Source organism: Neobacillus cucumis (genome assembly GCF_002860255.1).
GTDB lineage: Bacteria > Bacillota > Bacilli > Bacillales > Cytobacillaceae > Neobacillus > Neobacillus cucumis_A.
This window is the reverse complement of record NZ_PGVE01000078.1, coordinates 1-57671: the sequence shown is the minus strand read 5'-3', so window position 1 is coordinate 57671 and position 57671 is coordinate 1. Positions and strand designations below refer to the sequence as shown.

The 57671-nt window shown below is 38.4% G+C and carries 55 protein-coding genes and 4 tRNA genes (1 of these 59 running past the window's edge); 16 read left to right on the top strand and 43 right to left on the bottom strand.

The genetic code is table 11. The features are described 5' to 3' along the window. Together CVD27_RS21010 and CVD27_RS21005 are read right to left on the bottom strand one after the other, a co-directional pair. Nucleotides 1–835, bottom strand: the 5' portion of a protein-coding gene (locus tag CVD27_RS21010) for a zinc-binding alcohol dehydrogenase family protein (RefSeq protein ID WP_101650157.1). Its footprint begins 188 nt before the window's first position; 835 of the gene's 1023 nt are visible here — the first part of the coding sequence; the start codon lies at nt 833–835; the stop codon falls past the left edge of the window. A gap of 315 nt (nt 836–1150) precedes the next feature. Beyond that, a complete protein-coding gene (locus CVD27_RS21005) occupies nt 1151–1561 on the bottom strand; it encodes an Lrp/AsnC family transcriptional regulator (RefSeq protein WP_101650155.1) in 411 nt (136 codons plus the stop codon). 191 nt (nt 1562–1752) lie between these two features. Between CVD27_RS21005 and CVD27_RS21000 the strand changes: the two genes are divergently transcribed. The 4 genes from CVD27_RS21000 (at nt 1753) to CVD27_RS20985 (ending at nt 6176) form a co-directional block, all read left to right on the top strand. Next, nucleotides 1753–2520 carry an MBL fold metallo-hydrolase gene (locus tag CVD27_RS21000; protein WP_101650153.1) on the top strand — a complete coding sequence of 256 codons (768 nt, stop codon included), beginning with the start codon at nt 1753–1755 and terminating at the stop codon, nt 2518–2520. A gap of 195 nt (nt 2521–2715) precedes the next feature. Next, nucleotides 2716–3594: a glycosyltransferase family 10 domain-containing protein gene (locus CVD27_RS20995; RefSeq protein ID WP_101650151.1), complete on the top strand. Its 879-nt coding sequence runs from the start codon at nt 2716–2718 to the stop codon at nt 3592–3594. 2 nt (nt 3595–3596) lie between these two features. Continuing rightward, on the top strand, nt 3597–4712 hold the full coding sequence (gene gmd / locus CVD27_RS20990) for a GDP-mannose 4,6-dehydratase (RefSeq protein WP_101650149.1): 1116 nt from the start codon (nt 3597–3599) through the stop codon (nt 4710–4712). Nucleotides 4713–4763: 51 nt separating this feature from the next. Next, nucleotides 4764–6176: a sugar phosphate nucleotidyltransferase gene (locus tag CVD27_RS20985; RefSeq protein ID WP_101650147.1), complete on the top strand. Its 1413-nt coding sequence runs from the start codon at nt 4764–4766 to the stop codon at nt 6174–6176. Here the strand turns inward: CVD27_RS20985 and CVD27_RS20980 are convergent. Then, nucleotides 6173–7105: a GDP-L-fucose synthase family protein gene (locus tag CVD27_RS20980; RefSeq protein ID WP_180960391.1), complete on the bottom strand. Its 933-nt coding sequence runs from the start codon at nt 7103–7105 to the stop codon at nt 6173–6175. The genes CVD27_RS20985 and CVD27_RS20980 overlap by 4 nt on opposite strands. Nucleotides 7106–7757: 652 nt before the next feature. Here CVD27_RS20980 and CVD27_RS20975 point away from each other — a divergent pair. After that, nucleotides 7758–8438, top strand: a complete 681-nt coding sequence (locus CVD27_RS20975; RefSeq protein WP_101650143.1) for an EAL domain-containing protein — start codon at nt 7758–7760, stop codon at nt 8436–8438. 13 nt (nt 8439–8451) lie between these two features. Then, nucleotides 8452–8979: an SLATT domain-containing protein gene (locus CVD27_RS20970; protein WP_101650140.1), complete on the top strand. Its 528-nt coding sequence runs from the start codon at nt 8452–8454 to the stop codon at nt 8977–8979. Nucleotides 8980–9433: 454 nt separating this feature from the next. Here the strand turns inward: CVD27_RS20970 and CVD27_RS20965 are convergent, their stop codons facing one another. Both CVD27_RS20965 and CVD27_RS20960 read right to left on the bottom strand, forming a co-directional pair. Continuing rightward, nucleotides 9434–9805, bottom strand: coding sequence for a hypothetical protein (locus tag CVD27_RS20965; protein WP_101650138.1), 372 nt, complete (start codon nt 9803–9805; stop codon nt 9434–9436). A gap of 24 nt (nt 9806–9829) precedes the next feature. Beyond that, nucleotides 9830–10345 carry an acyl-CoA thioesterase gene (locus tag CVD27_RS20960; RefSeq protein ID WP_101650137.1) on the bottom strand — a complete coding sequence of 172 codons (516 nt, stop codon included), beginning with the start codon at nt 10343–10345 and terminating at the stop codon, nt 9830–9832. Nucleotides 10346–10798: 453 nt separating this feature from the next. Here CVD27_RS20960 and CVD27_RS20955 point away from each other — a divergent pair, with 453 nt between their 5' ends. Both CVD27_RS20955 and CVD27_RS20950 read left to right on the top strand, forming a co-directional pair. Beyond that, on the top strand, nt 10799–11314 hold the full coding sequence (locus CVD27_RS20955) for an acyl-CoA thioesterase (protein ID WP_101650135.1): 516 nt from the start codon (nt 10799–10801) through the stop codon (nt 11312–11314). Between the two features lie 11 nt (nt 11315–11325). Beyond that, a complete protein-coding gene (locus CVD27_RS20950; RefSeq protein ID WP_101650133.1) occupies nt 11326–11697 on the top strand; it encodes a hypothetical protein in 372 nt (123 codons plus the stop codon). Between the two features lie 97 nt (nt 11698–11794). Here CVD27_RS20950 and CVD27_RS20945 read toward each other — a convergent pair whose 3' ends face one another. From CVD27_RS20945 to CVD27_RS20820, 26 genes are all read right to left on the bottom strand, one after another. Further along, nucleotides 11795–12688 carry a LysR family transcriptional regulator gene (locus tag CVD27_RS20945; RefSeq protein WP_101650131.1) on the bottom strand — a complete coding sequence of 298 codons (894 nt, stop codon included), beginning with the start codon at nt 12686–12688 and terminating at the stop codon, nt 11795–11797. A 162-nt stretch (nt 12689–12850) separates the two neighbouring features. Beyond that, nucleotides 12851–13330: a 23S rRNA (pseudouridine(1915)-N(3))-methyltransferase RlmH gene (gene rlmH, locus CVD27_RS20940; RefSeq protein WP_101650129.1), complete on the bottom strand. Its 480-nt coding sequence runs from the start codon at nt 13328–13330 to the stop codon at nt 12851–12853. Between the two features lie 101 nt (nt 13331–13431). Further along, the gene (locus tag CVD27_RS20935; protein ID WP_101650127.1) at nt 13432–13590 is read right to left on the bottom strand and encodes a CxxH/CxxC protein; all 159 of its coding nucleotides are present in this window, start codon (nt 13588–13590) and stop codon (nt 13432–13434) included. A gap of 134 nt (nt 13591–13724) precedes the next feature. Next, nucleotides 13725–14966 (bottom strand): S1C family serine protease, encoded by a 1242-nt coding sequence (locus CVD27_RS20930; RefSeq protein ID WP_101650124.1) that lies wholly within the window; start codon nt 14964–14966, stop codon nt 13725–13727. A gap of 150 nt (nt 14967–15116) precedes the next feature. Further along, nucleotides 15117–15911, bottom strand: a complete 795-nt coding sequence (locus CVD27_RS20925; protein ID WP_101650122.1) for an MBL fold metallo-hydrolase — start codon at nt 15909–15911, stop codon at nt 15117–15119. Nucleotides 15912–15918: 7 nt separating this feature from the next. Then, on the bottom strand, nt 15919–16716 hold the full coding sequence (locus tag CVD27_RS20920) for a two-component system regulatory protein YycI (RefSeq protein WP_101650120.1): 798 nt from the start codon (nt 16714–16716) through the stop codon (nt 15919–15921). Beyond that, a complete protein-coding gene (locus CVD27_RS20915; protein ID WP_101650118.1) occupies nt 16703–18028 on the bottom strand; it encodes a YycH family regulatory protein in 1326 nt (441 codons plus the stop codon). The genes CVD27_RS20920 and CVD27_RS20915 overlap by 14 nt, the downstream gene beginning before the upstream one ends. Continuing rightward, the gene (gene walK, locus CVD27_RS20910; protein WP_101650115.1) at nt 18025–19857 is read right to left on the bottom strand and encodes a cell wall metabolism sensor histidine kinase WalK; all 1833 of its coding nucleotides are present in this window, start codon (nt 19855–19857) and stop codon (nt 18025–18027) included. Before walK ends, CVD27_RS20915 begins: the two co-directional genes overlap by 4 nt. Nucleotides 19858–19864: 7 nt before the next feature. Continuing rightward, on the bottom strand, nt 19865–20575 hold the full coding sequence (gene yycF / locus CVD27_RS20905; protein WP_101650113.1) for a response regulator YycF: 711 nt from the start codon (nt 20573–20575) through the stop codon (nt 19865–19867). A gap of 207 nt (nt 20576–20782) precedes the next feature. Beyond that, a complete protein-coding gene (locus tag CVD27_RS20900) occupies nt 20783–22231 on the bottom strand; it encodes a peptidoglycan DD-metalloendopeptidase family protein (protein WP_101650111.1) in 1449 nt (482 codons plus the stop codon). 358 nt (nt 22232–22589) lie between these two features. Next, a tRNA-Phe gene (locus CVD27_RS20895) sits at nt 22590–22662 on the bottom strand. A gap of 7 nt (nt 22663–22669) precedes the next feature. Beyond that, nucleotides 22670–22746 (bottom strand) — tRNA-Asp (locus CVD27_RS20890). 64 nt (nt 22747–22810) lie between these two features. Then, nucleotides 22811–22882 (bottom strand) — tRNA-Glu (locus tag CVD27_RS20885). Nucleotides 22883–22922: 40 nt separating this feature from the next. Then, a tRNA-Lys gene (locus CVD27_RS20880) sits at nt 22923–22998 on the bottom strand. A gap of 294 nt (nt 22999–23292) precedes the next feature. After that, entirely contained in the window at nt 23293–24585 is a 1293-nt protein-coding gene (locus CVD27_RS20875; protein ID WP_101650109.1) for an adenylosuccinate synthase, read from the bottom strand. A 181-nt stretch (nt 24586–24766) separates the two neighbouring features. Then, nucleotides 24767–26119: a replicative DNA helicase gene (gene dnaB, locus CVD27_RS20870; protein WP_101650107.1), complete on the bottom strand. Its 1353-nt coding sequence runs from the start codon at nt 26117–26119 to the stop codon at nt 24767–24769. A gap of 153 nt (nt 26120–26272) precedes the next feature. Beyond that, nucleotides 26273–26722: a 50S ribosomal protein L9 gene (gene rplI, locus CVD27_RS20865; RefSeq protein WP_101650105.1), complete on the bottom strand. Its 450-nt coding sequence runs from the start codon at nt 26720–26722 to the stop codon at nt 26273–26275. Continuing rightward, entirely contained in the window at nt 26719–28692 is a 1974-nt protein-coding gene (locus CVD27_RS20860; protein WP_101650103.1) for a DHH family phosphoesterase, read from the bottom strand. The genes rplI and CVD27_RS20860 overlap by 4 nt, the downstream gene beginning before the upstream one ends. Before the next feature lie 24 nt (nt 28693–28716). Next, the gene (locus CVD27_RS20855; RefSeq protein WP_101650102.1) at nt 28717–29658 is read right to left on the bottom strand and encodes a YybS family protein; all 942 of its coding nucleotides are present in this window, start codon (nt 29656–29658) and stop codon (nt 28717–28719) included. Between the two features lie 164 nt (nt 29659–29822). After that, nucleotides 29823–30062, bottom strand: coding sequence for a 30S ribosomal protein S18 (gene rpsR / locus CVD27_RS20850; protein WP_007088219.1), 240 nt, complete (start codon nt 30060–30062; stop codon nt 29823–29825). 49 nt (nt 30063–30111) lie between these two features. Next, nucleotides 30112–30630: a single-stranded DNA-binding protein gene (ssb, locus tag CVD27_RS20845; protein ID WP_101650101.1), complete on the bottom strand. Its 519-nt coding sequence runs from the start codon at nt 30628–30630 to the stop codon at nt 30112–30114. A gap of 71 nt (nt 30631–30701) precedes the next feature. Then, on the bottom strand, nt 30702–30989 hold the full coding sequence (gene rpsF, locus CVD27_RS20840; RefSeq protein ID WP_101650100.1) for a 30S ribosomal protein S6: 288 nt from the start codon (nt 30987–30989) through the stop codon (nt 30702–30704). Between the two features lie 181 nt (nt 30990–31170). Continuing rightward, entirely contained in the window at nt 31171–32271 is a 1101-nt protein-coding gene (gene ychF / locus CVD27_RS20835) for a redox-regulated ATPase YchF (protein WP_101650099.1), read from the bottom strand. A gap of 136 nt (nt 32272–32407) precedes the next feature. Then, nucleotides 32408–34414: a molybdopterin-dependent oxidoreductase gene (locus tag CVD27_RS20830; RefSeq protein WP_101650098.1), complete on the bottom strand. Its 2007-nt coding sequence runs from the start codon at nt 34412–34414 to the stop codon at nt 32408–32410. Between the two features lie 221 nt (nt 34415–34635). Beyond that, nucleotides 34636–34833 carry a DUF951 domain-containing protein gene (locus CVD27_RS20825; protein WP_101650097.1) on the bottom strand — a complete coding sequence of 66 codons (198 nt, stop codon included), beginning with the start codon at nt 34831–34833 and terminating at the stop codon, nt 34636–34638. Between the two features lie 13 nt (nt 34834–34846). Next, nucleotides 34847–35731, bottom strand: a complete 885-nt coding sequence (locus tag CVD27_RS20820; RefSeq protein ID WP_101650096.1) for a mechanosensitive ion channel family protein — start codon at nt 35729–35731, stop codon at nt 34847–34849. Between the two features lie 188 nt (nt 35732–35919). Between CVD27_RS20820 and yyaC the strand changes: the two genes are divergently transcribed. Then, the gene (yyaC, locus tag CVD27_RS20815) at nt 35920–36534 is read left to right on the top strand and encodes a spore protease YyaC (RefSeq protein WP_101650095.1); all 615 of its coding nucleotides are present in this window, start codon (nt 35920–35922) and stop codon (nt 36532–36534) included. 35 nt (nt 36535–36569) lie between these two features. Here the strand turns inward: yyaC and CVD27_RS20810 are convergent, their stop codons facing one another. The 12 genes from CVD27_RS20810 to rpmH all read right to left on the bottom strand — a co-directional run bounded on the left by CVD27_RS20810 (nt 36570) and on the right by rpmH (nt 47438). Continuing rightward, nucleotides 36570–37283, bottom strand: a complete 714-nt coding sequence (locus tag CVD27_RS20810; RefSeq protein WP_101650093.1) for a DUF554 domain-containing protein — start codon at nt 37281–37283, stop codon at nt 36570–36572. Nucleotides 37284–37603: 320 nt separating this feature from the next. Then, complete coding sequence (locus tag CVD27_RS20805; protein ID WP_101650091.1) at nt 37604–38455, bottom strand: ParB/RepB/Spo0J family partition protein; 852 nt, start codon at nt 38453–38455, stop codon at nt 37604–37606. Beyond that, nucleotides 38448–39209, bottom strand: a complete 762-nt coding sequence (locus CVD27_RS20800) for a ParA family protein (protein WP_101650089.1) — start codon at nt 39207–39209, stop codon at nt 38448–38450. Before CVD27_RS20800 ends, CVD27_RS20805 begins: the two co-directional genes overlap by 8 nt. A 230-nt stretch (nt 39210–39439) precedes the next feature. Next, on the bottom strand, nt 39440–39631 hold the full coding sequence (locus CVD27_RS20795) for a hypothetical protein (protein ID WP_257984451.1): 192 nt from the start codon (nt 39629–39631) through the stop codon (nt 39440–39442). 38 nt (nt 39632–39669) lie between these two features. Next, nucleotides 39670–40527, bottom strand: coding sequence for a nucleoid occlusion protein (gene noc, locus CVD27_RS20790; RefSeq protein WP_101650087.1), 858 nt, complete (start codon nt 40525–40527; stop codon nt 39670–39672). Between the two features lie 124 nt (nt 40528–40651). Further along, on the bottom strand, nt 40652–41368 hold the full coding sequence (gene rsmG, locus CVD27_RS20785) for a 16S rRNA (guanine(527)-N(7))-methyltransferase RsmG (RefSeq protein ID WP_101650085.1): 717 nt from the start codon (nt 41366–41368) through the stop codon (nt 40652–40654). A gap of 169 nt (nt 41369–41537) precedes the next feature. Further along, entirely contained in the window at nt 41538–43427 is a 1890-nt protein-coding gene (gene mnmG / locus CVD27_RS20780) for a tRNA uridine-5-carboxymethylaminomethyl(34) synthesis enzyme MnmG (RefSeq protein WP_101650083.1), read from the bottom strand. A 138-nt stretch (nt 43428–43565) separates the two neighbouring features. Continuing rightward, nucleotides 43566–44951 carry a tRNA uridine-5-carboxymethylaminomethyl(34) synthesis GTPase MnmE gene (mnmE, locus tag CVD27_RS20775; protein WP_101650082.1) on the bottom strand — a complete coding sequence of 462 codons (1386 nt, stop codon included), beginning with the start codon at nt 44949–44951 and terminating at the stop codon, nt 43566–43568. A gap of 310 nt (nt 44952–45261) precedes the next feature. Further along, nucleotides 45262–45885 (bottom strand): RNA-binding cell elongation regulator Jag/EloR, encoded by a 624-nt coding sequence (jag, locus tag CVD27_RS20770; protein WP_101650080.1) that lies wholly within the window; start codon nt 45883–45885, stop codon nt 45262–45264. Further along, nucleotides 45882–46655 carry a YidC family membrane integrase SpoIIIJ gene (gene spoIIIJ, locus CVD27_RS20765; RefSeq protein WP_101650078.1) on the bottom strand — a complete coding sequence of 258 codons (774 nt, stop codon included), beginning with the start codon at nt 46653–46655 and terminating at the stop codon, nt 45882–45884. Before spoIIIJ ends, jag begins: the two co-directional genes overlap by 4 nt. 176 nt (nt 46656–46831) lie before the next feature. Then, entirely contained in the window at nt 46832–47182 is a 351-nt protein-coding gene (rnpA, locus tag CVD27_RS20760; RefSeq protein WP_101650076.1) for a ribonuclease P protein component, read from the bottom strand. 121 nt (nt 47183–47303) lie between these two features. Continuing rightward, on the bottom strand, nt 47304–47438 hold the full coding sequence (gene rpmH / locus CVD27_RS20755; protein ID WP_063255153.1) for a 50S ribosomal protein L34: 135 nt from the start codon (nt 47436–47438) through the stop codon (nt 47304–47306). A gap of 756 nt (nt 47439–48194) precedes the next feature. Between rpmH and dnaA the strand changes: the two genes are divergently transcribed. From dnaA to gyrA, 7 genes are all read left to right on the top strand, one after another. Continuing rightward, nucleotides 48195–49541 carry a chromosomal replication initiator protein DnaA gene (dnaA, locus tag CVD27_RS20750; RefSeq protein WP_101650074.1) on the top strand — a complete coding sequence of 449 codons (1347 nt, stop codon included), beginning with the start codon at nt 48195–48197 and terminating at the stop codon, nt 49539–49541. A 228-nt stretch (nt 49542–49769) separates the two neighbouring features. Beyond that, a complete protein-coding gene (gene dnaN, locus CVD27_RS20745) occupies nt 49770–50906 on the top strand; it encodes a DNA polymerase III subunit beta (protein ID WP_101650072.1) in 1137 nt (378 codons plus the stop codon). A gap of 350 nt (nt 50907–51256) precedes the next feature. After that, a complete protein-coding gene (gene yaaA / locus CVD27_RS20740) occupies nt 51257–51472 on the top strand; it encodes a S4 domain-containing protein YaaA (RefSeq protein ID WP_101650204.1) in 216 nt (71 codons plus the stop codon). 18 nt (nt 51473–51490) lie between these two features. After that, nucleotides 51491–52609 (top strand): DNA replication/repair protein RecF, encoded by a 1119-nt coding sequence (gene recF / locus CVD27_RS20735; RefSeq protein WP_101650070.1) that lies wholly within the window; start codon nt 51491–51493, stop codon nt 52607–52609. A gap of 9 nt (nt 52610–52618) precedes the next feature. Then, the gene (gene remB, locus CVD27_RS20730; protein WP_101650068.1) at nt 52619–52867 is read left to right on the top strand and encodes an extracellular matrix regulator RemB; all 249 of its coding nucleotides are present in this window, start codon (nt 52619–52621) and stop codon (nt 52865–52867) included. Between the two features lie 54 nt (nt 52868–52921). Continuing rightward, entirely contained in the window at nt 52922–54850 is a 1929-nt protein-coding gene (gene gyrB / locus CVD27_RS20725) for a DNA topoisomerase (ATP-hydrolyzing) subunit B (protein ID WP_101650066.1), read from the top strand. A gap of 89 nt (nt 54851–54939) precedes the next feature. Next, complete coding sequence (gene gyrA / locus CVD27_RS20720; RefSeq protein ID WP_101650064.1) at nt 54940–57465, top strand: DNA gyrase subunit A; 2526 nt, start codon at nt 54940–54942, stop codon at nt 57463–57465. Nucleotides 57466–57671 lie beyond the last annotated feature (206 nt).

Sequence of the window (57671 nt, the reverse complement as noted above, 5' to 3'; positions counted from 1 at the left end):
TCAATTCCTTTTTCGTAATCTCTAATTGAGGGATTCCTGATTTTTCTTCGGAGAAACCTAAAACGACAATTCTCCCTGCAACTGAAGCCAGTTGTACTGCTTGTTCAAATGTTTTCGGTGTACATACCGCATCGATTACCACATTGGCCCCCATATCCTCAGTCAATTCACCTATTTTTGCAAAAATATCATCTTTCAGTGGATTGATCGTAAAATCTGCACCAAGATGACTCGCATAGGAAAGCTTTTCTTCACTTAAGTCGGAGATGATGCATGTTGCTCCTCTATACTTAGCAATCTGCAATGCACAAATTCCAATCGGGCCGGCTCCCATGATAAACACCACATCACCCTGTCTAACATCCCCACGCCAACTTGCTTGTGCCCCAATGGTAAAGGGTTCAACTAAAACGGATTCTTTCCAATCTAATGTAGGATCGACCTTGTGAGCCATTTTCTCTGGAACAACGATATACTCCTGGTAACCACCATCAATATGAACTCCAAAAACCTTTAAGTTTTGGCAGACATTTTGTCTTCCACTTCGGCATGCGTAGCATTTCCCACATGTCATAATGGGCTCGATGACTACATGATCATCTACCTTAAGAGAGGTAACTCCATTACCAGTCTTTACAACTTGGCCCGTCACTTCATGTCCGATTACACGCGGATAGGTAGCCACAGGAGAGGTTCCATGATAGATGTGGATATCTGAACCACAGATACCAGTCATCTTCACTTGAATCAGAACTTCCTTTTCATGTTGAATCTGAGGCATTTCTTTCTCAATGATCTCAAGCTGTCCTGGTTTAACCACTTGTATCGCTTTCATAATACATACTCCTCTTTTTTAAAATACTAGTATACAAGAACTGCTGTAATAAACTTTTTATTTTTATTCTTGCTTAACAAACCTTAATTACTGACAAAAAAAACTGCAGCCCTCCCTTTAGTCATAAAATGTAAACACATTCATTTTTATATGTAAGAAGTCTATACAGTGATATTAACACATTTATATACTAGTATACTAGTGTTTTGATAGAGTGTTTTTTATCTATTTTTTGACTTAATAGAAAGTTTACACCCTAAACAGTACATAATTGATTTTTCAAAATTCCCCTTGTCTCTCTTAATATGAACTTTTTTATTTTATTTTCCCTATGGATATATTAACTCTGTAGTTAGCATATTTAAGGATCTCATCAAGGGTATTATTTAAAGCTAATTGATCAGAAATACTTGCCTTAATAAGATAGCAGCCTTCACCACTAATCCGGTGAACTTCTTTTATATCCGGATTACCTTTTAGGTATTTTTGAAATTCAAGGTGGTGATTTGATTTTAAAAATACCATTATAAATGCTTGAATACTTTTCCCAAGTTTTAATTCATTTACTGCAATAGTGTATTGTTCTATAATCCCTTCCTCTTCCATCCGGCGGATTCTATTGCCAACGGCCTGGCCTGTCATATGTATCAATTTTCCGATTTCTTTCCATTGTATACGGGAGTTATGTTTTAGTAATTCAAGGATTTGAAAGTCAATTTCATCCATATGGACTCTCCTCTCAAAAGAAACAGCAAATGTTTTCTAATTCTATTGTAAATGACTGAAAGTCGATTAGGTTATAAATTTCTTTCATGATGAAACAAAAGTTACGATATCCTTTTCATCAGACCCTGTTGGTGAAAACATGGAAAGCATACAATGATCTAGACAATAAAACGACGAGGAGAGAATAAGCGATGCAGATTCAATTAATACGCCATGCAACCCATCTTATTACTTTTAAAGGTCTAACATTCCTTTTAGATCCAATGTTTAGCGAGCAGGGGACACTTGCACCAGTTCCTAATGCCCCAAATCAACATCTAAATAATCCTTTAACTTCATTACCAGTCGACTTGGAGAGTCTAGTAGACATTGATGCAATTATTGTCACACACTCGCACCGTGATCATTTTGATGACCAGGCTATTTCCATTTTACCTAAGGATCTCCCTTTATTTTGTCAGCCTGCAGATGAGCTTTTAATGAAAGATAGAGGATTCGAATGTGTCATGGCCATAAGTAAGGAATATATTTGGCAGGGGATAGAACTGATTCGAACGGAAGGGAGACACGGTCATGGTCAACTGGCGGAAGCAATGGGCCCTGTTTCAGGATTCATATTAAGGGCAAAGGATGAGCCAAGCTTATATATTATTGGGGATAGTGTATGGTATTCCGAAATTGAACATTATTTTAGACATTTCTCTCCGGATACAGCCATTGTTTTTGCAGGGGAAGCTCGTTTCTTAGAAGGCCTGCCAATCACAATGGGGATAGCTGATATTGAAAAGATAAGACAGACTTCACCACATACTAAATTAATCATTTCACATATGGAATCTTGGAATCACTGTTTACTAAAACGGAAAGAGGTTAGCGATTATATAAGACAGAACCACTTAGAAAATATATATTTGGTACCTGAGAATGGAGAAATTATTGGGATTAGAACGAGGGATTAATGTTATGGTAAGGTTCACCTTACTTAATAGAGATAGTCCGTAGAACGTTTATAGAAGGACATGCATATATTGCTTAAGAGAATGTTTCTTAAAAATTAACAAGTAAAAGAAGAAGAGATTTCATTTGGCATTAGTTTTTTAAGGCCTGCTTTTCATGGTGCAGAGCGGATTAAAAAATTAAAGAGGGTGATAAGTTTGAAACCAAAAATTAAAATAAATTTTACTGACTTTTGGAGGGGGAGGAGATTTGATAAAAACAGTAATTTTTTTACAAATTTATTGAGAACAAAGTACGATATTACGATTAGTGATGACCCGGATTATCTTATCTATTCTTGCTTTGGAAGAGAACACCTAAAATATGACTGTGTAAAGATATTCTATACTGGTGAGAATAGGCAGCCTAATTTAAATGAATGTGATTATGCTATAGGTTTTAATTACCCACCATCTAATGATAGATCCATTAGATTCCCCTTATATTTTTTATACACTCAAGACTATATGTTAGCAAAAAACAAACATTTAATATCTGATAGCGAAATTGAGAGGAAAGTTTTATTTTGTAACTTTATCTATTCAAACGGTTCAGCACATCGTAACCGAGAATTGTTTTTTGATTTGCTATCAAAGTATAAAACCGTAGACTCCGGGGGGAAAATCAGAAATAACTTAGGCTATAGAGTCGACGATAAACTACAATTTCAAAAAAATTATAAATTTAGTATTGCTTTTGAAAATAGTACGTCTGAAGGATATACAACAGAAAAGATCATTCAGGCATTTGCTGCACAAACCATACCAATCTATTGGGGCAATCCATCCATTGCTAAAGAATTCAATCCTAAGGCTTTTATCAATTGCCATGATTTTGACTCTTTTGAAGATGTTGTAAAGAGGATAATAGAAATTGATAAGGATAAGCAGCTATTTAGTCAAATGCTAAAAGAGCCCATTTATTCAGCGGATGTAAATCCGGATGAAATTGGAGAAAAACAATTACTAGAGTTTCTATCTTCCATATTTGATTCTAAATATGATTTAGCTTTTAAAAGAAAAATAGACAGGAGGTAATTATGGGAAAAGTTGCATTAATAACAGGTATTACAGGCCAAGATGGAGCCTATCTTGCCGAATTACTGCTAGAAAAAGGATATACCGTTCACGGCTTAAAACGAAGAAGTTCCCTGCTAAATACAAATCGGATTGATCACTTGTACCAAGATCCCCATGAGCCTGATGCCAAGTTTTTTCTCCATTATGGAGATTTGACCGACTCTACCAATTTAATCCGGCTAATTCAAACAATCCAACCTGATGAGATTTATAATCTTGGCGCCATGAGCCATGTTCATGTCAGCTTTGATACACCTGAATATACAGCAAATACAGACGGCCTTGGGATCCTTCGGATTTTGGAGGCAGTCCGAATTCTTGGTCTTACCCATAAAACTAAGGTCTATCAAGCTTCCACGTCCGAATTGTACGGTTTGGTTCAGGAAACTCCGCAAACGGAAAAAACGCCATTTTATCCCCGAAGCCCCTATGCCGTTGCTAAGCTCTATGCTTATTGGATTACTGTAAATTATCGGGAAGCCTATGGGATATATGCCTGCAATGGTATCCTGTTTAACCATGAAAGCCCTATCCGAGGGGAAACTTTTGTTACCCGTAAGATTACTCGGGCAGTTGCAAGAATCGCTCTGGGACTCCAGGATCAACTGTACTTAGGGAATTTAAATGCCCAAAGGGATTGGGGACATGCTAAAGACTATGTAGAAGCAATGTGGCTCATGCTTCAGCAGAACGAACCACAAGACTTTGTCATTGCGACGGGAGTCACCACGAAAGTAAGAGATTTTGTTAGACTGGCTTTTGCACAAGTAGGCATTGACTTGGAATTCAAGGGGGAGAACGTAGAGGAAAAGGGATTCGTGAAAGCATGCCATCACCCCGATTTTCAAATCCCAACTGGAAAGCCTATTGTATCTGTAGACCCTCGTTATTTCCGGCCAAGCGAAGTCGATCTGCTGTTAGGAAATCCCAATAAAGCAAAACAGAAATTAGGCTGGTCCCCTAAATACAATCTGCACGAGCTAATTAAAGAGATGGTAGATAGTGATGTAAAGGAAGCCAAAATGGAAGAGTATTTACGAAAGGGCGGTTACCGCAATCATGAACAATTTGATTAACGAATGTAAAGGAGGAACTGTCCGGCTGAAGAAAGGAGGAGTTTCTATACTTTGAAAATTATTTTATTATCCGGCGGATCAGGAAAACGACTTTGGCCGCTTTCAAATGATTCCAGGTCAAAGCAGTTTTTGAAGGTTTTAAAAATGGAACATAGTGAGCAATTAGAATCGATGATACAAAGAATTTGGAAACAGCTTAAATCGGTGAATCTCCATCAATCCTCGTATATTGCGACCCGCAAAGATCAAGTGGACATGGTGTTAAGCCAGATTGGCAGTGATGCTCCACTTATCATAGAGCCACAGAGAGGCGACACCTTTCCTGCCATAGCATTAGCCTCCGTCTATCTATACTCCTGTATAAAGTCAGATCCCGATGAAGTTGTTTGTGTACTGCCTGTCGACCCCTTTGTTGAAAAGAGCTACTTTGAACAAGTTAAAGCTTTGGACAAGCTTGTTCAGGAATCGGATGCAAGTATTGCTTTGATGGGTGGCCTCCCTGTTTATCCATCCGAGAAATACGGGTACATTGTTCCTGAAGAAGTTCATAATGAACATGAGCCACAAAAAACCTATTTGAAAGTCCGTACCTTTGTTGAGAAGCCTATGGAAGACCAGGCTATCCGTCTTATTGAGCAAGGTGCGTTATGGAACCTTGGCGTTTTTGCCTTTAAACTGAAATATATGATTACCTATTTGAAGACTATGGGGTTCCCTTTGGAATATATTGAACTCGAAAAAGTATACGACCAGCTGCCTAAAATTAGTTTTGATTATGAGGTTGTTGAAAAAGCAGACCATGTCATCGTTGTTCCTTATGATGGAACGTGGAAAGATCTCGGAACTTGGAATACCTTAACTGAAGAAATGGATACCAGCCAACTTGGAAAAGGAATTATTAGTGGAGACTCTGCGAATACTCATGTCATAAATGAACTGGACATTCCTGTTGTGGTCATCGGTGTATCAAACATCGTTGTTGCAAGCAGTCCACAGGGCATATTAATTTCAGATAAGACGGCAAGTCACAAAATCAAGGATATCATGAAAAATGAGAAAGAGAGACCGATGTTTGTAGAGCGGCGTTGGGGCTGGTACCAAGTCTTAAATTATACCAAGATTTCGGACAACCATCTCGCATTGACGAAAAAAATCGTAATTGAGGCTGGGAAAAATATCAGCTATCAGAGTCATTTGAAAAGAAGCGAGGTCTGGCTCATACTATCAGGGGTTGGGGAATTTGCCTTGGATGGTCAGCTTTACGGGGTAAAAGAGGGAGACATTTTTAAGATTCCGAAAGGGGCAGAACACGGAATTAAAGCCATCAGCACCTTAGAAATAATTGAAGTACAAATGGGCGAGGAACTACTGGAAGAGGATATCACCCGATTGTTTATGAACTGGGACGAAGTGATCAAGCATTGTGAGGAAAAAAGAAAGAAAAGGAACGAGAGGCTTAACTAGAGCCTCCTGTTTTTTACATACCAATCAATCGTTTTCTGTAAACCTTCTTCCAAAGTAGTCCTTGCTTCAAATCCAAAAAGCTGCTTTGACTTGGTTACATCGAGGCACCGTCTCGGTTGACCATCTGGTTTGCTGCTATCCCAAATGATTTCGCCAGTGAAACCAGCTTTTTCCGCAATCAAGTCTGCTAAATCTTTTATTGTTATTTCGTGTCCTGTGCCAATATTAACCGGTTCCCCATCGTCATATTTTTCAGCTGCCAGTACAATGGCTTCGGCTGCATCCTCCACATATAAGAATTCTCTGGTTGCTTTTCCCGATCCCCAAGCATGGAGTTGCTGCTCCCCTTTTTCCTTTGCTTCCACACATTTGCGAATTAAGGCAGGAATGACATGGGAACTTTCTAAATCAAAATTATCCCTTGGTCCGTAAAGATTAACAGGAAGCAGGTAGATCGAGTTGAAACCATATTGCTGACGATATGCCTGTGATTGGACGAGAAGCATTTTTTTAGCTAGTCCATACGGGGCATTGGTTTCTTCCGGGTATCCATCCCATAACGCTTCCTCTTTAAATGGGACAGGCGTAAATTTTGGATAGGAGCAAATGGTTCCGCATATGATGACCTTTTCCACTTGGGCCAGCCGTGCAGCCTCTATTAAGTGAATGCCCATCGCAGCATTGTCATAGAATAATGTCCCCGGATTCCTTCTGTTAGCTCCAATTCCACCCACAGATGCTGCTAGGTGAACTACGATATCAGGTTTCGTATTTTTTAGGAGTGAAACGGTAACGGTGGAATCCCGAAGATCGTATTCGCGGCTGCGCGGAATAATGAGATCTGTACAGCCTTGGTCTTTTAACCGCTTCACAACATGAGAACCGAGGAAGCCAGCGCCTCCTGTAACCAAAATTCTTTTTCCCTTCATGGACAATCTCCATCCCTCTCTTCTGATGACCTTTTACTCATAGGTTTATATATATGCAGAAGCGTTGGAAAGTGCAAACCTAAAATTGAGAAAACCGATTTACCAAATAAAATGGCTGTTTTTATTAGTACGTAATGGTCCAATTTCCAATTAAAAAACCGCACCTATTTATGGTACGGTTCACCTCACCTGTTTAAGAGGCAGTTAATTTACAACAATTTCAAAATCGCGGAATGGATATATAAAATCAAAAAGAAGCACCGAAACAACTTATTAAAGCATTAGGTTGTACAATAAGCGGAGATTTTTCGGTTAGATGCGAAATGGGAGCTCGCTTCGGGGTATATAAAGGGAAATTTTCCGATTACGCAATGCAAAATCCCCAATTTTTACATTTTTCGAGTCAATAGGCGGAATCTCTCCGTCTATTTAAGTTATTTTTAGTGCTATTTACTAATTAAGAGAAAATTTTTCATCTATATCATATCGGGTGCTTAACCTGATCCCCCAACCGATAAGAGGGAACCCTCACAATCCCAGATGCGGAAATCAGCATCTTTAGCTTAATAAACTTACTAAATTCCCCATTCTAATATACCCATTTTTAAAATAAACTTTACTATCGTTCAAAAACTAGGAGGGACAATTCATAATGGAGGACAAAATTATCTCACTTTTTCAACCAATCCTAGATTGTTGGAAAGGCACTGTTATCGGGTATGAAGCAACAACCAAAGGAGAAATAGACGGTAAAATTTATAGTTTTGAAGATTACTACCATATGGCAGTGGAAAGAGGAATCGATGGTTCTAAGCTGGATCGAATTTCTCGAGCTAAATCTATTAGGGAATTTTTAAGCAAAACGAATGGTAATGAGCGAGTGTTCGTTAATTTGGCACCATTAAGCATAGATGATGCCTGGTTTATGGATGATCTATTTGAGAATATGGATAAGATTGTTCTTGAGATTACTGAAAACAACAAATTTACAGTTACTCAAGGGATATTAAAAAGGATGGAAACCTTAAAAGATAAGGGATTGAAAATAGCTTTAGATGACTTTGGAAAAGAATACTCTAACTTTAAATTAGTATTGGATTTAGAACCGGACTATATCAAGTTGGATAAAGACTTTGTAAAAGACCTGGAATCCACCCATTCCAAGAATATTATTAAAGGGATGCTAGACTTTACTAGACAAACGAACATCAGCTTAATTGTTGAAGGAGTCGAAACGGAGGAACAAAAGGAAATACTATTAGATATTGGAGTAAGATATATGCAAGGGTATTTACTTGGGAAGCCAAAAACTATAGAGAACTACTTTCGGTAAAGAAGGTGTTGAGATGGAGAACTCCCATAAGCCGGCGATCCTAAAGCAGCTATCTGAATCTGTTGACAGATTAGAAACTCAGCATATTGCCTTTAATATTGAGTTAGATAAGATCGTGAAAAAGATTAACAGGAATAAATTTGTTAGAATGTTATTACTTTGTATTACAGCTACAGGCTTCATAAATACTCTTTTTGCCTCTAACGACATTGCAAAAATTATTACAGCAATCGCAGGAGCCATAAGCTTTATATATCTGCTGGCAGATTATAATTATCGCTATGAAGAAACCAAAACGACATTAAAAACACAAGCCCAGAATCTATGGTTTATATTAGAAAGGTACAAAAATATGATTGTCGATTTTGAAGACGGCAAATTGGAGGAAGAAAAGATTAGAATAATAAGAGAAGACCTGACCAAAGAATTACACGAAATATACAGTAGAAGCCCCATCATCAATTCAAGTTCCGTTTCCGCAGCAAAAGAACGTCTAAACAAAAAGAAATTCAAATTATGGGTTTCTTCTAACGAGAAGTAACAACATTAAAAAGTGCCTGTCATGCCCCGGAGAATGTCGAAAATACATCGACATTATCCGAGCTGTGAAAATTACAGAACATTATCATAAAGAATATTAGATAAACCTAACAAAATTAAAAGAACTTAAAAAAATGAAGCAGCCTATAGGAACACAATGAGATTCTTCCTTGTGTTTTTTCTTTTCTTGAGATTTCCAATTCAATAAATCCTTACATGTTTCACGTGAAACTTCTCAACTTACTCTATAATAACCACAAAATTATAGAAGAAGCTCCACATAAGCCATTTTCCGTAAATATCCCACTGGCAATGGAGTCTTAAAAGCAAATTGGGTGAATCGAACTAAATTTTCGATTCACCCAACTAATATGTTCTAGGTTATTAATATAAGATATCAATGAATTTCTGAAAGACTGAAAAATATAAGTGCCTCATTTGTTTCCTTCGAACTATTAATGGATCAAAATTGGACCAACTAATTCTTTTGGATTTTCCCCTAATGCCAACTTGCTAATGTTGACATAGGTTACTTGTTTATACTTTTTTAGAACCTGTTTTAATTCAGAGAATTTTTCGTCTGTTTTTAATTTCTCGATTTCACGATGGTAGACGGACATTACGTAGTCATCCAGGGACTTAGGGTAGAAATCACTTGTGTTTTCATCCATAATAACTGTGCCCATATATTGATATCCACAGTGCAATTGACGTGTTAGTTTTACGATATTGATAAATTTTTTATAGATAGAAGGTTTTGTTGCATGTAAGTTTTCGATAGCAATTTGTGCATTTTTCAATTCAGTGTAATTTGATTGTCTGATCATACTATCTTCCCCTTTGTTTCACTATTAATCCCATGGTTTATCTAGTGTAAGTCTGGCCACAAGTTCTTTATTTTTTGTCCTTTTTAACTTACGGATTTCTTCGCGCTCTTTTCCCGTTTCATAAAGAAGTTTCTCTTCCTCTGTTTCTGGAATGACTCCAGGCACTTCCAACGGTCTTTTATTTTCATCTAGAGGGACGAAAGTAAAAAATGCAGTAGCAGCAATTCTTCGTTCCCCGGTTTCAAGATCCTCTGCAATTACTTTACAGAAAATCTCCATTGATTTTGTACCTGTATAGCTGACAAATGACTCGATACAAACTGAATCACTTCGTCGGATTGGTTTAATGAAATTAACGGAGTCTGTCGATGCAGTAACACATTCCTTTACCCGTGAATGCCTACGGGCAGAAAGCGTCGCGCATGCATCCATCTTCTTCATCAGAACTCCACCGAATAATGTAGAATAATTGTTCAAATCGTTAATGAGCACTTGATCGGTTTGAACAACACGTGTGTTTCTAATTTTCTTTGCTTCCATTTATTTTCTCCCTATATATATAAAATGTTTTTGAAGCGTTCGCTTCTCATACATCACATAGGTGATTATAATATAACCACAGTGGAAAGGTACAATGCCAATAATATATGGAATTCATAACAAAACTGTATGAAAGCGTTTTTGGCCTGAGCATTAAAAGACAAGTAAACCGTTCCCATATGAGGTGTACAATAACAATACTTATTGCACTATTTAACACCCTTTCGTACAGGAAATAACAGGTACATTTTTTGTTTTATTACCTCATATTCCAATTTAATTCTAGGTCCAGCACTAGAGTTTACAAGAAAAACATGAAGAATAGAAAATTAACTGATCCTCATTTGTTCATTATTTCAGGAAATATCTAACTGGTTTAATTGAGATAACATCTCCCAACACTAAGAAAAGCGAAAGGTAAGTATGAAGAAATGCTTAATATAGGGTGATAAAATGGAAGCGAAAAAAATTAGTGAAACGCGTGTAATTCATACCGATCAGGTGTTGCTTAATGATTTGAATAATTATGATACATTATTTGGCGGGGTTCTTATGAAGAAGATGGATGCATGCGCGACACTTTCGGCTCGCCGGCATTCACGAGTAAAACAATGTGTTACGGCATCGACAGACTCCGTTAATTTTCTTTCCCCCATTCGGCAAAGTGATTCGGTCAGTATCGAATCATTTGTTTGCTTTACAGGTAGAAGGTCGATGGAGATTTTCTGTAAAGTGATTGCAGAAGATCTTGAAACAGGGGAACGCAAAATTGCCGCTACAGCTTTCTTTACTTTCGTCCCTCTAGATGAAAATAAAAGACCGTTGGAAGTGCCAGAAGTTATTCCAGAAACAGACGAAGAAAAATATCTTTACGAAACTGGAAAAGAACGCGAAAAAATCCGTAAACTCAAAAGAGAGCAAAATAAAGAACTCGTATCCAGACTCTCACCGAAAAAAGCATGTACTTAGGGGGTTGAAACATGTTAGTCTCAGCAAATTATGAAGATTTGATTGACGCAAAAATGGCCATTGAACACTTAAGTGAAACAAAACCATCTATTTATCATATGTTCTTAAATATCATTGAACTAACTCGTAAACTTAATTTTGGATACCAATATATGGGAGCATTACTCATGGATGAAGACCCAAGCGAATTTAAGCCGGTAGGACAAGATGATTATGTTTTGTCCGTCTATCAAGAGGAAATCGAAAAGTTAAAAAAGGACGAAAAATTTTCTGAACTAAAACAGTTGCTAAAAGAGTATGAACAAGTGAGTTATGCTAATATCAGCAAGTTAGCATTGGGAAACCCGCCAAGGGAACTAGCCGGTCCAACTGTGATTCATTAATAAAACGAGGCTGTGAGGAAATTCCCCCCAGCCTCGTTTTGTTTGTAGACGCGGCATAAAAATCCATTGCTAAAATCTTCTATCATAGATTATGAATTTACGGTAAGGATGCTTTCGACAGCTTCACTTTTGCAAACCGGATAAATTCTTTCTCAACCTGTGACATGTATGCATCCGTTTTCCAGATCAATGCTAAACTCCATCGGATTGTCGGGTTGGTTATGGAGATTGTTTGAATATCATGTGTTAATTCCATACATATACTCTCAGGCAGCAAGGTAATACCCAGATTAGAAGCAACCATTTCTTGGATAAAATCTAATTGTGATGTTTCCGAAATAATGGTCGGTTGAAAACCAACTCCTCTGCATGCAGCAATAATCAGACTCCTTAATTCAAAATCTCGGTTAAACATAATAAAATTTTCTTCTTTCAGCTCTTGCAATGACACTTCCTGTTTGCCGATAAAACGGTGGGAGGCGGGAATAACCAGTTTTAGTTTCTCATTAATAAACGTATAATAGTCAATACTTTCATTTTTGTCAGGGAGAAAGACAATACCAAAATCAAGTAAACCATTGATAATCTTCTGTTCAATTGGCTTTGATCCGTCCTCTTCCAATTGGAACGTAACTTCTGGATATTCTTGATGAAAAGAAGCAAGAAGTTTTGAGAAAAAAGTAGAATTGGTTACTGTAGGGAGCCCGATACGGATATGTCCTTTTTTTAGCATTAACATCTTATCCATTTCCTTATCCAATTGCTGCAGCTGTTCTTCAATTTTTAATGCATGTTTTTTTAGGACACGTCCTGCATCGGTTAAGATCAACTTTTTCCTTGTTCGAACAAAAAGCTTTGTGCCAAGTTCGTCTTCCAATGATTTGATAGTTCTGCTGAGGGCAGGCTGCGTTATGAAAAGATTTTCTGCTGCACTGGTAAAACTACCAGTACGCGTAACTTCAATAAAAAATTGCAACTGTTTAATTTCCAATTATAATCAAACACCTTATATTTCTTTTTCAAAGATAGACTAGATTACCACAAATTTTTCTTTAAAGACACGCACTTGTGTCATACCCAAAAGGGAAACTTATTAAACCTTAGCTTACTCATATGCTGGCTTTTAATTAATTAATTTATATTAAAACCTCATTTACTTATGATACGGTTCATTCCTATTAATCCGAAACGCCCTATATATTTGTTCAACTAGAATTAACCTCATTAGTTGATGAGGGAAGGTCATCCTTGAAAAAGACAGCTGCTCATTGGACCGTTTGATGACCTCCTCACTCAAACCAAGCGAACCACCAATGACAAAAGCAACTTTACTTTTCCCATACGTTGCTAACTGGTCTAATGTCTTAGCAAGTTCCTCTGATGATTGCAGCTTCCCTTGGATAGCTAAGGCAATGACATATGTATCCTGGCTGATTTTGGCCAAAATCCGTTCTCCTTCTTTTTGCTTCACCTGCAGCATTTCAAGCTCACTTAATTCCTCAGGAGCCTTTTCATCTGCAACCTCCACAACCTCTATCTTTGCGTAAGCAGATAATCTTTTTAAATACTCCTCGATTCCCTGCCGTAAATATTTCTCTTTTAGCTTACCAACTGTTATGATCGAGATATTCACAATCCACAACCCTTTACAACTTAATTACAAACAGTTTACAAACAAGATATCCACAAAAGTTATCCACATATTCACATTTTTTATCCACATCTAGTATGGAATCATTTGTTCGCCACCATATATACGGCAGGTTTTTCGCAATATTCACAGCTTGTAGATGTTTTATCCACAGGTACTTGTGATAAAACTGGATAAGTCTGATATTTATCCACAATATCATCTAATGCAATGTCAATATGCTCCTCACAGCTATAAATCATTCCAACTCCCCACTTTCAAACAAATCAATACTATTATTTTTAACCTTTCCTTTGGCTATCATACTTTTGACCTCATCTATCATAACATACAAAATAAAAAGGGAAAGTGAGTATAACACTTCCCCAGCCATCTTTTATTCAAGCTTTTCACCCGTAAGAGTTAAAGTAGTTTCCTTTAGTTTACCCTCACGATAATACTTGACCTTCAACTGATCGCCGACTTTCTTTTTCTGATACAAATGCTTTCTCAAGTCGATCACATTTGTTATTTTTTCCCCATCCATTTCAACAATGACATCAAGTTCTTGTAAACCTGCTCGGGATGCCGGAGAATTAGGTACCACTTGGCGAAGGGCTACACCATAATTCACATCTCTAGGTAGTTTAAGGGCTTCTTCCTGATAATAAGCAGGAATTTCATCCACTGATTTTAAATCCACGCCCATATATGGGCGTTTTACCGTTCCAAATTTCTCAAGATCGTCAATAATAGGTATGGCTGAATTAATCGGTATGGAGAGACCAATTCCTTCAACCGCCTCTTGGGAAATTTTCATGGAATTAATTCCGATCACTTGTCCTGCCATATTAATTAATGCACCACCGCTGTTACCAGGGTTAATCGCTGCATCTGTTTGCAATACCTCCGATTGCCAATCAATGACACCATCTTCATTAATATCAACTGGTATCGTCCGCTTTAGCCCCGAAATAATCCCCTGCGTTACGGATCCGGAAAAAGTCGCCCCAAGTGGATTTCCGATGGCAATGACCGGTTCACCCATCTTCAAATTATCAGAATTACCAAATGTGGCTACAGTTTTTATCTTACTTGCATCAATCTCTAAAACCGCTAAGTCCGTCCATACATCACTGCCAAGCAGCTTAGCTGCTATCTTTGTTCCATCATCTAAGCTTACCTCAAGCCTTGTTGCTCCCTCTACAACGTGATGATTTGTGACAACATAGGCTTTATTATCCACTTTTTTATAAATAACTCCTGAGCCCGTTCCAGCTGCCTCCTCTGAGGAGTCACCCTTATCTGACCAAAAGCTTGAAGATTGAATGTTATTAATACCAACGACTGCTTCGCCTGTTTTTTCAACCGCTTTTGTCGTATTTGTGCTCACATCATAAGAAACTTTCTCGACCACATTCTTTTCATTATTCTTCTTATTATTTGTAGTTTCCACAGCCTGATTTTGATCAGTTGCTAGTTTATAAGGCAATATTCCTTGCTTTGATAGAGTTGGAATGGCAAAGATCACTATTAGTGCACCTATAATTGCTCCAGCTAGGCTGGCGAGAAATACACTGCCTTTTTTACCTCTCTGCTCACGATAACGTCCCTGTGTATGATCGTCATAATAACCCATTTACACCATTCCTTTCTTCGAAAAGTGCTATTTATTATTTTATATACCACTTATAATTATAATCATTCTTCCTAAAATTACTAAACATTTGCCAGTCTATTTGAACAACCCATAAAAAATGGAGGCCGGTTTTGGCCTCCATTTTTAAGCTTATACTGCATTTAGAATCGTAGGGGTTTTCGGGTCTGTATCATAAAGGCCAAATTGTTCACCAACAATTAACCCACGGCTCTCTAATGTTTGTGTTACGGCCATTTTTGCTAGATCCTTCATATTATTATCAAGACTTAGATGGGCGAGATAGACCCGTTTTGTCTGGTCTCCCACCACATCGCTCATGGCGAGTGCCGCGTCTTCATTAGAAACATGTCCGACATCACTCAAGATTCTGCGTTTAATGTTCCAGGGATATCTGCCCATCCGCAGCATTTGCACATCATGGTTCGATTCAAAAATGTACACATCTGCATTTGAAATAATCCCTTTCATCCGGTCACTGACATAGCCAGTATCCGTGATTAACACTAATTTTTTTCCTGAATGATGAAACACATAAAACATTGGCTCTGCTGCATCATGGGACACACCAAATGATTCAATATCTGTTGAGCCAAAGCTCTTTACCGTCTCCATATTAAAAACAAATTTTTGCTCAGTAGGAATCACACCTACTAAGCTGTCCATGGCACGCCATGTTTTTTCATTTGCATATACAGGCAAATGATATTTACGGGCAAGGACGCCAATTCCTTTGATATGGTCACTGTGCTCATGTGTGACAAAGATGCCGGAAAGCTTGCTGATATCTCGATCAATCTGTCCAAATAGGGACTCCATCTGTTTTCCACTGAAACCGGCATCTACTAAAAAGGAATGTTCATCAGACTCGACATACAAGGCATTCCCTGTACTTCCGCTTGCCAAGATGCTATATCGTAACGACATACTTTTTTCACTCCAGTTTACTATTTTTCTCGCTATTAAACTCAATGATCTGACCTTCAAACGCATTTACAAACAGGCTCTCCTTATCATTAACCACGAAACGCCAGGTTGGGGCTAATACTTGAGAGGCAGCCAGCTGGATAAGCGTTGAGTAGCCAAGCTCAATCTTAGTAATCTTACTTTTTGGCTTCAATACACCTTTTTGGTGTAATGTTTCAATGGCCTTTAACGGGAGAAGAATTTCTTCCTTAGCCGTCAGCTTTTGAATTCCCTCTAAATAGGTTTGCTGATAAGAGGTAATCTGGTTATCCTCATTCACACTAAACGTAATCATCCCATTAATATTTTCGTATAATGGATAATTTTCATATTGCTGAAAATAGGTTATCGTATGTTTTTTATCATTCTTTTCCCAAAACTGATAATGGTCACCATAAAGAATATTTTCATTTATAAAAGGAGCAAGATCAGAAGGTTTGAATTTTGAATTCAGCTGGACCGGTTTATCAAGCATGACGACCAGTGTGGAGCTAGGCTCAACGGAAGTGGCCCTCTGTCCTTTCAATTTTGCAATATCCCCTTTTGTAAATGTTTTAGGTTGAGCACTAAGATATTGGTCTTTTATTGGTTCCTTTGGGAGCTCTACATACGTAATTTCATCTGCTTTTAATTTATCTTCAAATGAAGTCTCTGTTATGACTTCGTATTTATTAGCATCACGGATTTTCATGAATTGAAATAACAGATACACATCTAAAATTAAAAAAGTAATGATAAATATAGTTTTTATTTTACTCCAATCCACGGACAGGGCCACCTCCTAAGTCTTTCAGCGGAATCTGCCCCCATGATTTATCATATCGATAAAACCAAGCAGGTTCTAAGAGAATCAGCTTATTCTCCTCTGAATCTCTTTCCATTCGATAGCCGAGGACTAGTTCTTCGAGAAGTTCCGGCTTAAAGTTCTTATTACTTTGTAAACGTGCTAAGACTTCATGACCTGATGGAATGGAAACTTTTTGCATTTCTGTTATTAACGGAAGGTCTAAGGCAATATTCGGCCGGACATATTTATTAATTTCATCACGTCCCCATACCTCCGTAATTTCTGATAATCCTCTATCATTATAGATAGGATAGCCATCCATACTATATAAACGGAAGCTAACAGACCGTTTATATTCACTTTTAGATACATAACGAAACGGATCCGTCCAGCCGCCATGTTCATTAACAAAATCAATGCTTCTTTTAACTAAATCATAAGAACTTTCGACAAAATTATCATCAGTTGTTGGATTAACGTATTGTAAAATATTACTGTCATAGTTAACGGTCATCTTACTAGAGTCGTTTGTAAACTCCTCGCCATATGGCACAGAACTTTTTTGAACAAAACTTGGATCGTCAAAAAGTGCATCTTTAAACTCATCTGAATTAAGGGTGACAGGCAAATACTTATAGGTCGTCATTTGCGTTTTAGACTCTGGCAGAAAGATAGACCTTTTTCCAGCTAATTTATAAGCAAAAAACTTTGGATAATGGGCAGCATTTTTATAATAATCACGATTAAATTCATTTACATTGGATAATGAAATATGACTAATATAAATTTGCTGGGTTTCCGTGGAGGCAAAATAAACAATTCCATTGCCTTTTTCTAAATCTTCCGCATTAATAATAATGCGATTAAAATTAAAAGGAGTAATCTTTTTCCCTTCAATGGTAAATACACTGCGATATAACTCAATTGGGACATCACCAGGGAAGATGATTTCTGTATTACCGCTTCGATGAATAAACTCATCGAAATCTCCCACCTTATCGGAATGATTTTCCACATCTGAGATAGTCCAGTGTCTCATTTCCTTAATCATCTTCTCCAACTCAGTAGGGTTATTGGTACCATAATGCTGTCCTTTTACATGAAATAATACTTGATCAGGACGTACAATCTTAGTCACCTCTTGTTTTTCACTAAGGTTGACTTCGGCCACCGTTTTACTGTTTTCCATCGTATCGTAATTGGGCTGGTAGGTCCAAAGACTCCAGGTTAACAGAATACTTACCAAGACTAATATGGTTAAAATTCCTGATTTAATATTTTCGTATCTCATGACCATTCATCCTCTTCAGAACGCTCGTATGGAAGTGAAAAAGATATCTTTGTCCCTTTTCCTTCTTCACTTGTTGCCCAAATAGTCCCGCCATGAGCTTTTACCATTTCTTTAGCAATCGCTAAGCCTAAGCCTGTACCGCCAAGCTTGCGGGTCCTAGCTTTATCAACCCGGTAAAACCGGTCAAAAATTTTGGCAATATTCTCTTTGGGAATTCCTACCCCTTGGTCAGACACACTGACAATAATCTGATCTTCTTTTTCTTTTAAGGAAAAAGTAACCTGTCCTCCTTCAGGAGAATACTTTAAGGCATTAGAGATAATGTTGTATAAGACCTGGGTCATTTTATCTTCATCAACTTCTACAAAAATAGCCTGCTTAGGGAGTTTTCGTTTAAATGTTACATTTTGCTCTTTTGCCATTTCAAACCGGTCGATAATCCGGTCGTAAAAGTCAACAAAGTTTACCCATTCCTTTGTCAGCTTATAATCCGTGCTGTCCATTTTTGATAATTGAAGAAGGTCATTAACAAGACGGATCATTCTTTCCGTCTCCGTTCTCGTTACCTCTAAAAAATTAGGGGCAATTTCCGGGTCTGTCCACGCACCATCTGCCAGAGCTTCTAGGTAGCTGCGCATGGTGGTAAGAGGTGTCCTTAATTCATGTGAAACATTGGCAACAAACTCTTTTCTTTCTGCATCAATCTTTTCTTGCTCGGTTATATCATGAAGCACGCATATCAAGCCATTGACAAAGCCTGTTTCCTTTTGAATAACTGAAAAATTAGCCCTTAAAAAATAGCGCTCTGCTTTTGTACTATAATCTAATATTAACGAGTCATTCTCTTCAAGGAGATCTTCAAATGTATTGGTATCATCAAGATCCAGCAATGATACAATAGGCTGTGACAAAACTGTTTCACGTGAAACATTCAGCATGTCTGCTGCCGGGTCATTTATTAAAATCACTCGGCCCTTTCTATCCGTAGCTATAACACCATCTGTCATATACGAAAGAACGGAAGAGAGCTTTCGGCGTTCCCCTTCTGTCATAGCCTGGGCTTCCTGCAATTTTTTCGTTAAGTGGTTAAAAGTGACTGCCAGTGTACCTATTTCATCCTGACCATACACTTTAACCTTCCTCGAGAAATTTCCTTTTGCCATTGCTAAAGCCTGCTTTTTCATATCTGCTATTGGCCTTGTAATTGTTTGGGCTAACAAAATACCTAGAACGGCAGTAATGGATAAAGCTATGGCTGTGCCTGTAGCAAAAATCCCATTAATCGTCTTCATCTGCCCAAACACATTTTCTATTTTTGCTACTAAATAAATGGCGCCAATTACCCTTTTTCCCGATTTAATAGGGGTAGAGAGGACCCAAATGCGATGTCCGGACTGCCGGTCAATTTTAATGGTACTTTGATCTTCTTCTAAGACCATGGATTGTTTAACCTGAAGCTCTGTCGTCCTTTGGCCAACAACACCTTGATTCCCTGGCTGAGAAGTGCCAAGTATTTTTAAGGATCGATTTTCAATCACTCGGACTTCCGATACATCACTATCGCCCGCATCAAAATCTCTAAGAATTTTCTTTAAATCTTCCTCAAGTGTCGGGTCTTCTGGCTTTCTTTCCTTTTTCATTTCCTCTACCACATTATAAGCAAGCAAATCTACCCTCTGCTTAATCGAAGTTTGAAAGTTTGTCCGCAATGTTTCTTCAAGCTGTCTGACAAAGTAAACACCGATAATTTGCATTGCTACTAATATGAGGAGGACATAGATAAGGACAAACTTCACATGTATAGAGCGAAAGAAACCAACCTTTTTCATTAACTAATTACTCCTGTTCAGGATTGCGCAAATAGTATCCAACCCCGCGACGAGTGACAATCCATGTTGGATGACTTGGGCTATCCTCAATTTTTTCACGCAATCGTCTTACCGTTACGTCTACGGTACGCACATCTCCATAGTAGTCGTATCCCCATACCGTTTGCAGTAAATGCTCTCTTGTCATTACTTGACCAATATGCTGCGCTAAATAATATAGCAGCTCAAATTCACGATGCGTTAACTCAATGGTTTCGCCTCGTTTTGAGACAACATAGGCATCCGGGTGAATGACTAATGAACCAATTTCAATTTCGTTCGTTTCATTTTCAGCATCCGGCTGGGCTAAAATTTGATTATGACGGCGCAAATTCGCCTTAACACGGGCAATCAATTCTCTGGTACTAAATGGCTTTGTAACATAATCATCTGCCCCCAGCTCAAGGCCTAATACTTTATCAATTTCAGAGTCCTTTGCTGTCAGCATGATGATAGGCATCTCATATTTCTTTCGCACCTCTCGGCATACTTCCATTCCATCACGTAATGGAAGCATAATATCTAGGAGGATTAGGTCAGGCTGAATTTCCTCAACCAATTGTAGTGCTTCATTTCCATCATAAGCACAATAAACGTTATAACCTTCTTTTTTTAAGTTAAATTGCAGAATATCAGCAATTGGTTTTTCATCATCTACAACAAGTATTTTCTTTTCCATACTATTTACTCCTTTTTGTTCAATTGATATCTATTCAATTAAAGGGCTATAAAAGTCATACCTATTCTATTTTACTTTACCATTTTATTAGTAGAAATTCATCTATAAGTAGCATTTGGTAAGTTTGGCATAACATCATTTAACACCTTTTACATTAAAATACAAAAAACAAGAGCCTCTAGTATCAAACTAGAGACTCTTCATTCATTAGTTTAAATAAGAAAGTGGATTAACTAAGCTTCCATTTTTATATACTTCAAAATGCAGATGAACTCCGGTTGAATCTCCGGTTGAACCCATAATGCCTATGGCTGTTCCTTTTGAAACGGTTTGCCCAACTCTGACTTTTAGTGAAGACATGTGCCCGTAAAGGGTACGGAAACCATTACGGTGATCAATAATAATCTTATTTCCGTAACTGTTACTCCATCCAGAGAAAATAACCACTCCATTATCGGCAGCCTTTATCGTCTTATTACTAGGTCTGGCGATATCAATACCTTTATGCATTTTTCCCCAGCGCGTCCCCATTTTACTTGAAATATATCCTCCGACTGCCGGCCAGGCAAAGCTGCCCTCCCCGCGAGAAGGGATGACCTTCGTTCCTTTTACAACCATATGATTTACTGGCTGTGCAAGAACTTTTTCGTTGGATTGTTCCTTTTTAATGTTTACACCATTTTGTTCAGAAATTTGATAGGTAACCAATCGAGAACCATTTTGTCCAGCTTGCTTTTCTTTTGTTTCACCCTTCGGTAGAGAGGCATCCTCTATTATTTGATTAGTAAATGGGATTTCTTCCTTTTGATTGACTTCCTTATCCACTATCACTTCAATATATGGCTGAAGTTGGGTTACATTTAATTCCTGGCCAATCTTAAGTACGCTATTCGCTGTTAATCCAGGATTTAGAGCTAATAATTCTCCCACTTTTAAGCCATGGTCATGGGAAATGGTTTCAAGAGCGTCACCAGTCGCTACCGCATATTTTTTTTCTTCTAAAGTGCCCTTTTGCAAGAAAGTTACGGCATCAGCAGCTGTCATAATTTTTTCTGGCGCAATTTCTTTTGCTTCAATTGAAAGATTCTCTGATAAACGGACGTCAACTAGACGAGTTTGATTTTCCTCTAGCGGAGGCAGCACTGGATCCTTTTGCGCTTTCCTTGCCTCGAGTTCATGTAACTGAGCTTCAGTTACATATTGAAGCTTGAGCCTTTTTATTACTTCCTCAGCAGAATCTTTATTATCCAGATACACAACTGGTGTCCCATTAATTACTATGGCTGAAGCTTCCGCCTCTAGTTGAAAAATATTATTAAAGTTTTGGACGGTTTCCTTGTTGTTAGCTGTTGAACGGGCGTCCTGTTCTGGCACATACTTAACGTTTTGCTTAATTTTCAGGTCAATATTTGTAAACGATTTCTTGGCAATGTTTACTCTCTCGTCAATTAGCTTATTCACTACATTCTTATCTGTAACGTTACCTATATAGGTGCCATCTAGATAAACATGATATATTTTAGTAGAATTTGATGATAGTGCCGAAGCAATAGGACCATTACTAAAAGCTATGACCGAAGCAGCCATGGCAGTAATGACTGTTGTTTTAAGCAGTAATAATTTATTAGTTTTTAATTTATTATTCAAAGATAACATTTTTTCCTCCTAAACCACGGTAAAACCCTTATCAGTTCTGTATGTATGTCTAGTAAAGAATTTTTCCTTAATATGAACCATTAATAATTTAACATAGTTTTAATAAAAAAGATTAATAGTCTTAATAATGTAACAGAATTGTATACCAGCTGACATTTTTCAATCTACGGCGACATAATCTAGTAATATTGACACGAATGGATTTGTCGAACATTAATAATGAATAGTATAAATATCCTATTTTACTTAAAAATCCCAGATAGTGAGCAGTATGGTTATATGAATGCGATTTTATTGCAGAAGGAGGGAATTTTTTATATAAAAAAAAGAGGCTTGCTATTGCAAACCTCTTTTGGGATGGCTCAGGACGGAATCGAACCGCCGACACAAGGATTTTCAGTCCTTTGCTCTACCGACTGAGCTACTGAGCCATATGTATGGCGGTCTGGACGGGACTCGAACCCGCGACCTCCTGCGTGACAGGCAGGCATTCTAACCAACTGAACTACCAGACCATATTAATTGATCGTCAGCAAGGAGACCGTCCTTGCCAGCCATTTGCTGACAATCAAAAGCCAATGACCCCTACGGGATTCGAACCCGTGTTACCGCCGTGAAAGGGCGGTGTCTTAACCGCTTGACCAAGGGGCCATATTATTATTGAAAGTTATTTTGCTTACGCAAAAAACTTTGGTGAGCCATGAAGGACTCGAACCTTCGACCCTCTGATTAAAAGTCAGATGCTCTACCGACTGAGCTAATGGCTCGTACTAATATAATTTCCTAAACGTTGATTTTCGCCGGATGCCCACGCCTCAGAAAGCTTATTCAAGTAGCAGCTCGGCGTGTGCCCTGATGCTTTTTCAATGAAGCTTATTCGATCGTGCTCTACCGACTGAGCTAATGGCTCGTATTGTTCCCACAACTTTTTGTCGTATCGTGACGACGCTTCTTATAATAGCATGGATATTTGAAACTGTGCAATACTTTTTTTAAAGTTTTTTAAAGTTTTTTATTAAAAAAATCTGAAGCCCTCATAAGAGAGGGCTTCAATTTTTTAATTATATCTGTCTCCAAGGGCTGCGGACAACATTTGTTTGTGTGCGATCTGGACCTACAGAGAAGGTAGTTAATGGGACACCAGTTAACTGTGTTACACGTTCAACATAATGACGGGCATTAACAGGCAGTTCATCTAATGATTTCACTCCAGTAATATCCTCTGTCCAGCCAGGAAGCTCCTCATAAATAGGTTCACATTGGGACAAGATTTTTAAGTTTGCAGGATATTCAGTAATTACTTCATCCTTATATTGGTAAGCTGTACAAATTTTTAATGTCTCAATTCCTGTTAAAACATCAATCGAGTTCAGAGATAGATCCGTTAAGCCGCTCACACGACGGGCATGACGAACCACGACACTATCAAACCAGCCGACACGGCGTGGACGGCCTGTTGTAGTTCCATACTCACGGCCAACCTCACGGATACGATTGCCGATTTCATTATTTAGTTCTGTTGGGAATGGACCATCACCAACACGAGAAGTGTAGGCCTTACATACACCAACTACGTGCGTAATTTTAGATGGGCCTACCCCAGAGCCGATTGTAACGCCTCCAGCAACGGGATTAGAAGAAGTAACAAATGGGTAAGTACCTTGATCAATATCAAGCATTACACCTTGAGCACCTTCAAATAATACCCGTTTGCCTTCGTCTAATGCGTCATTCAATACAACAGATGTATCACAGACATACTTTTCAATTTGTTGGCCATATTCATAATATTCATCTAAAATGTCTTCTTTTTTAAAGCCTTCTGTCTCATAGATTCGTTCAAACAAACGATTCTTTTCTGCAAGATTTTGCTCGAGTTTTTCTTCAAAAATTTCACGGTCTAGCAAATCAGCAATCCGAATACCAACACGGGCAGCCTTGTCCATATAAGCAGGACCGATTCCTTTTTTGGTTGTGCCAATTTTATTATCGCCTTTGCGTAATTCTTCTACTTCATCTAATTTCAAGTGATAAGGGAGAATGACATGGGCACGGTTACTGATCCGAAGATTATCCGTTGTTACGCCCTTCTCATGTAAATAAGCAAGCTCTGCCACTAGTGCTTTCGGGTCAACAACCATACCATTGCCGATGACACTTATTTTTTCTTTATTAAAAATCCCAGACGGAATTAAATGTAACTTGTAAGTTTCACCATTAAATTTAATGGTATGTCCAGCATTATTTCCACCTTGATAACGAGCAATAACTTCTGCATTTTCAGAAAGAAAATCGGTAATTTTCCCTTTTCCTTCGTCTCCCCATTGTGTTCCAACAACGACTACTGATGACATGAATGGCACCTCCGAAATTTCTGCTACTTAATTTAATCTATCCATAGTTTATCAATTTTAGCCTACTAAAGTCAACAAAACACGAACATTTCGTATAACGCAAGAAAAATATGTTCGTATATATACGAATCTATAAATATATAAAAAGGATTAGCCAAATAGGGCTAATCCTTTTTATAAACTACGCACCAGAAGGCTCATAACGTGTCTCAAGGTTTACGAATTTATTATATTCCTTTACAAATGCTAAAGAAACCGTTCCGGTTGGACCGTTACGCTGTTTGGCAATAATAATTTCGATAATATTTTTATTCTCCGATTCTTTATCATAGTAGTCATCACGGTATAAGAACGCAACGATATCAGCGTCCTGCTCAATACTACCAGATTCACGGATATCCGACATCATCGGACGCTTGTCCTGACGCTGCTCAACACCACGAGAAAGCTGAGAAAGGGCAATAACAGGGACTTTAAGTTCACGTGCCAACTGTTTAAGTGAACGTGAAATTTCAGATACTTCCTGCTGACGGTTTTCACCCGATCTTCCGCTTCCTAAGATAAGCTGCAAATAATCAATTAAAATCATTCCTAGGCCATGCTCTTGCTGGAGACGACGGCATTTTGAACGGATATCACTAATTCTAACACCGGGAGTATCATCAATAAAAATCCCCGAATTTGAAAGACTGCCCATTGCCATTGTCAGTTTACCCCAGTCATCATCGGTAAGTGAACCTGTACGAAGTCTTTGTGCATCTATATTTCCTTCCGAACAAAGCATACGCATAACAAGCTGTTCTGCACCCATCTCGAGACTGAAGATGGCTACATTTTCACCGGTTTTAATCGCAACATTAGAAGCAATATTCAAGGCAAAGGCCGTTTTACCCACGGAAGGACGGGCTCCTACGATGATTAAATCATTACGCTGGAATCCGGCCGTCATTCTATCCAATTCAGCAAATCCAGTAGAGATACCAGTAATTTCTCCTACTCGGTTATGCATTTCTTCAATATTGTCGTACGTACGGACGAGAACATCTTTAATATTATGGAAAGCTCCGGCATTTTTTCTCTGTGCCACTTCCATAATACTTTTTTCTGCTTCGCTTAAAAGAGCTTCCACTTCATCTTCACGAGAATATCCATCAGAAGCAATATTCGTTGCTGTTCTGATTAATCTCCTTAGAAGAGACTTTTCTTCTACTATTCTAGCATAATACTCTATGTTTGCTGCAGTCGGTACAGAAGCAGACAAATCACTTAAGTAACTAACACCGCCAATATCTTCAATCAGTTTAGCAGCAGCTAGTTCCTCTGTGACCGTCACAAGGTCAACTGCTTTTCCTTGATCATTTAAATCCAGCATGACATTGAAGATTTTTTGGTGAGAGGCACGGTAAAAGTCTTCAGGTATTAATATTTCTGATGCCAGAGTCAGCGCAGAGGGCTCTAAAAAGATAGCCCCAAGTACAGCTTGTTCAGCCTCAATATTTTGTGGCGGCATACGATCCGCTAATACATCATTCATCTATAAAAAACCTCCTAGCTTAGAAGGATTAGTTAAAACTATATTATCATATCTCTAAAAGAAAAAAGTGACCAGTCATAACCGATCACAAGAAGTTCTACTTCAATTATTTTAACATGTTTATCGAGACTTTCGTACTGGCAAATTTTCACCTTATTTAATTTCAGTTACTGAAACCGTTAATGTAGCTGTGACCTCATGATGAAGCTTGACCGGAACCTTTGTATGTCCCAATGTACGAATGGCATCAGCTAATTCCATTTTGCGCTTATCAATTTTAATGCCATGGTTCTTTTGTAATTCTTCAGCAATTTGCTTGGTAGTAATAGAACCAAATAATCGGCTGCCTTCACCAGCTTTAGCCTTCAATTCAACTGTAATTTTATCTAAAACTTCCTTCAGCTTTTTAGCCTCAGCAAGTTCTTGTGCTGCAACCTTTTCTTCCTTTTTCTTTTGTGCATCAAGAGAACTGATATTAGCATTGTTGGCTTCAATGGCGAGCCCTTGTTTAATTAGAAAATTATGCGCATAGCCATCGGCTACATTTTTAACTTCTCCTTTTTTCCCTTTCCCTTTAACATCCTTTAAAAAAATGACTTTCATTCTTTTTTCACTCCTTCAAAATATTCATCAATGGCGAGTTTTAATTGGATCTCTGTTTCGTCTATAGTCAGCCCTGTCAGCTGGGTTGCTGCATTTGTTAAATGGCCTCCGCCTTTAAGGCTCTCCATAATCACTTGCACATTGATATTTCCAAGCGACCTGGCACTGATAGCGATGACACCTTCATCCCTTTTGGCTATTACAAAAGAGCCGACTACCCCATCCATCGTTAATAAGGTATCTGCCGCCTGAGCAATAATCACTTGATCATACAGTTCCATTTCTAAACCCTTTGCAATCGCAATTCCCTCACGGTAGAACGATACCGATTCAATTAACTTCGACCTTTTTATATATGTATCGACGTCTTCTTTCAGGAACTTTTGAACAAGAATCGTATCGGCTCCATGTGCCCGTAGATAAGATGCAGCATCAAATGTCCTTGAACCAGTTCTTAGTGTAAAGCTTTTTGTATCGACAATGATTCCAGCTAAAAGAGCGGTCGCTTCAATCATTTCAATTTTACTCCGTTTAGGCTGATATTCCAAAAATTCCGTTACAAGCTCTGCAGTAGAAGAGGCATAAGGCTCCATATATACAAGCAGAGGATTGGCAATAAACTCTTCTCCACGGCGATGATGGTCAATGACCACCACATGGTCAATTTTATTTAGAAGTTTTTCCTCCATTACCATCGAAGGCTTATGAGTATCGACAACAACAAGCAAGGTTTTCTCTGTGGAAATTTCTAGTGCTAATTCAGGTTCAATAAAATAAGAATATAATTCTTCTTGATGGCGTAATTCATGCATTAACCTTTTGACACCACTGTCCATTTCCTGCATATTAACAACAATATACGCTTCCTTCTGGTTCATTTGGGCTACCTTATAAATACCAATACTTGAACCAATCGAATCCATATCAGGGTTCTTATGACCCATGATGATGACCTTATCACTGGCAATAATTAAATCTCTGAGAGCATGAGAGATGACCCGCGCTCTTACTCTTGTCCTTTTCTCAACAGGGTTGGTTTTGCCCCCATAAAACTTCACCTTACCGCTCGGGAGTTTAATCGCAACCTGGTCACCGCCTCTTCCTAGGGCTAGGTCCAGGCTTGATTGCGCTAAAGCACCTAATTCAGGGAGAGAAGATACTCCTGTACCCACACCTATGCTCAATGTGAAGCTGACATTTTGCTTAGAGGTCATTTCTCTGACTTCATCGAGGATCGTAAACTTCCCTTTTTCAAGAATGCGTAAAATTCTTTCACTAAATACAGCGATAAAGCGCTCCGAGGAAACACGTTTTAAGTAAATTCCATTATCCTGAGCCCATTTATTTAAAATGGAGGTTACTAAATTATTAATACTTCCACGCATTTGATCGTCCATACCTTGGGTGAGATCATCATAATTATCGAGGAAAATCGTTGCAATAACCGTTCGATCTTCCTGATATTTCTTCTCAATCTCTGTTTGCTCTGTTACATCAAAGAAATATAACAGTCTTTCTTCCCGTTTGTGAACCACACGAAATTTACGCTCATGAAGAGTGATAATTTCTGTTTCTACCTCTTGTTTAATTAATGGAATCAACGCATCAGCAACATCATAAAGTGATCTGCCCACTAATGTTACTTCATCAAAGCAGGAGGAAAGATAAGGATTCGTCCATTCAATATAATAGTCTTCGTTGATGAGCATAATCCCGATTGGCATTTCCATTAGTGCCTCTTCGCCAACCTTCTTTACTCGATAGGAAAGCGTAGAGATATATTCCTCCATCTCTTTTCGCTCTCGACGGTCAATGACAAACATATAGTAGAGGGGCACTAACATTAATAAAAGCCCTGCTATGCTCAAAATCCAATTATATAAATACAGGATGATAAGCAAGATCACAGTAACGCCAATTAGCCCATAAAAAGGGTAACGAATTGACCGCTTTTCAAAAAATGCAGGCAAAGTCTTCAGCTCCTTGACGTATTACTATTTTTTCTCAAATCGCTTTCTAAAATCAAAACCTAAGTCGGCAATGCCTAATATCCTTATTATATAATGAACAATCGGAATGATGAAAGATAGAATTACAACGAACATGGCAAGTCCTTTTCCAATAGAACGCTGATGGAAAATGTAGAATAAACAAGCTAATCCTTGAAGGAACAAAAACATTTCCAATATAAATCTTGCATTAACTAAAACCAAATATAAATAAGTGCCTTCTTGAGGGTGAAATAATAAATATCCTCCTAAAGCCGCTAAATAATACCATAAAAGACTTTTAGGCAGCATTAAATTTCTAAATTTCCCCCATGATTGAACCGTAAGACCAAACCTTTTGGCAATAGGAAAGCAAATCCACTGTGTTACAAAAGCATAAAAAAGGGACACAATGATTAAATACCCGGGTGCCAACTCTTTAATGCCTTTAACTAATGCAGCATTTTGCTCCTTTAATAGCTTTATCTGCTCTTCCTTTCCAACAGCCTTTAACATTGGCTCGGCTTGTTTCATCGATTGATCTAAGACCGTGTTTAATTCATCAATAAAATTGATTTTCATAAATGTAGCAAGTACGACATAAGAGATGATTAAACCGACAATAAAGGTAAGTGTACCCCCAATTAAAACAGCTGTCCGGCTTTTTGTTTTTTGAGCTGCATAGCCCATAACGATACCAGCCACTCCAAAAAGGATCATGGTTGACAGCCCCTGGATAGAACCAGCGATAAAGGCAAGAATTAAAGCAGCAAGAAAGAAGACGGCTATATGTTTCAAGCCATTCTTTGCTGAAAACATAATGAATGGCAGCGGCAGGATAAAAACACTAATCACACTTAAAGGCGGTATGTAGATTGTTATCAATAAAAAGACTATAAAGGCCGCTAATAAAATGGCACCCTCCGTTAAGTTGCGGATATTTTTCACTTCAACACCTCTTAATTTAAATCTATCTCTTTATTTTAGCCACTAACGTGTTTTCATACAACTTAGAAATAGAAAAAGACAGTAAGGACGAAACCTTACTGTCTTTTTCGGAATGCAAAAAAAGTGCATCCTAGCTTCAGCGCCTAAGGGCGCTTACGCTTTATTTATTCTCCAGCCACGAATGGTAGTAATGCCATTTGACGTGCACGTTTGATTGCAACTGTTAGTTTACGTTGGTATTTAGCGCTAGTACCAGTTACACGACGTGGTAAAATTTTTCCACGCTCAGAGATGAATTTTTTAAGTAAATCTACATCTTTATAATCAATGCGAGTGATACCATTTGCTGTGAAATAGCACACTTTACGACGTTTTGCGCGACCGCCTTTACGTCCTCCTGCCATGAAAATTCCCTCCTTTTAGTATTTTTTAATAACGTTCATAAGGTTCATTTTAGAATGGAAGATCGTCATCAGAGATGTCAATCTGACCAGTTCCTGCAAATGGATCTTCATCCATGCGCGTAAAACCTTTGTTTTGATTTTGATTTGGACGTTGATTCTGATTGCCGCTGCCATATGAATTCCCTTGTGGTTCCATAGGAGGAGCACCATAATAATCGTTGTTGCTTCTTCCGCCACCACCAGAGGACGACCTAGGCTCTAGAAATTGAACACTTTCTGCTTGAACCTCTGTAACGTAAACACGTTTACCATCTTGTCCTTCATAGTTGCGCGTTTGAATACGGCCATCAACACCTGCAAGGCTGCCCTTTTTTAAGAAGTTCGCTACATTCTCTGCAGGTTTACGCCAAACAACACAGTTAATAAAGTCTGCTTCACGCTCACCTGATTGACTAGAAAATGGACGATTAACAGCTAAAGTAAAAGTAGCAACAGGGACCCCATTTGGTGTATAACGCAAATCTGGATCTTTTGTTAAACGGCCAACAAGCACGACACGATTCATCATCAGAATCAACTCCTTTTCTTTTGGTAATATGTTCCACGTGGAACCATTTCACCAAGAAATTTATATAAATCTTAAGCTTCTTCTTTAATTACGATATGGCGAATGATATCTTCGCTGATTTTTGCAAGACGAGAAAATTCTTGTACTGCAGCAGCTGAAGATGTTGTTTTAGCGATTTGGTAGTATCCGTCACGGAAATCGTTGATTTCGTATGCAAGACGACGCTTACCCCAATCCTTTGTTTCAGCAGTTTCCGCACCATTTTCAAGAAGAATTGTGTTAAAACGCTCAACAAGAGCCTTTTTCGCTTCATCTTCAATATTTGGGCGGATGATGTACATGATTTCGTACTTATTCATCACAGTCACCTCCTTTTGGTCTAAACGGCCCGATTGGGCAAGGAGCAATTATTCATTACTCACAAGTTGAAATTATATCACAAGTATTTTCTAAATGCAACGTCCTTCACATTTTCTCCATTTTTATTGAAAAGATTTAAAAAAGGAGTAGCTCAAGAAAGAGCCAGCTCCTAATTAATTATTATACGTTAAAGCGGAAATGGATAACGTCGCCGTCTTTTACTTCATACTCTTTACCTTCTAAGCGGACTTTTCCTGCTTCTTTAGCAGCATTATGACTTCCTGCTGCTAATAAATCATCAAAGGAAACTGTTTCAGCCCGGATAAAGCCACGCTCAAAATCAGAGTGGATAACGCCGGCACATTGTGGTGCTTTCATTCCTTTTCTGAAGGTCCAAGCACGAACTTCTTGTACTCCTGCTGTGAAGTAAGTAGCTAAACCAAGCAGACTGTAGGCTGCACGAATCAATTGATCTAAACCTGATTCCTCAATACCTAACTCCGAAAGGAACATGGCCTTTTCTTCACCCTCAAGCTCAGCTATTTCTTCCTCAATTTTCGCACAAACAACAATGACTTCTGCATTATCTGCAGCAGCATATTCCCGAACCCTCTGAACATACTCATTACCAGATGGATCCGCAATATCATCTTCACTTACGTTTGCCACATATAGTACAGGCTTAATCGTTAAAAGATGCAGTCCTTTTACTAACTTCATCTGTTCTTCCGTAAAGTCAACCGTACGAGCAGGCTTCTCTGCTTCAAAGGCATCACGAAGCATGGCGAGGACCTCAAACTCAGCAGCCGCATCTTTATCCTTTTGCTTAGCCAATTTTTCTACTCGGCTGATTCTTTTTTCTACTGTTTCCATATCAGCCAGGATTAACTCAAGATTGATGGTTTCGATATCATCAATTGGATCCACCTTACCTGATACATGGGTAATGTTTTCGTCAGCAAAACAACGGACTACCTGACAAATTGCATCCACTTGACGGATGTGAGAAAGGAACTTGTTTCCGAGTCCTTCCCCTTTACTAGCACCTTTCACAATTCCGGCAATATCAGTAAATTCAAAGGCAGTTGGAACTGTCTTTTTTGGCTGAACAAGTTCGGTTAATTTTTGCAGGCGATAGTCAGGTACCTCTACAATTCCTACGTTTGGATCAATCGTACAAAAGGGGTAATTCGCTGATTCCGCTCCTGCTTGGGTAATTGCATTAAATAATGTCGATTTACCAACGTTCGGCAAACCGACAATACCAGCTGTTAAAGCCATTCACGCTCACTCCTAAATAAGAAATCTATATAAAAAATAAAGTTCTTTTATATATTCAAAAGCCTCTCACAATTATAAGGCAACTAATCCTAAAAAGACAAGATATACAAAAAACTGGTACGGAACTTCGCACCAGTTAGTTTACCTTTTCCACATTAACCACACAGTCATATAACGTACTTCCTAGACCGTTATCCGACTCACGGCTCGAGGTCAGTTGATTAACAGAGCCGCCAAACCTCTTCCAAATGCCTTCATCAATATTTATCGTGTCAGGATGAGCCTTCGATAATATTGAAATATATCCTTTTACTTCCCCTCGGTCATTCCACACTCTTACATAATCGCCATTCGAAAATCCTCGTTCTTCTGCAATATTAGAAGCAATCTCTACCTTTAACTTCAGATTATTCCCTAATAAGTGGTAATTTTGTGAGTGATTTGAACGCATGGGATGGATGGTTAACAGCTGATAAGGATAGATTTTAGTCAGAGAAGGACTTTCCCATTTTGATTCATCTGGAACGGCTAATGTTAACAAGCCATTCATGCCTTTTCTTTCGCCCAAAAGAGAAGTAAATTCGAATTTACCGCTTGGAGTTTGAAATTTACGATGACACCATGGCACCTTTTCAACCGGTAATTCAAGTGTGTGCTGATCCTTTAACTTTTCCAGGGTAATACCTGCACCTTGTAATGGTTTCAAGGTCATCCTTAACCATTCATCTCTTGTAAAAGAAAAATCTTCTCCAAATCCAAGTCTTGCGGCCAGCTGTGTCCAAATCCACAAATCCGACTTGGCTTCTCCAGGAGCCGTAATCAGTTTTGGACCATAGTTTATATAATGATGATACATCGATGAATAATAAAAGTCTTCTTCTTCAAATGCAGTGGTTGTTGGCAAGACATAATCCGCAAAAAGGGCGGTATCTGTCATAAATTGCTCTAGTACTACTACTGTCGGCACCGAAGAGAAGGCCCTTTTCACTACACCAGTATCAGGCACTTGGGTAAGTGGGTTTCCACATGACACCACAATCATTTGGATAGCTGGATCCGCTGCTTTTAATATTTCTTCCGCTTGCTTCATAATTGAAAATTGTCGGTTTTCCTGTTTACGATGTGAAAGTGTTAACTCATCAAAGGCAAAACTTTGACCAACTTGGAGATTGGCATAATTTGCACCACCGCCTGGTATTCCTATATTTCCACTCACAGCTGCAAGGGCATCAATCAAGCGAATGGTATTGCCTCCGTTTTTATATCGCTGTAAGCCCAACCCCATATAGGTTGCCGTAGGCCTATCGCTGTAAACATAGGCTAACTGGGTAATAGCCTCACAAGAAACTTCGGTCATTTCACTTATTTTTTCCAGGGAAATTCCGTCAAGAAGCTTCATTAAATCCGTGAAACCATGTGTGGATCGCTCAATAAAATCCCGATCCTCTAATCCAAGCCGAAGGATCTCCTTCATAATCCCTGCAGCCAGAATTCCATCCATTCCTGGCTTTACAGTGATAAATTCATCGGCTTGTTTAGCAATCGCATTATATAGAGGATCAATCACATATAATTTTGTCCCTTGCTTTTTTGCCTCTAGCAATCTTTCATATAAATGCATATTGGTTCTGGCGACATTTCGCCCCCAAATAACAATGTTTTTACTGTTAGTAATATCATCTGGTTCATGGCTATAGGCATTCCCGAAATCCCACTTCTGCGCTTCAATCCCCGCTCCCCAGCAGAGGGACCCATATAATTCCGTTACACCGCCATAACAATTAAAAAAACGTTGATCAAGATTCTTTAAAATTCCATTATTCGCATAGTCATGACTGTGCAAAACAGCAGTTGTACCAACTGTTTCTTTTATAGTACGGAGCTTCTCAGCTATTTCACCGAGTGCTTGCTCCCAAGAAATTTCAACAAATTCCCCGTTTATCTTTTTTAACGGATGCAATAATCGCTCGGTTGAGTTTGTTCTTTTCTCGAGCATCCGGCCCCGTCCGCAAATTTTCCCCCTAGTGATCGGATGTGTATCGTCACCCTCTACTTTAACAACCTTGCCTTCGGCGATTGTTACATTAAAGCCACAGCTATCCCAGCAATTTAGTGGACATGCAGCCTTTCGTATTTCTGCCATACTCTAGAACCCCCGATTTCACCTATCTGTAAAGAAGGCTCTTTTCGTAAACTTTGTTGTTTTTGAACCTTGTAAAGGACCGAAAACTTAAGTTTTAGGGCAATTCCCGCAAATGTTCTTACGAAAAGATGCCACGATGCATATAGTTATACGTGTCGATGAACTTTTACGAAAAACAACAATTTATGCGAAAATAGCCTTAAAAAAAGAAGCATGAAAAATTATCCTTCATGCTTGACCAAAATCTTTTTCATTTTCCTCGAAAATTCTTTTCTTGGGATTAAAACACTATGACCGCAGCCTTCACATTTAATCCGGACATCCATTCCCATTCGGATAATTTTCCACCGATTGGTTCCGCATGGATGTTGTTTTTTCATTTCTACAACGTCATTTAGGGCAAATTCTTTTTCTTCCATTTGTTTGTCCCCCTTAAACACTCGGTTCTTTTATATTTCCATTTTCCTTCGAATACATGACCATCCGCGGATACGGAATTTCAATTCCATGCTCATCAAGAGATTGTTTAATATCTTTCCGTATTTTTCTTGATACAGCAGCATGCTGCATTGGCAATGTTTCTGCAACAATTCTTAATGTTACCTCGGAAGGTCCAAAGTTTTGGATACCTAGAAAATCAGGTACCTTAACAAGTTCCTCATATTTATCCGGCATGGTTGCAAGTAATTCTCTAATAACCTTCTCGGCCTTATCGATATTTTCTTCATAAGCAATCCCGACATCTATGATTGCTAAGCTGTTATTAAGCGAGAAGTTTGTTACTTCCAGAATATTACCATTTGGTAAAATATGAACTTCCCCAGTCCAGCTTTTTAATTTGGTGGTTCTTAATCCAATGGATTGGACGTTTCCTTCAAATTGTCCTATGCGAACATGATCGCCAACGGAAAACTGATCTTCAAAAATAATAAAAAATCCGGATATAACATCCTTTACCAGGCTTTGTGCACCAAAGCCGACAGCTAAACCAACTACTCCGGCTCCTGCGATAAGTGCCTTCACATCTATACCTAATACAGAAAGAACCATCATAAAGGCAATAAAATAAACGACATAGGTAAGGACATTATCTAATAGTCTAGAAAGAGTAGCTTCTCTTCGTTCAGACGTATTCAGCGGAGAGAGGTTTCTAATTTTAAAAATGTTATGAACCGCCAGCTTGCCAATTCGTATGAATACATTGGCAATTGCCATGATTACAATTATTTTAAGCAAGCCTTCACCTAGATTCAACCATGTATCTTCATTTTGATATTTATCTAAAAGCTTTTGTAGTCCTCTTTGTGTAATACTCATAGAACACCTTCCTCAACCCTTTTGTACCTAATCTATTTTAACAATTTTTCAACTTAGTTAATAGCATAATGAATTTTCATTTTTTACCTATTCAATGTATAGATTTTCAAAATTTTCCGTATAATGATTAAAAATGCGGCGGCGCTGGAGCTGGTCTATTACACTTATTACATTAGGGAGTGGGCTGAATGAATCTGAAATCTAGTTTTTTCGACAGGAGAGGGAAGGTAAGTATTGTTCATGATGATTCTGATGCTGCTGAACAGCTTGCTCAAGAATTACTCCTGAATATCCCTAGTGTAACAAGACAACCGATTGTATTTGTATGTATTGGGACAGACCGCTCCACAGGGGATTCCCTAGGACCGCTAGTCGGAAGTATCCTGGAGGAGAAAAGGCTTCAATCCTTTTATGTTTACGGAACCTTAGATCAGCCTATACATGCAGTGAATCTGGCAGATAAAATAAAAGAGATCCATACCATTCATGCCAATCCATATATAATAGGGATTGATGCCTGCTTAGGACGCATAAAGAATGTCGGTGTTATCCAATTAGGGAATGGGCCAGTCAAACCTGGTGCAGGGGTGAACAAAGATCTTCCTGCAGTAGGTGACATCCATATAACTGGTATCGTCAATGTCAGCGGGTTTATGGAATTTTTTGTCCTACAGAATACCAGGTTAAATCTTGTCATGAGAATGGCCAAAACCATAGCTGCCGGAATCTATCAAGCAAGCCTGCTTTATTCAAAGCAAAGTTGGGTTGACTTAGATTGGATTGAAGAGGAAAAAACAAATTAAAAGAGCAATCGATACGATTGCCCTTTTATTCTTCATTAAAACATATGATGATAGCTAAAAAGAAAAGTGACAATCATTCCTGTAACTACAATTCCAGGCAGAAGATTGGCAACTTTAATTTTTACCATACCAGTCAAGTTTAAGCCAATGGCAAAAATCATCACACCGCCTGTTGCAGTCATCTCTACGATGAATTGATCCATTAATTCCTTAGGAACAAAACGGTCAATTTGTGTAGCAAATAAAGCGATTAACCCCTCATAGAGGACTACAGGGATGGTTGAAAAAATCACACCTATTCCTAGAGTAGTTGTTAATATTAAGGCAGTAAAACCATCGATGATGGATTTTGTATATAACACATCATGGTCCCCGCGAATACCGCTATCAAGTGCACCAATGATTGCCATAGCTCCAATAACAAAAATTAAGGTAGCTGTAACAAATCCTTCTGAAATACTCCCTTTACCGTTCGAACCCACCTTACTCTCAAGCCATCCGCCTAAATCATTTAACTTATCTTCTAATTTTAATAATTCACCGACAACTGCACCGACTACCAAGCTGATAATAACAATCAGGAAGTTTTCACTCTTTAAACCCATTTGTAATCCTAAGACCATGACAGCCAGTCCAATCGCATACATGACTGTAACTTTCATTCCCTCTGGTATTCGATTTAACATTTTACCAAGAAGAGTACCAATAATAATCAACAGTCCGTTAACAAGTGTTCCTAATAAAAACATGTCTTTACCCCTTTTTCGCCCCTCGAAATAATAATAGTTATAACCTATCATGTTTCTGACAGAATGAAAAGAATTTTTTAAAACAAAAGCGCAAGCGCCCGTTAAGCGGCGTATGGCCTGGAGCGCTTTGACTGAGATAAAGGAAACACGAAGAGCGATAGTGATTCGATGTTGACTTATCGTAGGGAAAAGAGCGAAGGACACTAGCCGTTGGGCGCTGGAGCTGGACGTGTCTATATATGTAAAAAGTGGTCGACTATTACTAAATTTGTATTTATCCAACTCAAAATAAAACCCGCCAATTGGCGAGTTTAGTTTAGTTATAAAGATAACTTTTCTTGGTCAAGCATTTCTAAGATGCGTTCTAAATCTTCTTGTGAGAAAAATTCAATTTCTATTTTCCCTTTATTCTTCTTTTGGACAATATTCACTGTTGTTCCGAACCGTTCACGAAGAGAATGCTCATGCTGTTGTAAAAACACATCTTTTTTCTTTTCAGCTTTCTTTGTTTCACGTGAAACATTCTCATTTAGTTGCTGAATTATTTTTTCTAACTGACGTACATTTAATCCTTCGTTGATTACCTTTTCTACAAGAACAGGCAGTTTCGCTTTCTGTCTGAGTCCTAATAATGCACGGCCGTGTCCCATAGAAATGCTGCCGCTTGAAATTAGTTCTTGAATTTTAGGCGGGAGGGAGAGAAGGCGGATATGATTTGCCACATGTGGACGGCTTTTGCCTAATCGCTTGGCTACCTCTTCTTGAGTCAGCTTTAACTTCTCCATTAAAGTTTGATAAGCTTGTCCCTCTTCTATTGGATTCAAGTCTTCTCTTTGCAGGTTTTCAAGTACAGCTAATTCCATCATTTGCTGCTCCGTGAGCTCCCGGACAACAGCTGGAATTGATTCAAGCTTTGCTTCTTTAGCAGCTCTATAGCGGCGTTCACCGACGACAATTTCATAGCCTCTAATACTTTTGCGGACAACAATTGGCTGGAGAATTCCATGCTCAATGATGGAATCCCTTAATTCATCAATCGTTTCTTGTTGGAAGGTTTTTCGTGGCTGATATGGGTTTGGACGAAGTTCCTTTAACTTGATTTCTTGGACTGTTTCTTCTTTACTTACTTCATTAAAAAAAGCATTCAGCCCTTTTCCTAAACCTTTAGCCATTTGAGACCACTTCCTTTGCTAAATCTAAATATACTTCAGCACCGCGGGATTTGGCATCATAAGTAATAATTGGCTCCCCGTGGCTTGGCGCCTCACTTAGACGTACATTTCTTGGAATGATGGTTTTATAGACTTTATCTTGGAAGTATTTTTTTACTTCTTCAATCACTTGAAGTCCAAGGTTGGTTCGAGCATCGAGCATGGTTAGCAGCACGCCCTCAATTTTTAGATCCTGATTTAAATGTTTCTGAACGAGTCGAACTGTATTTAGTAATTGACTTAACCCTTCTAATGCATAGTACTCACATTGTACAGGGATTAATACAGCATCTGATGCAGTTAATGCGTTTAATGTTAATAACCCTAATGATGGCGGACAATCAATAATAATATAATCAAACTGATCCTTCACTTCTCCTAGAGCCCGTTTTAGGCGGACTTCTCTTGAAATGGTGGGAACCAATTCAATTTCGGCTCCTGCTAGTTGAATAGTAGCCGGAATAGCATACAAATTCTCAACAGATGTTGCTTTAATAACATCCTTTGCTTCCACATCATCTACTAAAACATCATATATACACTGTTCAACTTCAGCCTTTTCAATACCAACTCCGCTTGTTGCATTTCCCTGCGGATCAATGTCGACTAGTAAGACCCGTTTCCCTATGTATGCTAAGCAGGCACCTAGGTTGACAGAGGTTGTCGTTTTTCCGACTCCACCTTTTTGATTTGCGATTGAAAGGATTTTCCCCACGTTGTCACCTACCCTATAATTTAAAATTATTAATCTTGCATACTATCAAATATATTAATTATCTCCTATACGGAAATGAAAGTAAAATTTCCATTCATTTATTTTACCATGATTTTTATAGTAGTTGGTTTTTTTCTAAAAAAATTCCATCTAGGAATTTCGCTTATTTTTTTCCAATTGGAATAGAAAAGTGAAAGCGCCTGCTTATTTTTTCTTATAAAAAGGCTGTGTTAAAATATGGATGTTGATTTCCGCTCCAGGCGCTTCGCTTTCCGCGGGCGTGCCGGGGAGCCTCCTCGGCGCTTTGCACCTGCGGGGTCTCCCCAGCCCCGTACTCCCGCAGGAGTCGAGCGCCTTCCGCTCCAATCAACATGATTACAAAAATCAACAATGACTTTTAATAGAATATAAAAAAGAACCAAACATCATCTTGTCTGGTTCTTCCTGTAATCTATGAAATTTACTTCTTCTTTGGGATACGAATCGTAAACTGGTAGAATTCTTCAAATTCTTCTTCTTCAGAATCCAAATTAATCCCGCTGTCCGATACCATTGATAACGATTGACGGATGGTATTTACAGCAATTCTCATATCTTTACTGAAAGCCTTGCGCTTAGGCTTCGGTTGTTGATTTTTTTGCTCAAGCAGACGGACAACCCGTTCCTCCGTTTGCTTAACATTTAGATTTCTTTCCAATACTTCAGCTAATAAGGCCACTTGTTTTTCCGGATCCTTTAACGGAATCAAGGCACGTGCATGACGCTCAGTTATGACCTTGCTTAATAAGGCATCCTGAACTGGCTGTGGTAATTTTAGAAGACGCAGCTTGTTTGCGACAGTAGACTGGCCTTTTCCAAGGCGCTGCGCTAATGCTTCCTGCGTTAAATTGTGTAATTCAAGCAGCTTACCATAAGCAATGGCTTCTTCAATCGGAGATAATTCCTCACGTTGTAAATTTTCAATAAGAGCAACAGAGGCAGTCTCCGTATCCGAGAGGTTTTTAACAATGGCAGGTGCATCTGCCCAGCCAAGCTTTTTCATAGCCCGCCAACGTCGCTCACCGGCAATAATTTCAAATTTATTGTCAGCAAACTCCCGGACCACAATCGGCTGAATAATACCATGTATATGAATCGTGCGAGATAATTCTTCTATTTTGTCTTCATCAAATACCGTCCGTGGCTGGAATCGGTTCGGAATTATTTGGTTAATCGGTATTTTCTTGATCTCTTCGCCTCGTTCTATCTCCAGCTCCTGCTCAACCTCTTGCTCTCCCTTTTCGCCGAGGCCAAAAAAGCGTGTAAATGAACTCTTCATCCCCAACACCACCTTTAAGAAACTCCCTATTATTTATTCTATATACGAATAATTTCTTCCTGCCTGGGATATAATTTTTGTAAAAAATGTTAAGTGCGTTTAGACTCATCTGACTAATTTTATGTTATTCAATTGGCAACTTGCTAGGTGTACCCGGCTTGCGCGGGTATTTTTTTGGTGTATGTTTTTCCTTTTTAATAATCAAAATGGTTCTTTCACTATCTTCCATTGGCAATGTAAATGTATGTACATTTTCAACCTTGCCGCCAAGAGTGGTTATCGCCTTTTGTGCAGTGTCTAGCTCTTCTTTTGCATGCAAAGCCTTCATGGCTAGAAAATGTCCGCCCACTTTTGCTAATGGTAAACAAAACTCACTTAACACAGACATCCTGGCTACTGCCCTTGCGGTTACAACATCAAAGTTTTCCCTGTAAGCTGGATTTACCCCAAAGGTTTCCGCGCGGTCATGAACAAAATGGATATTTTCCAAATTTAAAACCTTCGCAAGATGATTTAAAAAGGAAATCCGTTTGTTTAATGAGTCTACAATGGTCACTTCAATATGTGGAAAAACAATTTTTAAAGGAATGCTTGGAAAACCTGCCCCTGCACCCACATCGCATAAATGGAAAGGCTTTGAAAAATCAAAATAGAAGGAAGCTGTGATTGAATCATAAAAATGCTTTAAATAGACATCCGATTTTTCAGTAATGGCGGTTAAGTTCATTTTTTCATTCCACTCAACCAACGTTGTAAAGTAGGCTTCAAACTGGTCAAGCTGTTTTTCAGAAAGGGAGATCCCCTTCTCCTGAAGATTCGCCTTAAATTGTTCGATGTTCATTTTTTAATCTTCCTCACTAGTTATCGCCTAACCGCTAAGAGCTCTAGAATGTAGAGCTCTGCAGTTTAGCTTTTCAATATATTAGAAAAATCCATTGGTCTTTGAGAATTGTCCAGCTGCGGCGCCCAGCGACTAGTGTACGTCGCTAAACGGGCACCTGCGTTTTTCCTTATTCATTTGAAACCTTAGCAATTTTCCCTTGCTCAAGGTAAACAAGCAGAATGGAGATATCTGCAGGATTAACACCCGAAATGCGGGAAGCCTGGGCAATGGAAACTGGTTTAATTTTCTTAAGCTTTTGTTTTGCTTCTGTTGCCAGCCCATTAATGGCATCATAATCAATATTTTCAGGAATCTTTTTGTTTTCCATTTTCTTAAGGCGTTCTACTTGCGCAAGCGATTTATCAATATAACCCTCGTATTTAATTTGAATTTCTACTTGTTCTTTAATTTCATCATTCAAAGGAAGGTCGCTTTTTGTCAATTTCTCTAACAGCTCATATGTCATTTCAGGTCTTTTTAATAAATCAGAAGCTAGGATACCATCTTTTAGTTCACTTCCGCCACTGCTTCGAATTAATTCTTGGACTTCTGCAGATGGTTTTAATCTAACCGATTGTAAACGTTCCTTTTCATTCTCAATCGCTTTCTTCTTTTCTAAAAAGGCCTCATAACGTTCATCACGAATTAAGCCAATTTTATGACCAATCTCCGTCAAACGTAGATCTGCATTATCATGACGCAACAATAGACGATACTCGGCACGTGAGGTTAACAAACGGTAGGGCTCATTGGTTCCTTTTGTGATTAAATCATCTATTAAAACTCCAATATATGCATCAGATCGGCTCAAGACTAATTGCTCTTTGCCTAAAGCGTTCAATCCTGCATTTATTCCTGCCATAATTCCTTGGCCAGCAGCTTCTTCATAGCCGCTTGTTCCATTAATTTGACCTGCAGTATATAAATTTTTTACAACCTTTGTTTCTAATGTTGGCCATAATTGAGTCGGAACAATGGCATCATACTCGATGGCATAACCAGCCCTCATCATTTGAGCATTTTCCAATCCAGGAACTGTTTTAAGAATCTTCAGCTGTACGTCCTCAGGAAGGCTTGTAGACATTCCCTGTACATAGACTTCTTGTGTATTTCTTCCTTCTGGCTCAAGGAAAATTTGATGACGCGGTTTATCGTTAAATCGAACAACCTTATCTTCAATTGATGGGCAGTATCTAGGACCTGTTCCTTTAATCATTCCTGAGAACATCGGTGAACGGTGCAGGTTATTATCAATAATTTGATGTGTTTGGTCATTTGTATAGGTTAACCAGCATGGCAGCTGATCGGTAATATACTTAGTTGTTTCATATGAAAATGCTCTCGGAACATCATCACCTGGTTGAATTTCTGTCTTGCTATAATCGATTGTATTGCTATTAACCCTTGGCGGAGTTCCCGTTTTAAAGCGCGCTAGTTCAAAACCAAGCTCTTCTAAGTGTTCAGACAGCCTGATAGAAGGCTGCTGGTTATTAGGGCCGCTTGAATATTTCAATTCGCCTAAAATAATTTCACCGCGTAAATAAGTTCCAGTGGTAATGACTACTGTTTTTGAACGATAAATAGCACCTGTTTTTGTTATAACCCCTTGAACAGTCCCATCTTCAACAATCAATTGCTCGACCATGCCTTGGAGCAGAGTTAAATTAGGTTCTTCTTCAAGTGTTTTTTTCATTTCATGCTGATAGGCAAATTTATCTGCTTGTGCCCTTAACGCGCGCACGGCAGGACCTTTACCCGTATTTAACATTCTCATTTGAATGTGAGTTTTATCAATATTTTTACCCATTTCTCCGCCAAGCGCATCAATTTCGCGAACAACTATCCCCTTGGCTGGCCCGCCGACAGATGGGTTACATGGCATAAATGCCACCATATCTAAGTTAATTGTAATCATTAAAGTCTTTGCGCCAAGTCTTGCAGCAGCTAGTCCAGCTTCACAACCGGCATGCCCTGCACCTACGACAATGGCATCAAAATTTCCTGCTTCGTATTGCATTTGTTTCCTCCTTTTCCGTCCTATAACGGAAACGTTGCTTCTCCTAGCTCCATTCTTCTAGCTCAGAATGAAAAGAACGCTTTTTAATTATCGTATCCGAAAATAAGCATTAATAAAACGAACGCCCACCCTAGTTTTCTATTTTCCTAAGCAAAATTGCGAGAACAATTGGTCAATCAAGCTTTCATGAACACTATCCCCAATAATTTCACCTAGGAGTTCCCATGTTCTTGTCATGTCTATTTGGACAATATCAATGGGTACTCCTGTTTCTACCCCTTGAATAGCATCATCTATTGTATGAAGGCTCTGATTCAATATCGCTATATGACGGGTATTTGAAACATAAGTCATATCTCCTGCTTCAAGCGACCCTGCAAAAAATAAAGAAGAAATGGCCTCCTCCAGTGCATCGACACCACGGTCTTCTAATAAAGAAGTAGTCACGAGTTTATGCTCTTTAGAAAGTTCATGAACCCGTTCCATATCAATTTTTTGCGGCAGGTCAGTTTTGTTCACAATAACGATAACATCCATTCCCTTGACAACTTCAAACAGATTCTCATCTTCCGCAGTCAGTTGATCAGAGTAATTTACCACAAGTAAAATTAAATCTGCCTCTTTTAACACCTGGCGGGATCTTTCCACGCCAATCCGTTCCACGATATCTTCCGTTTCACGAATGCCAGCTGTGTCTAACAATCTAAGCGGAACTCCGCGAACATTGACATACTCCTCAATCACATCTCGGGTGGTTCCCGGAATATCCGTAACAATGGCTTTGTTTTCATGAACAAGGCTATTTAAAAGAGAAGATTTCCCAACGTTTGGACGGCCGACAATAACCGTTGACAAGCCCTCTCGTAATATTTTCCCCTGCTGGGACGTTTGCAGAAGTTTTTGAATTTCTTCCCTTACAAAATGAGCTTTTTCTAAAAGAAGCTTATGGGTCATCTCTTCGACATCATCATATTCGGGATAATCAATATTTACCTCCACATGGGCTAAGACCTCTAAAATTTCCTGGCGTAATTTCCGAATCAACTTTGAGAGACGGCCTTCCATTTGCCCAAGAGCTACATTCATTGCCCGGTCCGTTTTTGCCCGAATTAAATCCATCACAGCTTCTGCTTGTGATAAGTCAATTCGTCCATTTAAAAAGGCACGCTTTGTAAATTCACCCGGTTCCGCCAATCTTGCTCCATATTTTAATACATGCTGCAGCACTCGATTAACAGAAACAATTCCTCCGTGGCAATTAATTTCGACGACATCTTCTTTAGTAAAAGTTTTTGGCCCCTTCATAACTGAAACCATTACTTCCTCAATGACCTCATCATTTTTCGGATCCAGCAAGTGTCCATAATGAATCGTATGGCTGGCAGCATCCTTTAGTCTCTTTCCGCCAACACCTTTAAACAACTTGTCCGCAATCGGAATGGCCTCATCTCCACTCAGGCGCACAATCGCAATGGCCCCCTCGCCCATCGGTGTCGAGATTGCCGCAATTGTATCGAATTCCATTTACTTCACCTCACACGTAAAAATTCCATCTATTTTATAATTTCCTGATTTATATCCAAAAAAATAGAATACCACATCCGTAACTGTTAAAAAAGCAATCAAACTTTACTTGTCTTAGTTATCCACAAACTCCAACTGTCCTTTTTATTATTTTAACTTATCAACATGTGAATAACAATAAGATGAAACCTGCTGCTTGATTTTGAACCATTAAAAAGTTATCAACAGCCTGCCTTCTTAACAAAAGACAAAAAAAAGACATCCTACTAAAGTAGAATGTCTCTCACTATATTTATTGTTCTTGTCTAGTTTATCTCTTCACTGGTGTGATGACGATAAATCGATGAGGTTCAGATCCGTCTGAAAATGTTTTAACCCGTTTGTTTTCAGCTAAAGCGGTATGAATGACTTTACGCTCATACGAAGGCATTGGCTCTAAGGCTACATCTTTTCCTGTCTTGATTGCCTTGCCGGCAAGCCGGCGGGCTAGTTGAACAAGTGTTTCACTTCTGCGATTCCGGTAATCTTCAGCATCTAAAATGACGGTTAAATACTGATTTGAAAAGCGATTAATGACAAGCTGGGTCAAGTATTGCAGCGAGTTTAGTGTTTGACCCCTTTTTCCAATTAGAAGAGCAATCTTTTCACCCGTCAACACAAAGGTCACTTGTTTCCCCTCGCGTTTAATCTCAATTTCTGCAGGTGCCCCCATTTGTTCACTAATCTGTGCTAAAAATTTCTTTGCCTCTTCAATCGGATCAATAATAACGGTCACTTTAACAACAGCAGGCCTTGATCCAAAAATTCCGAAAATCCCTTTTTTGCCTTCATCGATTACATCCACATCTGCGCGGTCTTTGGTGGTATTTAATTGAGCTAAAGCTGATTCTACTGCTTCTTCGACAGTTTGTCCTGTAGCAGTTACCTGTTTCACTTTTTTGCTCCTCCCGCATTACCGGTGGCACGCGCCTTTAGATCCGGTCCTTTAATAAAATAGGTTTGAACTATCATAAATATATTTCCGACAACCCAATACAATGAAAGGGCTGCAGGGAAACTAAACGCAAAGAAAACAATCATAATTGGCATCATCCAGAGCATCATAGCCATTTGCGGATTTTGCTCTTGACCAGCCATCATCATTTTTTGCTGAATAAAAGTCGTAATTCCAGCGATAATTGGCAAGATATAGTAAGGGTCCTTTTCACCCAGGTCAAACCATAAGAAACTATCAGAAGCGATTTCTCTTGTTCTTGAGATGGCATGGTAAAAACCAATTAAAATCGGCATTTGCACGATTAACGGGAAACAACCGGCCATTGGGTTCACACCATGTTTTTGAAAGAGTGCCATGGTTTCTTGCTGCAGTTTTTGTTGTGTCTTTTGATCTTTAGAGCTATATTTTTCACGAAGTGCCTTCATTTCTGGCTGTAAAGCCTGCATAGCTTTAGAACTCCTTGTTTGCTTAATCATAAGCGGAAGGATAGCTAAACGAACTACGATTGTTACCACGATCAGTGATAACCCATAGCTTCCACCAAGCAAATGAGCTCCTTCTTTTATCAACCAAGATAACGGATAAACAATATATTCATTCCAAAAACCTGTACTTTCTGATGTAATCGGCTTTTTAATTTCACTGCAGCCAGTTAAAAATAAGAATACAGAAAGGACGCCGAACGAAAGTAATATTCGTTTTTTCAACCAAAATTTCCTCCTTACCTATACTTAAAAAAATATTTGATATGTAATCATTACACTTTTATACTAATTCGGTGATTTTAACCTGAACTAGTCCAAATTCCGTACTATTGCTTTTCATTTTAGCATTTTTATAAAGCAGCTGTCTTTATTGTTAAAGGTTATTTTTACTAATTTTATTAAAAATTGTTTTTCTTTAATACTTTTCCAACCTTAAGTACATGCGTAAGGCTCTTCTTCACTTCAAAAAAGTCCATTTCAGAAGCAGGTTTTCTAGCAATAATCACATAATCATTGCCCAATGCCAGCTGGTCCTGCAATTCCAAAATGGCTTGCCTAACATATCGTTTAATTCTATTTCTAGTAACAGCATTTCCTAGCTTTTTGCTTACAGATAATCCAATTCGAAAAAAGTCTTGTTCCTCTTTTTCTAATGAATAGACCACAAATTGCCGGTTCGCAAAGGATCGGCCCCTCTTAAATGCAGCCTGAAAGTCGTTATTCTTCTTAATTCGGAATTCTTTTTTCATAAAAAAAACTCCTTTATCTTTAATTAAAATCTTAAACTTTGAGAATTGTCCAGCTCCAGCGCCTTATTTAACAGCGCTTCCACTACAATTGAAAAAAAGACCACTGAGACGTTTCAGTGGTCTAAGCTGATAATACTTTTCTTCCTTTTTGACGACGGCGAGCAAGAACCTTACGTCCGTTTGCTGAGCTCATACGACTGCGGAATCCGTGAACTTTACTATGTTTACGTTTATTTGGTTGATATGTTCTTTTCATATATGACACCTCCCTGAGGAATAGCTATCAAGTTAAAACTTAATTGACAGTCTTACTTATTATAAAGACGTCTACTTACAATTGTCAACAACTCTCTATAGATTATTCTCTATTTCCAATATTTTTCGGTAATGAGACCATCCATTCTCAGAAATTCTATTATAGAACATTTTACAAGAATCAAAATGGATCTCCAATAAAACCCTTTTGAAAAGACACCTCTCTATATATTTTCAGCCTTATTTTTAGGCTGTGGATAATTTTTCGACATATTTTTTATTATCCACACATGATATTGACAGGTTTTACACAAAACTTCAGCTTGTGGACAATTTCTATACACATAATGTGACAGTTGTGGATAAACTACGAAAAAGCATTGCACCTCTTGCAATTATTTGTTATTATATTTGTGTTTTCACTCTGAATAACTTCATCACAGATAATCGGTTATCCACAAATTGTGGATAACATGTGGATAGTTTATCCAAGCGTTCTGTAAAAACTTGTCCACAAGCGGTGGATATTGTCGAAACTCCACTTTATTTCCTTATTATATGTTTTTCCACATTCACCGATTCGTATATTTATAAATTAATAGGTTGTACCGCCGGTATAAACCTTATTTTCACGGAACACTTACAATTAGACTAAGTGGTTATTCCGTTAAAAATATATTTAGGAGTTAGACAGTAATAAAGAGAGTGTCAGTTAAGATAAATGGTTTTTATAAAAAAGAAGAAGGAGGGATAGTAGTTGGAAAATATTGCGGATCTTTGGAATGCAGCGCTGGCCAATATCGAGAAAAAGATAAGCAAGCCTAGCTTTGATACCTGGCTAAAGTCTACGAAGGCCCATTCCCTACAGGGAAATCTCCTGGTGATTACGGCTCCAAATGAATTTGCACGTGACTGGCTTGAAGAGCGGTATTCTCAGTTGATCTCAGGAATTTTGTATGAAATTACGGGTGAAGAGCTATCTGTAAAGTTTATAATTCCGCAAAACCAAAATGAAGCTGATAATGAAGTACAGCTGCCGCCTAAAAAGGTGAAAAAAGATGATGAACATGTCGAATTTCCGCAGGGCATCTTAAATCAGAAATATACATTTGATACATTTGTTATTGGATCAGGCAACCGCTTTGCACATGCTGCATCACTTGCTGTGGCTGAAGCACCAGCTAAAGCTTACAATCCCTTATTTATCTATGGCGGTGTTGGACTCGGAAAAACACACTTAATGCACGCTATTGGCCATTATGTCTTAGATCATAATCCAGCTGCAAAAGTAGTTTATTTATCATCAGAAAAATTTACGAATGAGTTTATTAACTCCATTCGCGACAATAAGGCTGAAAGTTTCCGCAATAAATATCGAAATGTTGATATCTTACTTATTGATGATATTCAGTTTTTGGCCGGAAAAGAATCAACCCAGGAAGAATTTTTCCATACCTTCAATGCCCTGCATGAGGAAAGTAAACAGATTATTATCTCAAGTGACCGCCCGCCACGAGAAATTCCTACGCTTGAGGACCGGCTGCGTTCACGATTTGAGTGGGGGTTGATCACGGACATCACTCCGCCTGATTTAGAGACAAGAATTGCCATTCTCCGCAAAAAGGCAAAGGCGGAAGGTTTAGATATACCAAATGAAGTTATGCTTTATATTGCGAATCAAATTGATTCCAACATCCGTGAGCTTGAAGGAGCGCTCATCCGTGTGGTGGCTTACTCTTCTTTAATCAATAAGGATATTAATGCCGATCTTGCGGCAGAAGCATTAAAGGATATCATCCCAAGTTCTAAGCCGAAAGTGATAACTATTCATGAAATTCAAAAAGTTGTAGGCGAGCATTTTAGTATTAAACTTGAGGATTTTAAAGCAAAAAAGCGGACAAAGTCTGTTGCTTTCCCGCGGCAAATTGCGATGTATCTATCACGTGAATTAACTGATTACTCCTTGCCAAAAATAGGAGAAGAGTTCGGTGGACGTGACCATACAACCGTCATTCACGCGCATGAAAAAATATCAAAACTCATGCAAACTGATTCCACTCTGCAAAAGCAGATGAAAGAGCTGCATGAGTTATTAAAAATATAAAAATGGATCAATGATATTAAATTGTTCCTATTATTTTTTTGTTAAAACTGTGAATAACTTCTTAGAATCTATACACAGTCTGTCCACATGTGGATAGGCTGTGTTTCTATTGAAAATCCGAGTTATCCACATACTAACAAGCCCTACTAGTACTTCTACGATTTTTATAAAAAATATTATTATATGTAACTGCAATAAAAATATGCATAAAACGGAGGATTAAATGCGATGAAATTTATCATCCAGCGGGACCGCTTAGTTCAAAGTGTTCAAGATGTAATGAAAGCTGTCACATCTAGAACAACTATACCTATCTTAACGGGAATCAAAATCGCAGCAACTACTGAAGGAGTTACTTTAACAGGAAGTGATTCAGATATATCTATCGAATCATTTATTCCTAAAGAGGAAGCTGGAAATGAAATTGTTGAAATTAAGCAAACAGGTGCAATTGTCCTCCAAGCTAAATTCTTTAGCGAAATTGTTAAGAAGCTTCCAACCGATACAGTTGAAATAGAGGTTTTAGGGTCATTACAAACCGTTATCCGTTCTGGTAAGTCTGAGTTTAACCTAAACGGTCTTGATGCTGAGGAATATCCACACCTTCCGCAAATTGAAGAAAATAATAAATTTCATATAGCAACAGATCTATTAAAAGCAATGATTCGCCAAACACATTTTGCTGTGTCCACCTCAGAAACACGCCCCATCTTGACAGGTGTAAACTGGCGTATTGAAAATGAGGAACTAACCTGTATTGCAACAGACAGCCATCGTCTTGCTCTTAGAAAGGCTAAGATTGAAACTGAAAATCAAGAAAACTATAATGTCGTCATTCCTGGAAAGAGCTTGAATGAGTTAAGTAAAATTATTGATGATTCTAATGAGTTAATTGATATTGTCATAACAGAAAATCAAATCTTATTTAAGGCTAAACACTTATTATTTTTCTCAAGACTTTTAGATGGAAACTATCCTGATACGTCTAGATTGATTCCAAATGAAAGTAAAACAGATGTAACGGTCAATACAAAAGAATTCCTACAGGCCATTGATCGAGCTTCTCTCTTAGCACGTGAAGGAAGAAATAATGTGGTTAAATTGTCCACTATTGAGGGAGGAACAATTGAAATTTCATCCAATACACCGGAAATCGGGAAGGTAGTGGAAGAAATTCAAAGCCAGGCTATTGATGGTGAGGATTTGAAAATTTCTTTCAGTGCAAAATATATGATGGATGCCCTTAAAGCATTGGAAGGTACAGATATTAAAGTTAACTTCACAGGTGCAATGCGTCCGTTTGTTATTAGACCATTACATGATGAATCTATTTTGCAGCTTATTTTACCCGTCAGGACCTATTAATTAACGCTAATTAGAACCTATATGCCACCATACTACTGGTGGCTTTCTTTATGTATGAATTCGTTCACTGCAGCAAAACACAGCCCTCCGCTTTTATTTTTTTTGAGTTTCCTTTGTATCCAGCAAATTTTTTTAGTAAAATAAAGTATTGGAACCATTTTTAGAAAGGCTCTTTTCGTAAACTTTTGTTGCTCTTGGACTTAATAAGGGGCATTTACTAAGTTTCTAGGCAATTTTCGCAAATGTTCTTACGAAAAGATGCCACGATGCAACTAATTATACGGGTTGATGAAAATATATGGCACACAACAATATATGCGAAAATAGCCCTTAGAAATGAGGATGAAAAGATGCCTGAAAAAATTAAATTGAATACCGAGTATATTACATTGGGACAATTTTTAAAGCTGGCCGATGTGATCCAAACAGGCGGTATGGCGAAATGGTTTTTAAGTGAACATGAGATATTCATTAATGGTGAGCAAGACCAAAGACGAGGAAGAAAGCTTCGCGTTGGTGACAAAGTCCAGATAGCAGGTTTTGGAGAATTTGTGATTAGCGAGTAGCTAAAGGATGTTGTTACCATGTATATAGAAAAATTAGCACTTAAAGATTATCGAAACTATGACGAGTTATTTGTTGAGTTTGAAAATAAAGTAAATGTTATTTTGGGAGAAAATGCCCAAGGAAAAACGAATGTCATGGAATCCATTTATGTTTTAGCAATGGCGAAATCCCACCGAACTTCGAATGACAAAGAACTTATTCGCTGGGACCAGGAGTATGCTAAAATAGAGGGTAGGGTTCAAAAACTACACAGCTCCCTGCCCTTACAGCTGGTTATTTCCAAAAAAGGAAAAAAGGCAAAGTGCAATCATATTGAGCAGCAAAAATTAAGTCAATATGTTGGAAACTTGAATGTAGTCATGTTTGCACCGGAGGATTTAAATATTGTTAAAGGCAGCCCTCAGGTCCGAAGACGGTTTATTGATATGGAAATTGGCCAGGTTTCGCCAATTTATTTACATGATATGAGTCAGTACCAAAAAATACTTCAACAACGCAATCATTATTTAAAAATGATACAAATCAAGAAGCAAAGCGACCCAGCCATGCTCGAAGTCTTAACAGAGCAATTCATAGAAATGGCTGTAAAAGTCGTTAAAAAAAGATTTGAATTCCTGAGATTACTTGAAAATTGGGCTAAACCTATTCATCAAGGAATTTCAAGAGGTTTAGAAACCCTTGAAATTACGTATAAACCTTCAGTAGAGGTATTAGAAGAACAAGATTTGTCGAAAATGATAGAAAGCTTTCAGGAAAAGTTTTCTAAAGTGAGGGGACGGGAAATAGAACGAGGTACGACTTTGTTTGGCCCCCATCGTGACGACTTATTGTTTTTCGTTAATGGAAGGGATGTTCAAACCTATGGCTCCCAGGGGCAGCAGCGAACAACTGCACTATCTGTTAAACTTGCTGAAATAGAATTAATTCATAGTGAAATTGGTGAATATCCAATTCTTTTGCTTGATGATGTTTTATCCGAATTAGATGATTACAGGCAATCCCATTTGCTCAATACCATTCAAGGGAAAGTTCAGACATTCGTAACAACGACAAGTGTGGAAGGAATCGATCATCAGACCTTAAAAGATGCTTCAACCTATATTGTGCAGGCAGGCACCATAAAGAAGGTTAATTGAGGTGGGCCAATGTATATTCACATCGGGGAAGATTTAAATATTAGGGCAAAAGATATTATTTCGATATTAGATAAAGAAAGTGCAAATCAATCATCATTGGTGGAAGAGTATTTAAAACGTCAAAGTGAAAGAGTTATTAACTTAACTAAAAACCCCTATAAATCAATCATTATTACGTGTGAGAAGGTTTATTTATCCCCTATTGCTTCAGGAACATTAAAAAAACGTTCAAATCAAATGAATATACATGAATTTTAATATCAATTTTTATTGTTTAGAGATATTTTTGTCAGAAGGTGCAGGTGAACAAGTATGACTTTGGAACAAAAAACAGCGGTAGAAGGTTCATATGGTGCGGATCAGATTCAGGTTCTTGAAGGACTTGAGGCAGTTCGAAAACGTCCTGGAATGTACATTGGTTCAACAAGTGGAAAGGGTCTCCATCATCTTGTTTGGGAAATTGTGGACAATAGTATTGATGAGGCACTCGCAGGTTATTGTGATGAAATTAATGTCTTCATTGAGGAAGATAACAGTATCACGGTAAAAGATAATGGCCGAGGAATCCCAGTTGATATCCAGGAGAAAATGGGCAGACCTGCTGTTGAAGTTATTATGACCGTACTTCACGCCGGCGGGAAATTCGGTGGCGGAGGCTATAAGGTTTCCGGCGGTCTCCATGGTGTTGGGGCGTCTGTTGTAAATGCCCTATCAACAGAACTAGAAGTTTTCGTTCATCGCGATGGGAAAATCCATTCCATTAAATTTGAGCGTGGTCAGGTGGTTTCTGAACTAGAAGTAATTGGGACTACTGATACAACCGGTACAACTACACACTTTAAACCGGATGGAGAAATTTTTACTGAGACGTTAGTCTATGACTTTGATATACTTGCCACCCGTTTACGAGAACTTGCCTTCCTAAACAGAGGAATCAAGATCACAATTGAAGATAAAAGAGTTGAAAATAAACGGAATGAATACCACTATGAGGGTGGTATCAAATCATATGTAGAGCATTTAAACCGTACAAAGGAAGTCATTCACGAAGAGCCGATTTACATGGAAGGAGAACGGGATGGAATCAGCGTTGAAGTAGCACTCCAATATAACGAGGGCTATACTGATAACATTTACTCTTTCGCAAATAATATCCATACCTATGAAGGTGGAACGCATGAATCAGGCTTTAAAACAGCATTAACACGGGTTATAAATGACTATGCTAGAAAAAATGGCCTTATCAAAGAAAATGACACGAATCTTTCTGGTGAAGATGTACGAGAGGGATTAACAGCGATTGTTTCCATTAAACATCCGGACCCACAATTTGAAGGGCAAACGAAAACAAAGCTTGGGAACTCAGAAGTCCGAGCTATAACTGATGCTGTTTTTGCAGCCACCTTTGATAAATTTTTATTAGAAAATCCAAACGTGGCTCGTAAAATTGTTGATAAAGGCTTAATGGCAGCACGTGCAAGGCTCGCAGCTAAAAAGGCAAGAGAGTTAACAAGACGAAAAAGTGCACTTGAAGTATCAAGCTTACCAGGTAAATTGGCCGATTGTTCTTCAAAAGATCCTTCAGAAAGTGAATTATATATCGTTGAGGGTGACTCTGCAGGCGGATCAGCAAAGCAAGGACGTGATCGACATTTCCAAGCGATCCTTCCATTGCGAGGTAAAATTCTAAATGTTGAAAAGGCTCGTCTTGATAAGATCCTTTCTAACAATGAAGTACGGGCAATGATTACGGCAATTGGAACAGGTATTGGAGAAGATTTTGATATTGCTAAAGCCCGTTACCACAAAGTAGTTATCATGACAGATGCCGACGTGGACGGAGCACATATTCGAACACTACTTTTAACTTTCTTTTATCGTTATATGCGTAAGATTTTAGAAGCGGGCTACGTTTATATCGCACAGCCACCGTTGTATAAGGTTCAGCAAGGCAAACGGATTGAGTATGCCTATAATGATAAAGAACTAGAAAGAATTTTTGCGGAGCTCCCAGCAGCGCCAAAACCAAATATCCAGCGTTACAAAGGTTTGGGAGAGATGAATCCTGATCAATTATGGGATACAACAATGGACCCATCCACTCGGACCATGCTTCAAGTTAGCCTTGAAGATGCAATTGAAGCGGATGAAACATTTGATATGTTAATGGGTGAAAAGGTAGAGCCGCGTCGTAACTTTATTGAAGAAAATGCGCAGTATGTTAAAAATTTAGATATATAACTAGTATTGAATAAGGGGTAGAGGATTAACCGCTATCCTCCTTTTTCTTTTACATAGGTTGTAGGGTGATCCAATAGGAGGTACCAAATATGGCTGAAACACCAAGTTCTCAAATAAAAGAGATTAATATTAGTCAAGAGATGAAAACTTCTTTCCTTGACTATGCAATGAGTGTTATTGTTTCTCGTGCCCTCCCGGATGTTCGGGATGGCTTAAAACCAGTTCATCGACGTATTTTATACGCCATGCATGACCTTGGCATCCATGCAGATAAACCATATAAAAAATCTGCCCGTATCGTTGGGGACGTAATCGGTAAATATCATCCGCATGGTGATTCTGCTGTTTACGAAACCATGGTTAGGATGGCGCAGGATTTTAACTACCGTTATATGCTTGTAGATGGTCACGGGAACTTTGGTTCTGTTGACGGTGATGCGGCAGCTGCTATGCGTTATACAGAGTCAAGAATGTCCAAGATTTCAATGGAGTTATTAAGGGATATTAATAAAGATACTATCGATTATCAAGATAACTATGATGGTGAGGAAAGAGAGCCGGCTGTTTTACCGGCACGTTTCCCTAACCTTTTAGTAAATGGGACAACAGGGATTGCGGTAGGGATGGCAACGAATATCCCGCCTCATCAATTAGGTGAAGTCATTGATGGAGTTTTGGCGGTAAGCCGAGTCCCAGAAATCACTACTCAAGAGTTGATGGAAATTATACCTGGACCAGATTTTCCAACAGGTGGTATCATTATCGGCCGTAGTGGAATTAGGAAAGCATATGAAACAGGCCGAGGATCTATTACTGTTCGAGCTAAGGTAGAGATTGAACAAAAATCTAACGGTAAAGAAGTTATCATTGTTAACGAGCTTCCGTACCAAGTAAATAAAGCGAAATTGATTGAAAAAATTGCTGAATTAGCCCGCGATAAAAAAATTGAGGGCATCACTGACTTACGAGATGAATCAGACCGCCGAGGGATGCGTATTGTCATTGAAGTGCGGAAAGATGCAAACGCCAATGTCCTTTTGAATAATTTATACAAACAAACAGCACTTCAAACTAGCTTTGGTATTAACACGTTGGCACTTGTAGATGGACAACCAAAAGTTTTAAGCCTAAAGCAGTGCTTAGTATACTACTTAGATCATCAAAAAGTAGTCATTCGCCGAAGAACGCAGTTTGAATTAAATAAAGCAGAAGCACGCGCACATATTTTAGAGGGATTAAGAATTGCACTTGATAATTTAGATGCCGTTATTACCTTAATTCGCAGCTCGCGTACAACCGATATTGCCCGTGAAGGCTTAATGACACAATTTAATCTTTCTGAAAAGCAGGCTCAGGCTATCCTTGATATGCGCTTGCAGCGTTTAACTGGATTAGAAAGAGAGAAAATTGAGGAAGAATTCCAAAGTTTAATGAAGCTTATCGCGGAATTAAAAGCAATATTAGCTAATGAAGAGAAAATTCTGGATATTATCCGTGAAGAATTACTTGAAATTAAGGAACGCTTTAATGATAAGCGCCGGACAGAAATTGTTATGGGTGGGATTGAAAATATTGAGGATGAGGATCTAATTCCTCAAGAAAATATTGTTATCTCTCTAACCCATAATGGTTATATTAAGCGCCTGCCTGTATCTACTTATCGTGCACAAAGACGTGGTGGACGAGGTATACAAGGAATGGGAACAAATGAGGATGACTTTGTTGAACATTTAATCACAACGTCTACCCATGATACGATTTTATTCTTTACCAATAAAGGTAAGGTCTATCGTTCTAAGGGTTATGATATTCCGGAATACAGCCGGACTGCGAAGGGTATTCCAATTATTAACCTTCTTGAAATTGAAAAAGGCGAATGGATTAATGCAATTATCCCAGTTCAGGAATTTGTGGATGATTGGTTCTTGTTCTTCACAACAAAAGAAGGGGTCTCAAAGCGTTCACCACTGTCCTCCTTTGCTCATATCCGTAACAATGGATTAATTGCCTTAAGCCTGCGTGAAGGTGATGAACTGATTTCAGTTCGTTTAACAGATGGGAACAAGCATATCATTATTGGGACAAAAAAAGGTATGCTAATCCACTTCCCTGAAACTGACGTTCGTTCAATGGGGCGTACTGCAACAGGGGTTAAAGGAATTACCCTTGATCCGGATGACGAAGTTGTAGGCATGGAAGTATTAGGAGAAAATAATGATATTCTAATTGTTACGAAAAATGGTTATGGCAAACGTACACCGTCATCAGAATATCGTATTCAAGGCCGTGGCGGTAAAGGTATTAAGACCTGCCATGTGACAGAGAAAAACGGTAATCTAGTATCCATGAGAGCTGTAACTGGTGAAGAAGATCTTATGCTTATCACAACCGGAGGTGTTCTCATCCGGATAGATGTTGCGGGTATTTCCCAAATGGGACGAAATACACAAGGTGTTAAACTGATCAGTTTAAGAGAAAGTGAAAATGAGTATGTTGCAACTGTTGCAAAGGTAGAAAAGGAAGAGGAAGAAGAGCAACTGCCAGAAAACGATTCTGAAGTTATTGACTTAGATAATGAAATCCAAGTAGATAACCTGCCTGAAGATGAAGAATAATTAAGATAAAAGGGAGCATATCATGTGCTCCTTTTTATTATGTGCTAAACCATTCTAGTTTTAATAAAAACAATCGTAAAAAATTCAAATATATTGTTGACTTAAATTTATATAGATGGTATATTAATTAAGTCGCTTCGGGGCGATAGGTTGTTCTTTGAAAACTAAACAAACAAAAACGTCAACAAACAATAATATTCATTTCT

Coding starts and splice junctions, on each gene's coding strand:
- CVD27_RS21005 (WP_101650155.1), bottom strand. CDS start 1,561: ATGGATGAAATTGACTTTCAAATCCTTGAATTACTAAAACATAACTCC.
- CVD27_RS21000 (WP_101650153.1), top strand. CDS start 1,753: ATGCAGATTCAATTAATACGCCATGCAACCCATCTTATTACTTTTAAA.
- gmd (WP_101650149.1), top strand. CDS start 3,597: ATGGGAAAAGTTGCATTAATAACAGGTATTACAGGCCAAGATGGAGCC.
- CVD27_RS20980 (WP_180960391.1), bottom strand. CDS start 7,105: ATGAAGGGAAAAAGAATTTTGGTTACAGGAGGCGCTGGCTTCCTCGGT.
- CVD27_RS20975 (WP_101650143.1), top strand. CDS start 7,758: ATGGAGGACAAAATTATCTCACTTTTTCAACCAATCCTAGATTGTTGG.
- CVD27_RS20970 (WP_101650140.1), top strand. CDS start 8,452: ATGGAGAACTCCCATAAGCCGGCGATCCTAAAGCAGCTATCTGAATCT.
- CVD27_RS20965 (WP_101650138.1), bottom strand. CDS start 9,805: ATGATCAGACAATCAAATTACACTGAATTGAAAAATGCACAAATTGCT.
- CVD27_RS20960 (WP_101650137.1), bottom strand. CDS start 10,345: ATGGAAGCAAAGAAAATTAGAAACACACGTGTTGTTCAAACCGATCAA.
- CVD27_RS20955 (WP_101650135.1), top strand. CDS start 10,799: ATGGAAGCGAAAAAAATTAGTGAAACGCGTGTAATTCATACCGATCAG.
- CVD27_RS20950 (WP_101650133.1), top strand. CDS start 11,326: ATGTTAGTCTCAGCAAATTATGAAGATTTGATTGACGCAAAAATGGCC.
- CVD27_RS20935 (WP_101650127.1), bottom strand. CDS start 13,590: ATGATTTATAGCTGTGAGGAGCATATTGACATTGCATTAGATGATATT.
- CVD27_RS20930 (WP_101650124.1), bottom strand. CDS start 14,966: ATGGGTTATTATGACGATCATACACAGGGACGTTATCGTGAGCAGAGA.
- CVD27_RS20925 (WP_101650122.1), bottom strand. CDS start 15,911: ATGTCGTTACGATATAGCATCTTGGCAAGCGGAAGTACAGGGAATGCC.
- CVD27_RS20915 (WP_101650118.1), bottom strand. CDS start 18,028: ATGAGATACGAAAATATTAAATCAGGAATTTTAACCATATTAGTCTTG.
- walK (WP_101650115.1), bottom strand. CDS start 19,857: ATGAAAAAGGTTGGTTTCTTTCGCTCTATACATGTGAAGTTTGTCCTT.
- yycF (WP_101650113.1), bottom strand. CDS start 20,575: ATGGAAAAGAAAATACTTGTTGTAGATGATGAAAAACCAATTGCTGAT.
- CVD27_RS20900 (WP_101650111.1), bottom strand. CDS start 22,231: ATGTTATCTTTGAATAATAAATTAAAAACTAATAAATTATTACTGCTT.
- CVD27_RS20875 (WP_101650109.1), bottom strand. CDS start 24,585: ATGTCATCAGTAGTCGTTGTTGGAACACAATGGGGAGACGAAGGAAAA.
- dnaB (WP_101650107.1), bottom strand. CDS start 26,119: ATGAATGATGTATTAGCGGATCGTATGCCGCCACAAAATATTGAGGCT.
- rplI (WP_101650105.1), bottom strand. CDS start 26,722: ATGAAAGTCATTTTTTTAAAGGATGTTAAAGGGAAAGGGAAAAAAGGA.
- rpsR (WP_007088219.1), bottom strand. CDS start 30,062: ATGGCAGGAGGACGTAAAGGCGGTCGCGCAAAACGTCGTAAAGTGTGC.
- ssb (WP_101650101.1), bottom strand. CDS start 30,630: ATGATGAATCGTGTCGTGCTTGTTGGCCGTTTAACAAAAGATCCAGAT.
- rpsF (WP_101650100.1), bottom strand. CDS start 30,989: ATGAATAAGTACGAAATCATGTACATCATCCGCCCAAATATTGAAGAT.
- ychF (WP_101650099.1), bottom strand. CDS start 32,271: ATGGCTTTAACAGCTGGTATTGTCGGTTTGCCGAACGTTGGTAAATCG.
- CVD27_RS20830 (WP_101650098.1), bottom strand. CDS start 34,414: ATGGCAGAAATACGAAAGGCTGCATGTCCACTAAATTGCTGGGATAGC.
- CVD27_RS20825 (WP_101650097.1), bottom strand. CDS start 34,833: ATGGAAGAAAAAGAATTTGCCCTAAATGACGTTGTAGAAATGAAAAAA.
- CVD27_RS20820 (WP_101650096.1), bottom strand. CDS start 35,731: ATGAGTATTACACAAAGAGGACTACAAAAGCTTTTAGATAAATATCAA.
- yyaC (WP_101650095.1), top strand. CDS start 35,920: ATGAATCTGAAATCTAGTTTTTTCGACAGGAGAGGGAAGGTAAGTATT.
- CVD27_RS20810 (WP_101650093.1), bottom strand. CDS start 37,283: ATGTTTTTATTAGGAACACTTGTTAACGGACTGTTGATTATTATTGGT.
- CVD27_RS20805 (WP_101650091.1), bottom strand. CDS start 38,455: ATGGCTAAAGGTTTAGGAAAAGGGCTGAATGCTTTTTTTAATGAAGTA.
- noc (WP_101650087.1), bottom strand. CDS start 40,527: ATGAAGAGTTCATTTACACGCTTTTTTGGCCTCGGCGAAAAGGGAGAG.
- rsmG (WP_101650085.1), bottom strand. CDS start 41,368: ATGAACATCGAACAATTTAAGGCGAATCTTCAGGAGAAGGGGATCTCC.
- mnmG (WP_101650083.1), bottom strand. CDS start 43,427: ATGCAATACGAAGCAGGAAATTTTGATGCCATTGTCGTAGGTGCAGGG.
- mnmE (WP_101650082.1), bottom strand. CDS start 44,951: ATGGAATTCGATACAATTGCGGCAATCTCGACACCGATGGGCGAGGGG.
- rnpA (WP_101650076.1), bottom strand. CDS start 47,182: ATGAAAAAAGAATTCCGAATTAAGAAGAATAACGACTTTCAGGCTGCA.
- rpmH (WP_063255153.1), bottom strand. CDS start 47,438: ATGAAAAGAACATATCAACCAAATAAACGTAAACATAGTAAAGTTCAC.
- dnaN (WP_101650072.1), top strand. CDS start 49,770: ATGAAATTTATCATCCAGCGGGACCGCTTAGTTCAAAGTGTTCAAGAT.
- yaaA (WP_101650204.1), top strand. CDS start 51,257: ATGCCTGAAAAAATTAAATTGAATACCGAGTATATTACATTGGGACAA.
- recF (WP_101650070.1), top strand. CDS start 51,491: ATGTATATAGAAAAATTAGCACTTAAAGATTATCGAAACTATGACGAG.
- remB (WP_101650068.1), top strand. CDS start 52,619: ATGTATATTCACATCGGGGAAGATTTAAATATTAGGGCAAAAGATATT.
- gyrB (WP_101650066.1), top strand. CDS start 52,922: ATGACTTTGGAACAAAAAACAGCGGTAGAAGGTTCATATGGTGCGGAT.
- gyrA (WP_101650064.1), top strand. CDS start 54,940: ATGGCTGAAACACCAAGTTCTCAAATAAAAGAGATTAATATTAGTCAA.